At 30.9% G+C, this 57,671-nt stretch carries 49 protein-coding genes and 2 tRNA genes (2 of these 51 only partly in view); 18 read left to right on the top strand and 33 right to left on the bottom strand.

Annotated elements, in window-relative coordinates:
* The 5 genes in view from ACFQ0S_RS02515 to ACFQ0S_RS02495 are tightly spaced (at most 57 nt apart) and all read right to left on the bottom strand, a layout consistent with a single transcriptional unit that may run on beyond the window.
* On the bottom strand, nucleotides 1-339 hold the 5' portion of the coding sequence (locus tag ACFQ0S_RS02515; RefSeq protein ID WP_151106752.1) for a thioredoxin family protein. It extends 126 nt beyond the left edge of the window; the window shows 339 of its 465 coding nt (coding positions 1-339); it begins with the start codon at nucleotides 337-339; its stop codon lies beyond the left edge, outside the window.
* A gap of 48 nt (nucleotides 340-387) precedes the next feature.
* Nucleotides 388-2,193, bottom strand: a complete 1,806-nt coding sequence (locus ACFQ0S_RS02510) for a peptide MFS transporter (protein ID WP_379752919.1) — start codon at nucleotides 2,191-2,193, stop codon at nucleotides 388-390.
* A 7-nt stretch (nucleotides 2,194-2,200) separates the two neighbouring features.
* A complete protein-coding gene (locus ACFQ0S_RS02505; protein ID WP_379752916.1) occupies nucleotides 2,201-3,706 on the bottom strand; it encodes a peptide MFS transporter in 1,506 nt (501 codons plus the stop codon).
* Between the two features lie 57 nt (nucleotides 3,707-3,763).
* The gene (locus ACFQ0S_RS02500; RefSeq protein WP_379752913.1) at nucleotides 3,764-4,303 is read right to left on the bottom strand and encodes an ORF6N domain-containing protein; all 540 of its coding nucleotides are present in this window, start codon (nucleotides 4,301-4,303) and stop codon (nucleotides 3,764-3,766) included.
* Between the two features lie 3 nt (nucleotides 4,304-4,306).
* The gene (locus ACFQ0S_RS02495; RefSeq protein WP_379752910.1) at nucleotides 4,307-6,484 is read right to left on the bottom strand and encodes a S9 family peptidase; all 2,178 of its coding nucleotides are present in this window, start codon (nucleotides 6,482-6,484) and stop codon (nucleotides 4,307-4,309) included.
* A gap of 156 nt (nucleotides 6,485-6,640) precedes the next feature.
* Here ACFQ0S_RS02495 and ACFQ0S_RS02490 point away from each other — a divergent pair, with 156 nt between their 5' ends.
* From ACFQ0S_RS02490 to ACFQ0S_RS02475, 4 genes are read left to right on the top strand one after another with little or no spacing between them, the layout of a single operon-like run.
* A complete protein-coding gene (locus tag ACFQ0S_RS02490; protein ID WP_379752907.1) occupies nucleotides 6,641-6,892 on the top strand; it encodes a hypothetical protein in 252 nt (83 codons plus the stop codon).
* Nucleotides 6,882-7,163, top strand: a complete 282-nt coding sequence (locus ACFQ0S_RS02485; protein ID WP_379752904.1) for a type II toxin-antitoxin system RelE/ParE family toxin — start codon at nucleotides 6,882-6,884, stop codon at nucleotides 7,161-7,163. The genes ACFQ0S_RS02490 and ACFQ0S_RS02485 overlap by 11 nt, the downstream gene beginning before the upstream one ends.
* Nucleotides 7,164-7,175: 12 nt before the next feature.
* Nucleotides 7,176-8,492 (top strand): hydroxymethylglutaryl-CoA reductase, degradative, encoded by a 1,317-nt coding sequence (locus ACFQ0S_RS02480; RefSeq protein WP_379752901.1) that lies wholly within the window; start codon nucleotides 7,176-7,178, stop codon nucleotides 8,490-8,492.
* Between the two features lie 4 nt (nucleotides 8,493-8,496).
* Nucleotides 8,497-9,408 carry a GYDIA family GHMP kinase gene (locus ACFQ0S_RS02475; RefSeq protein ID WP_379752898.1) on the top strand — a complete coding sequence of 304 codons (912 nt, stop codon included), beginning with the start codon at nucleotides 8,497-8,499 and terminating at the stop codon, nucleotides 9,406-9,408.
* A gap of 54 nt (nucleotides 9,409-9,462) precedes the next feature.
* Here the strand turns inward: ACFQ0S_RS02475 and ACFQ0S_RS02470 are convergent, their stop codons facing one another.
* The 6 genes from ACFQ0S_RS02470 to ACFQ0S_RS02445 form a co-directional block, all read right to left on the bottom strand.
* Nucleotides 9,463-11,559, bottom strand: coding sequence for a peptidylprolyl isomerase (locus tag ACFQ0S_RS02470; protein WP_379752895.1), 2,097 nt, complete (start codon nucleotides 11,557-11,559; stop codon nucleotides 9,463-9,465).
* 108 nt (nucleotides 11,560-11,667) lie between these two features.
* On the bottom strand, nucleotides 11,668-12,927 hold the full coding sequence (locus ACFQ0S_RS02465) for a hemolysin family protein (protein ID WP_379752892.1): 1,260 nt from the start codon (nucleotides 12,925-12,927) through the stop codon (nucleotides 11,668-11,670).
* 9 nt (nucleotides 12,928-12,936) lie between these two features.
* Entirely contained in the window at nucleotides 12,937-13,125 is a 189-nt protein-coding gene (locus ACFQ0S_RS02460) for a hypothetical protein (protein ID WP_379752889.1), read from the bottom strand.
* Nucleotides 13,126-13,144: 19 nt separating this feature from the next.
* Nucleotides 13,145-13,699, bottom strand: a complete 555-nt coding sequence (gene lptC, locus ACFQ0S_RS02455; protein WP_379752886.1) for an LPS export ABC transporter periplasmic protein LptC — start codon at nucleotides 13,697-13,699, stop codon at nucleotides 13,145-13,147.
* A gap of 43 nt (nucleotides 13,700-13,742) precedes the next feature.
* Nucleotides 13,743-14,993 (bottom strand): hypothetical protein, encoded by a 1,251-nt coding sequence (locus ACFQ0S_RS02450; protein ID WP_379752883.1) that lies wholly within the window; start codon nucleotides 14,991-14,993, stop codon nucleotides 13,743-13,745.
* Nucleotides 14,986-15,735 carry a type III pantothenate kinase gene (locus tag ACFQ0S_RS02445; RefSeq protein ID WP_379752880.1) on the bottom strand — a complete coding sequence of 250 codons (750 nt, stop codon included), beginning with the start codon at nucleotides 15,733-15,735 and terminating at the stop codon, nucleotides 14,986-14,988. Before ACFQ0S_RS02445 ends, ACFQ0S_RS02450 begins: the two co-directional genes overlap by 8 nt.
* 100 nt (nucleotides 15,736-15,835) lie before the next feature.
* Here ACFQ0S_RS02445 and ACFQ0S_RS02440 point away from each other — a divergent pair.
* The 3 genes from ACFQ0S_RS02440 to ACFQ0S_RS02430 all read left to right on the top strand — a co-directional run bounded on the left by ACFQ0S_RS02440 (nucleotide 15,836) and on the right by ACFQ0S_RS02430 (nucleotide 17,888).
* Nucleotides 15,836-15,911, top strand: a tRNA-Phe gene (locus ACFQ0S_RS02440).
* Between the two features lie 243 nt (nucleotides 15,912-16,154).
* A complete protein-coding gene (locus ACFQ0S_RS02435; protein ID WP_379752877.1) occupies nucleotides 16,155-16,439 on the top strand; it encodes a hypothetical protein in 285 nt (94 codons plus the stop codon).
* A 468-nt stretch (nucleotides 16,440-16,907) separates the two neighbouring features.
* Nucleotides 16,908-17,888, top strand: a complete 981-nt coding sequence (locus ACFQ0S_RS02430) for a hypothetical protein (protein WP_379752874.1) — start codon at nucleotides 16,908-16,910, stop codon at nucleotides 17,886-17,888.
* A gap of 191 nt (nucleotides 17,889-18,079) precedes the next feature.
* On the opposite strand, the gene ACFQ0S_RS02425 is transcribed toward ACFQ0S_RS02430, so the two are convergent.
* A complete protein-coding gene (locus tag ACFQ0S_RS02425; RefSeq protein ID WP_379752871.1) occupies nucleotides 18,080-18,274 on the bottom strand; it encodes a hypothetical protein in 195 nt (64 codons plus the stop codon).
* Between the two features lie 765 nt (nucleotides 18,275-19,039).
* Between ACFQ0S_RS02425 and ACFQ0S_RS02420 the strand changes: the two genes are divergently transcribed.
* From ACFQ0S_RS02420 to ACFQ0S_RS02410, 3 genes are all read left to right on the top strand, one after another.
* Nucleotides 19,040-22,834, top strand: coding sequence for a type IIG restriction enzyme/methyltransferase (locus ACFQ0S_RS02420; RefSeq protein ID WP_379752868.1), 3,795 nt, complete (start codon nucleotides 19,040-19,042; stop codon nucleotides 22,832-22,834).
* A gap of 169 nt (nucleotides 22,835-23,003) precedes the next feature.
* Entirely contained in the window at nucleotides 23,004-23,594 is a 591-nt protein-coding gene (locus ACFQ0S_RS02415) for a tyrosine-type recombinase/integrase (RefSeq protein WP_379752866.1), read from the top strand.
* A gap of 9 nt (nucleotides 23,595-23,603) precedes the next feature.
* Complete coding sequence (locus tag ACFQ0S_RS02410) at nucleotides 23,604-23,786, top strand: hypothetical protein (RefSeq protein WP_379752863.1); 183 nt, start codon at nucleotides 23,604-23,606, stop codon at nucleotides 23,784-23,786.
* Between the two features lie 4 nt (nucleotides 23,787-23,790).
* Here ACFQ0S_RS02410 and ACFQ0S_RS02405 read toward each other — a convergent pair whose 3' ends face one another.
* From ACFQ0S_RS02405 to ACFQ0S_RS02395, 3 genes are all read right to left on the bottom strand, one after another.
* A complete protein-coding gene (locus ACFQ0S_RS02405; RefSeq protein ID WP_379752860.1) occupies nucleotides 23,791-24,558 on the bottom strand; it encodes a hypothetical protein in 768 nt (255 codons plus the stop codon).
* A complete protein-coding gene (locus ACFQ0S_RS02400; protein ID WP_379752858.1) occupies nucleotides 24,558-26,072 on the bottom strand; it encodes a tyrosine-type recombinase/integrase in 1,515 nt (504 codons plus the stop codon). Before ACFQ0S_RS02400 ends, ACFQ0S_RS02405 begins: the two co-directional genes overlap by 1 nt.
* Nucleotides 26,073-26,188: 116 nt before the next feature.
* Nucleotides 26,189-26,356: a hypothetical protein gene (locus tag ACFQ0S_RS02395; protein ID WP_379752855.1), complete on the bottom strand. Its 168-nt coding sequence runs from the start codon at nucleotides 26,354-26,356 to the stop codon at nucleotides 26,189-26,191.
* Nucleotides 26,357-26,444: 88 nt separating this feature from the next.
* Between ACFQ0S_RS02395 and ACFQ0S_RS02390 the strand changes: the two genes are divergently transcribed.
* Nucleotides 26,445-29,012 carry an Ig-like domain-containing protein gene (locus ACFQ0S_RS02390; RefSeq protein WP_379752852.1) on the top strand — a complete coding sequence of 856 codons (2,568 nt, stop codon included), beginning with the start codon at nucleotides 26,445-26,447 and terminating at the stop codon, nucleotides 29,010-29,012.
* A gap of 9 nt (nucleotides 29,013-29,021) precedes the next feature.
* Complete coding sequence (locus tag ACFQ0S_RS02385; protein WP_379752849.1) at nucleotides 29,022-29,942, top strand: PorP/SprF family type IX secretion system membrane protein; 921 nt, start codon at nucleotides 29,022-29,024, stop codon at nucleotides 29,940-29,942.
* Nucleotides 29,943-29,963: 21 nt separating this feature from the next.
* Here the strand turns inward: ACFQ0S_RS02385 and ACFQ0S_RS02380 are convergent, their stop codons facing one another.
* The 3 genes from ACFQ0S_RS02380 to ACFQ0S_RS02370 all read right to left on the bottom strand — a co-directional run bounded on the left by ACFQ0S_RS02380 (nucleotide 29,964) and on the right by ACFQ0S_RS02370 (nucleotide 31,888).
* Nucleotides 29,964-30,269 carry a hypothetical protein gene (locus ACFQ0S_RS02380; RefSeq protein WP_379752846.1) on the bottom strand — a complete coding sequence of 102 codons (306 nt, stop codon included), beginning with the start codon at nucleotides 30,267-30,269 and terminating at the stop codon, nucleotides 29,964-29,966.
* Nucleotides 30,266-30,901, bottom strand: coding sequence for a recombinase family protein (locus tag ACFQ0S_RS02375; protein WP_379752843.1), 636 nt, complete (start codon nucleotides 30,899-30,901; stop codon nucleotides 30,266-30,268). The genes ACFQ0S_RS02380 and ACFQ0S_RS02375 overlap by 4 nt, the downstream gene beginning before the upstream one ends.
* 438 nt (nucleotides 30,902-31,339) lie before the next feature.
* Nucleotides 31,340-31,888, bottom strand: coding sequence for an REP-associated tyrosine transposase (locus tag ACFQ0S_RS02370; RefSeq protein WP_379752840.1), 549 nt, complete (start codon nucleotides 31,886-31,888; stop codon nucleotides 31,340-31,342).
* A gap of 73 nt (nucleotides 31,889-31,961) precedes the next feature.
* Here ACFQ0S_RS02370 and ACFQ0S_RS02365 point away from each other — a divergent pair, with 73 nt between their 5' ends.
* Complete coding sequence (locus tag ACFQ0S_RS02365; RefSeq protein WP_379752837.1) at nucleotides 31,962-32,234, top strand: substrate-binding domain-containing protein; 273 nt, start codon at nucleotides 31,962-31,964, stop codon at nucleotides 32,232-32,234.
* Here the strand turns inward: ACFQ0S_RS02365 and queG are convergent.
* The 10 genes from queG to ACFQ0S_RS02315 all read right to left on the bottom strand — a co-directional run bounded on the left by queG (nucleotide 32,218) and on the right by ACFQ0S_RS02315 (nucleotide 45,821).
* Nucleotides 32,218-33,141, bottom strand: coding sequence for a tRNA epoxyqueuosine(34) reductase QueG (gene queG, locus ACFQ0S_RS02360; RefSeq protein WP_379752834.1), 924 nt, complete (start codon nucleotides 33,139-33,141; stop codon nucleotides 32,218-32,220). The two genes, ACFQ0S_RS02365 and queG, sit on opposite strands and share 17 nt — an antisense overlap.
* A 90-nt stretch (nucleotides 33,142-33,231) precedes the next feature.
* A complete protein-coding gene (ruvB, locus tag ACFQ0S_RS02355; RefSeq protein WP_379752831.1) occupies nucleotides 33,232-34,254 on the bottom strand; it encodes a Holliday junction branch migration DNA helicase RuvB in 1,023 nt (340 codons plus the stop codon).
* Between the two features lie 77 nt (nucleotides 34,255-34,331).
* Nucleotides 34,332-36,140 carry a cytochrome c oxidase subunit I gene (locus tag ACFQ0S_RS02350; RefSeq protein ID WP_379752828.1) on the bottom strand — a complete coding sequence of 603 codons (1,809 nt, stop codon included), beginning with the start codon at nucleotides 36,138-36,140 and terminating at the stop codon, nucleotides 34,332-34,334.
* Between the two features lie 29 nt (nucleotides 36,141-36,169).
* On the bottom strand, nucleotides 36,170-37,327 hold the full coding sequence (locus ACFQ0S_RS02345; protein WP_379752825.1) for a cytochrome c oxidase subunit II: 1,158 nt from the start codon (nucleotides 37,325-37,327) through the stop codon (nucleotides 36,170-36,172).
* A 19-nt stretch (nucleotides 37,328-37,346) separates the two neighbouring features.
* Nucleotides 37,347-38,828, bottom strand: coding sequence for a quinol:cytochrome C oxidoreductase (locus ACFQ0S_RS02340; RefSeq protein ID WP_379752822.1), 1,482 nt, complete (start codon nucleotides 38,826-38,828; stop codon nucleotides 37,347-37,349).
* 28 nt (nucleotides 38,829-38,856) lie between these two features.
* Nucleotides 38,857-39,402 carry a c-type cytochrome gene (locus ACFQ0S_RS02335; RefSeq protein ID WP_379752819.1) on the bottom strand — a complete coding sequence of 182 codons (546 nt, stop codon included), beginning with the start codon at nucleotides 39,400-39,402 and terminating at the stop codon, nucleotides 38,857-38,859.
* A 7-nt stretch (nucleotides 39,403-39,409) separates the two neighbouring features.
* Nucleotides 39,410-39,934, bottom strand: coding sequence for a DUF3341 domain-containing protein (locus ACFQ0S_RS02330; protein ID WP_379752816.1), 525 nt, complete (start codon nucleotides 39,932-39,934; stop codon nucleotides 39,410-39,412).
* Nucleotides 39,927-41,330, bottom strand: a complete 1,404-nt coding sequence (gene nrfD, locus ACFQ0S_RS02325; RefSeq protein WP_379752813.1) for an NrfD/PsrC family molybdoenzyme membrane anchor subunit — start codon at nucleotides 41,328-41,330, stop codon at nucleotides 39,927-39,929. The genes ACFQ0S_RS02330 and nrfD overlap by 8 nt, the downstream gene beginning before the upstream one ends.
* Before the next feature lie 28 nt (nucleotides 41,331-41,358).
* Entirely contained in the window at nucleotides 41,359-44,418 is a 3,060-nt protein-coding gene (locus ACFQ0S_RS02320) for a TAT-variant-translocated molybdopterin oxidoreductase (protein ID WP_379752810.1), read from the bottom strand.
* Between the two features lie 83 nt (nucleotides 44,419-44,501).
* Complete coding sequence (locus ACFQ0S_RS02315) at nucleotides 44,502-45,821, bottom strand: c-type cytochrome (RefSeq protein ID WP_379752807.1); 1,320 nt, start codon at nucleotides 45,819-45,821, stop codon at nucleotides 44,502-44,504.
* A 217-nt stretch (nucleotides 45,822-46,038) separates the two neighbouring features.
* On the opposite strand from ACFQ0S_RS02315, the gene ACFQ0S_RS02310 reads away from it, so the two are divergent.
* Nucleotides 46,039-46,428 carry an SPOR domain-containing protein gene (locus ACFQ0S_RS02310; RefSeq protein WP_379752804.1) on the top strand — a complete coding sequence of 130 codons (390 nt, stop codon included), beginning with the start codon at nucleotides 46,039-46,041 and terminating at the stop codon, nucleotides 46,426-46,428.
* 52 nt (nucleotides 46,429-46,480) lie between these two features.
* Here ACFQ0S_RS02310 and infB read toward each other — a convergent pair whose 3' ends face one another.
* The 3 genes from infB to rimP are packed head-to-tail and all read right to left on the bottom strand — an operon-like array spanning nucleotide 46,481 to nucleotide 51,057.
* Complete coding sequence (gene infB / locus ACFQ0S_RS02305) at nucleotides 46,481-49,285, bottom strand: translation initiation factor IF-2 (protein ID WP_379752801.1); 2,805 nt, start codon at nucleotides 49,283-49,285, stop codon at nucleotides 46,481-46,483.
* Between the two features lie 49 nt (nucleotides 49,286-49,334).
* Entirely contained in the window at nucleotides 49,335-50,579 is a 1,245-nt protein-coding gene (nusA, locus tag ACFQ0S_RS02300) for a transcription termination factor NusA (protein ID WP_379752798.1), read from the bottom strand.
* 13 nt (nucleotides 50,580-50,592) lie between these two features.
* The gene (rimP, locus tag ACFQ0S_RS02295) at nucleotides 50,593-51,057 is read right to left on the bottom strand and encodes a ribosome assembly cofactor RimP (RefSeq protein WP_379752795.1); all 465 of its coding nucleotides are present in this window, start codon (nucleotides 51,055-51,057) and stop codon (nucleotides 50,593-50,595) included.
* A 183-nt stretch (nucleotides 51,058-51,240) separates the two neighbouring features.
* Here rimP and ACFQ0S_RS02290 point away from each other — a divergent pair, with 183 nt between their 5' ends.
* Nucleotides 51,241-52,068 (top strand): universal stress protein, encoded by an 828-nt coding sequence (locus ACFQ0S_RS02290; protein ID WP_379752792.1) that lies wholly within the window; start codon nucleotides 51,241-51,243, stop codon nucleotides 52,066-52,068.
* A 73-nt stretch (nucleotides 52,069-52,141) separates the two neighbouring features.
* On the opposite strand, the gene ACFQ0S_RS02285 is transcribed toward ACFQ0S_RS02290, so the two are convergent.
* The gene (locus ACFQ0S_RS02285) at nucleotides 52,142-53,152 is read right to left on the bottom strand and encodes a LamG-like jellyroll fold domain-containing protein (RefSeq protein ID WP_379752789.1); all 1,011 of its coding nucleotides are present in this window, start codon (nucleotides 53,150-53,152) and stop codon (nucleotides 52,142-52,144) included.
* A 140-nt stretch (nucleotides 53,153-53,292) separates the two neighbouring features.
* On the opposite strand from ACFQ0S_RS02285, the gene ACFQ0S_RS02280 reads away from it, so the two are divergent.
* A complete protein-coding gene (locus ACFQ0S_RS02280) occupies nucleotides 53,293-53,520 on the top strand; it encodes a helix-turn-helix domain-containing protein (protein ID WP_379752787.1) in 228 nt (75 codons plus the stop codon).
* Nucleotides 53,521-53,633: 113 nt separating this feature from the next.
* On the opposite strand, the gene ACFQ0S_RS02275 is transcribed toward ACFQ0S_RS02280, so the two are convergent.
* Nucleotides 53,634-53,704: transfer RNA gene (locus ACFQ0S_RS02275), tRNA-Gln, on the bottom strand.
* Nucleotides 53,705-53,941: 237 nt separating this feature from the next.
* On the opposite strand from ACFQ0S_RS02275, the gene ACFQ0S_RS02270 reads away from it, so the two are divergent.
* Nucleotides 53,942-57,259, top strand: a complete 3,318-nt coding sequence (locus tag ACFQ0S_RS02270) for a glycosyltransferase family 117 protein (protein ID WP_379752784.1) — start codon at nucleotides 53,942-53,944, stop codon at nucleotides 57,257-57,259.
* 84 nt (nucleotides 57,260-57,343) lie between these two features.
* A protein-coding gene (locus tag ACFQ0S_RS02265) for a polysaccharide deacetylase family protein (RefSeq protein WP_379752781.1) crosses the window boundary here: on the top strand, nucleotides 57,344-57,671 show its 5' portion. It continues 323 nt past the right edge of the window; 328 of the gene's 651 nt are visible here — the first part of the coding sequence; it begins with the start codon at nucleotides 57,344-57,346; its stop codon lies beyond the right edge, outside the window.

Raw genomic sequence — 57,671 nt, 5'->3', positions numbered from 1 at the left:
CCAAATAGTTGGATAACCTCTCACTTCAAAAAGTTGTTGTAATTGTGCGTTTTGACTTTGAATTTCGGGCTGTTGAGGAGATCTTCTCGGGAAATCTACCTCTACCAAAACCACATTTTCTTTTGCCCATGAGCTAAATTCTGGAGTTTTAAGCACTTCATTTTGTAAACGGATGCACCACCCGCACCAATCGCTTCCTGTAAAAAACAACAATAGTGGCTTTTTAGTTTTTAAAGCAACTTGAGTTGCCTTTTCTAAATTAGTTTCCCATTTTAATTCTTGAGCCTGAACTGCCATAGAACCAATCACTAACAAAAGTATTAAACCTATTTTCTTCATTTTTATCTTATTATTTAAAATTTAGTTTTCAAAAACCGTGCCTTAAATTTATCGGACACCATGCATTAATTTTTTTATAATTGGACCCATTATTATTGAAAAAGCAGCAACAACAAGAGAAATAATTGTTAACATCCAGAAAAAATAGCTCAATCCATGCTCATTGGCAATGGTATCAATATTTTCTCCAAACATCCCTGCTCCTTTCATTCCAATAGCTACTGCAAGATACCAAACTCCAAACATAAATGCAATCATTCTTGCTGGAACTAGCTTACTTACATAAGACAAACCTACTGGCGATATACACAATTCGGCCATTGTATGGAACAAATATACTAAAATCAACCATATCATACTCACTGATGCTGTTTTTGCTCCTGGTAAAATACCGTTTGCTCCAAAAGCTACACAAGCCATACCTAAAGCCAATAATCCCATACCAATTCCATACTTTAAATTGGCATTTGGATTGTATTTACTCTCCCACCATTTAGAAAACAAAGGTGCTAAAGTGATAATAAACAATGAGTTTAGTGTAGAAAACCAAGTTGCAGGAACTTCTGTTAAAGGCATTGTAACTTTATCAATTTTTAATAAAGATAATGTATCATCTGATAAAGATAAATATCCTGCTGTATAATAATCTTTTGCTAACATCCAGATGGCGATTGCCCATATAATTACAAAACTTATACTTAAAATGATATTGGCAATTGCATAATTTTTGAATGTTTGTTTAAATAATAAGTACAAAACCCATGTAATTATGGCCAATGGCAATATGGTTATTAATGAATTGATGATTAAAAAAGTCACACTCCAATTCCCTTCTAAAACTCTATTAGTGTAATCGTTTGCAAAAATGGTTAAGCTGTTTGGCGACTGCTCAAAAATTGCCCAAAAGAAAATAGTAAGAAAAGCGAAAAATGTAACTGCAATAAGTTTTTCTTTAGTGATTTGAGAATATTGTGTAAATCGATACATTAATAACCCTATAAACAATGCTAAAGCGGTAACAATAGCAATTGAATTTCCGTTTTCGCCCAGAAAACCAAATACATTTACTTTTCCTCCAGAAATTTTTGAGGCAGGATCGTTTAAAATCCATAACAATCCTAAAAGACAAGTTATAGTTATTACTACTAATTGTATTGATGTAAAAGGATTTCTTTTATCAGTATCAAGTGCTTCCGCTTTTGCTTTACTAGCAGCATTTGGTTTTAAACCAATATCTCCAAATATATTTTGAGACAACCAAAATTGTAAAGTACCGAAAAACATAAAAATTCCGGCTAAACCAAAACCATAACTCCAACCTACTTTTTCGCCAAGATAACCACAGAGTAAAATTCCGAAAAAGGCACCTGCATTTACACCCATATAAAATAAAGTATAAGCGCCATCTTTTTTCTCAGGTCTGTCTTTATACATTTCTGAAACTATAGAAGTCATATTAGGCTTAAAAAATCCGTTTCCAAAAACCAATAATACCAATCCTAAATAAATTGAAAAATGGGTTTCTAATGCCATTGAAGCATGACCAAGAGTCATTAGAGTTGCTCCCAAAACAATTGCCCAACGAAAACCAATAACTTTATCAGCGAAATATCCGCCTAACATGGTAGACAAATAAACCAATCCTACATAGGAACCAAATAAAGCTGACGCATTTTCGCGAGTCCATTCCCAACCTCCGTCAACTGCCGATGTTGTCAAGAATAATATTAATAAAGAACGCATTCCATAGAATGAAAATCGCTCCCACATTTCTGTAAAAAACAATACAAATAATCCTGCAGGATGACCAAGTACGGGATTTTTAAAAAACTGATCGGTTGAGTTTTGAGTCATATTATTTTTATTTTACTTCTTGCATTAGTTTTTTTATTAATGGCGATACTACAATTAATAATACTCCTGCAATTAATGCATAAATTGCTAGTTGATAATAGCCTTCGGTGTAGCCGTGAAGTTTAGTAATTAATGTTGCATTTTCATCAGGCGAAGACATTCCTGCACCTAATAAACCCGCAACATATTGCCCATAAGCACTTGCTAAAAACCACATCCCCATCATCATTCCTGACAACCTTTTAGGAGATAGTTTTGTCATAATTGACAATCCAATTGGGGATAAGCACAGTTCACCAAATGTTATTATTAAATAAGCAAAAGTAAAAACATTTAGAGAAGTAATTCCTTCTAAATTGGCAAAAAATCGCGTATAATAAAACACATAAAATGACAATGCTAAAAACAAAAATCCAATTCCAAATTTCAATACAGTGTTAGGCTCAATTTTCTTTTTTGCCATAGCTAGCCAAATTAATCCCAAAATTGGACTAAAAACAATTACAAATAAAGAATTAGAAGTATTGTTGATAATATTTGGATTTATTTCAAAAAATAAAAGTGAGCTATTCAAATTATTTTTGGCGAAAAGGGCTAATGACCCACCGCTTTGCTCAAAGAAAGCCCAAAAGATAACCGAAAAAAGAATGAATATAAATGCTGCAATTAATTTCTTTTGTGCTTTAATTTCTTTCTCTTTTATTGTTTCGTATATAAAATATAAAATCGCCAATGGACCAATGGTGTACATAAAATAATCAGTATAATCCGTATTTTTTATCATTATAAAAATTAATGGAATACTAATTAATGATCCAACATAAACCGCAATCTCATTTAAAGTTCTTTTAGAATTACTTAAATTCAGCAAAGGAGAATCGCCTATTGGTCCCAATGATTTTTTTATAATGATAAAAGTTACTAACCCAATAATCATTACAATTGCAGCTGATAAAAAAGCATAACTCCAACCATATTCTGGGCTTGTACCTAGATATACACAAACAGCTCCTCCAAGTAAAGCACCCAAATTTATTCCTGAATAAAACAACCCGAAACCGGCATCACGTCTGCTGTCGCCTTCTTTATAAAGTTCTCCTACCATTGAAGAAATATTGGGTTTAAAGAAACCAGTTCCAATAATAGACAACGTGATTCCTAAATAGAAAAAATCTTGAGGAGAAAAAGCAATAATTAAATTCCCAAGAATCATAACAATCGCTCCAAAAAGAAGTGATTTTTTAAATCCTAAAATTTTATCTGCAAAAATACCTCCAATAAAAGTAAATGCATATACAAAGGCCTGAATAGCTCCATATTTTAAATTTGCTTCTTTGTCAGATAAGGATAATCCTAATATTTGATCTGCCATAAAAATGGTTAAAACCCCACGCATTCCATAAAAACAGAATCTCTCCCACATTTCTACTAAAAACAAATACCACAACTGTTTTGGATATTTGCCTTCAAAATTTTGAATTTCTTCTAATGTTAATACATTTGTTTTAGTCATCTCTATAAATTTTCTTTGATAAAATTAGTCATTTTGTTATACAATTGAATTCTGGGATTATTTCTTATATCCTATTTTTACTCTTTCTGGTTTAGCATCAGAGCTATTAGTATCTGTAATTAAAAACTGAATTGCTTCAAAAATATCTTCAAATTGTTTATCATATTTAGTTTCCAATTCTTGAATATGGCTTGTAAGGTTTTCTATATTTAAAAGCGTTTTTCTTAAAGCTACAAACGCTCTCACTATAGCAATATTCATTTTTCTTGCTTTTGGACTTCGCAAAATACTTGCTAACATTGTAACCCCGTGTTCTGTAAAAGCATATGGCAAATATTTTCCTGTTCTATTTTTCGGTAAATCCATCATCACAATTTGTGATGATGAGGATGTAATCACAGATTGTGATGACAGACGTTCCCATTCTTCTTTAGTTAATCTAAACATGAAATCTTCAGGAAAACTATCGATATTTCTTTTTATTGCTTGGTTTAATACTCTAGTTTCCACTTCATAAAGTTCTGCTAAATCAAAATCAAGCATAACCTTAATGCCATTAATCTCATATATTTTATTTTGAATGGTAACTAAATGCATGAATTATAAATTTTCTTTGATAAAATTAGTCATTTTATTATACAATTGAATTCTGGTTTTTCCGCCGTAAATACCATGATTATTGTCTGGATATATTTGCGAATCAAATTGTTTATTGGCTTGAATTAAGGCTTCCATCATTTGCATAGCATTTTGAACATGCACATTATCATCGCCTGAGCCATGAATTAAAAGTAATTTTCCTTTGAGTTTATCTACATGATTTATTGGAGAGTTTTCGTCATAACCACTTGGGTTTTCTTGTGGAGTTTGCATGTATCTCTCGGTGTAAATAGTATCGTAAAATCTCCAATTGGTTACCGGAGCAACGGCAATAGCCATTTTAAACACATCTGAGCCTTTCAAAATACAATTTAAAGACATGAAGCCTCCAAAACTCCATCCAAAAATTCCGATTCTAGATTGATCTATATATGGATACTTTCCTAACACTTTTGCAGCGTCAATTTGATCTTCTACTTCGTATTTTCCTAATTCTTTTTGAGTACATTTTTTAAATTCAGCTCCTTTAAATCCGGTTCCTCTTCCGTCAACACAAGCAACAATATATCCTTGTTCAGCCAACATCATAAACCAATAATCATCAGTGCTGTTCCATTCGTTATTGACTTGTTGTGAACCAGGTCCGGAATATTGATACATAAAAACCGGATATTTTTTTGAAGCATCAAAATTCTTAGGCTTTATCATCCAAGCATTGAGTTCGTTTCCTTTTGGAGTTTTTAAAACAAAAAATTCTTTCGACGGTAAATTATAGTTTTTGAGTTTTGTAGCTAATGCTTCATTGTTTTCGATAACTTGAACTAATTTTCCTGATTTAGATTCATTTAATGTATAAGTTGTGGGCTGAGTTGCACTAGAAAAAGTGGTGATAAAATATTGAAAATTCGGGCTAAAAGTTGCCGAGTTTGTTCCAGTATTTTGAGACAATCGCACCTTATTTTTTCCATCAAGGCCTATTTTATAAATATCTCTATTAATAGAACCATTCTCCACCGATTGGTAAAAAATAGTTTTAGTTTTCTCATCAAAACCATAGTAAGAGGTTACTTCCCAGTTTCCTTTTGTAACTTGATTTTTTAATTTCCCCGTTTTATCGTATACATAAATGTGGTTGTGACCGTCTTTCTCAGATGTCCAAATAAAGCTATTATCTTTTAAAAAGGTTAAGTTATCGGTATCAATAAAATCAATATAGGCTTTGTCTTTTTCGTTAAGCACTACTTTGGTTGTTCCTGTAGTGCTATCAACAAACAATAAATCTAAATTGTCTTGGTGACGATTTAATACTTTTGCTGATAAAATATTGGAGTCATTAGTCCACTCTATTCTTGGAATGTAAAAATCATTGTATTTTGAAAGATCAATTTCTTTAGTTGAAAAACCAGCAACATCATAAATATGCAAAGAAACCAATGAATTTTTTTCACCTGCTTTCGGATATTTAAAGGTTTCAATAGTTGGATACAAGTCTTTTCTAAACATCGACATCGAAAATTCTGGCACTTGACTTTCATCGAAACGGATATACGCAATTTTTTTACTGTCAGCACTCCAATCAAAAGCTTTTACAAAAGCAAATTCTTCTTCATAAACCCAATCTGTAATTGCGTTTATAATTTCGTTTTTCTTGCCGTCAGTTGTTATTTGAACTGATTTTTTTGACTCAATATCGTAAACAAAAAGATTGTTTTCTTTGGCATAGGCTATTTTTTTTCCATCGGGAGAGAAAGTCGGTTCTTGTATTTGATAATCAAATAATTTTGTTAACTCTTTAGTTGTAGTATTGTATAAATAATAATCGGCAGTAAACGAATAACGGTAAATTTGATTGGTATTGTTTGCAATTAAAATCAATTTTTCATCAGAATTGAAAGAATAACTATCAATGCCATCAGCTAATTCTTTTTGGTCTTTAGTATCTATAAGTGTGGCTACTTTTTTTAAGTTGGCAAAATCATATAAGTCTATTTGCATACTTCTAGAAGCTCTGTCAAAATTTAATACGGTATATTGATTGGTATTTTTCATAGACTGCAATTCGTCCATTCCTTTGGCTCGAAAAACACCTGAATAAATTCCTTCAACAGTTATTTTTTGTTGGGCAACAACCGAAAAACTCAATAAAAAAAGAATGCAAATAATTTTGATTGATCTCATAGATTATAGTTAAATATAAAAGTCATCAATTTTAGTGAAAAATTTACACATAATGGCAAATATGAATATTAATTTCTATCATAGAAAAAAAGAATCAAGTGCCAAAACCAAGTTTTATATCAATTTTTTATTAATTTTGAATTAAATAAAAAGAATATGGAAACTATCAAAATTGAATTTCAATCTAATATAAAAGAAAAACTAATTGAATTTTTAAATTCTTTTTCTAAAAGCGAGTTGCAAATTATTGAAGAAGACATGGGTTTTTCGGATAATAAAGCTTTTAATGAACATAGAGAACTTCTGCATTTAGAAGTCAAAAAAATAGAATCAGGAGAAAGCAAATTATACTATATTGACGAATTAAATGACATGTTAGAAAAAACAATTTCTAAATATGAAAATTAATTTTTCTGAAAATTTTTATTTTTTACTAAACGAAATAATTGATTTCATATCGAAAGACAAACCAGAAGCCGCCAGAAAATTTAAGAAAGATTTAATCGTTGCAATCAAAAAAGATTTAAAATTCCCTTACAATTACAAAAAATCTTTTTATTTTGACGACGATACTTTTCGAGGCTATACTCACAAAGGTTATACTATAACATACAAAATTAATGATGAGAAACAATTAGTTCTTGTTATTGGTCTTATTAAGAATAAAAATCCCTACTAGAAAAAAATTACAATGCCAAACCAAATCGCTGGATTTTCTAAATTATCCAAACAAGAAAAAATAAACTGGATTGCCAAAGAATATTTCTCTAATCCTTCAGAAGCTATTTCATTACTTAAAAGATATTGGAATGCTGACGAAAAACTGCAACAATTGCATGATGAATTTATAGAAAACACCATAACTAATTTTTATTTACCTCTGGGGATCGCTCCAAATTTCCTAATCAACGGGAAACAGTATACCATTCCAATGGCTATTGAAGAAAGTTCTGTTGTGGCTGCCGCATCAAAATCAGCTAAATTTTGGGCTAGTCGTGGCGGATTTAAAACTACTGTTTTAAGTACCGAAAAAATTGGGCAGGTTCATTTTATATTTTCAGGAGATAGTTCAAAACTTGATAAATTCTTTTTAGAAATAAAAGATAAATGCATTTCTGCTACTGAGAGCATAACTAAAAATATGCAAAAGCGTGGCGGAGGCATTCTAGATATTGAGTTAAGAAACAAGACTCATTTAATAGAAAATTACTACCAATTGCATGCAACTTTTGAAACAGTTGATTCAATGGGAGCCAATTTTATCAATTCATGCTTAGAGCAATTTGCCAAAACTTTAAAAGAGGAAGCGTTGTTGAATGACGCTTTTTCAGAAGCAGAAAAAAACATTCAAATAGTGATGAGTATTTTGTCTAATTATGTTCCTAATTGTATTGTTCGAGCCGAAGTTTCTTGTAGGGTGGAAGAATTAATTGAAAAAAACATTCCAAATGCTCAAGATTTTGCTAAAAAATTCGTGAGAGCTGTTCAAATAGCCGAAGTAGAACCATTTCGTGCGGTAACGCACAACAAAGGAATTATGAACGGAATTGACGCTGTAGTACTTGCAACGGGTAATGATTTTCGTGCTGTAGAAGCTGGAATTCATGCTTATGCAGCCAGAAATGGTCAGTATTCAAGTTTATCACATGCTAAAATTGAAAATGATGTTTTTTACTTTTGGATGGAAATTCCATTGGCATTAGGAACCGTTGGCGGATTAACTTCGTTGCATCCGTTAGTTAAATTTTGTTTAGAAATGCTCGAAAAACCTAATGCTAAGGAATTAATGCAAATAGTCGCCGTTGCTGGTTTAGCTCAGAATTTTGCAGCTTTACGGTCATTAACTACAACGGGAATTCAAGAAGGACATATGAAAATGCACCTCAATAATATTATTAATCAATTTGAAGCAACTGCTGAAGAACGAATCTTGATTACCAATCATTTTAAAGAAAATGTAGTTTCACATGCCGCTGTTGTTGAATTTATTGAAAACTTAAGAAAATAAAACGTTGGAACAAACATTCTACAGCAACGGAAAACTATTAATTTCTAGTGAATATCTAGTTTTAGATGGCGCTAAAGCACTTGCATTACCTACAAAATTCGGTCAGAATTTAATAGTAGAAGAAGGAAAAAACAAAGAAATTGTTTGGAAAAGTTTTGATAAAGACAACAGTATTTGGTTTAATGAAACCCTTTTATTTTCTGAGATTATTGAAAAAAAAACCTTCGAAAGTCAAACTGAAAAAAATACGTTAATCGCTATTTTGCATGAAGCATTTCTATTGAATCCTAATTACATCAATTTGTCAGAAGGATACAATGTAACAACACAATTGACATTTCCTAAATTTTGGGGTTTAGGCACCTCATCAACACTAATAAACAATATAGCGCAATGGATAAAAATTGATGCGTTTACTTTGCTTAAAAACAGTTTTGGTGGCAGCGGTTATGACATAGCTTGCGCACAAAACAACACGCCAATTCTTTATCAATTAGTAAACGGAAAACCAATTGTAGCATCAGTAGTTTTTAATCCTAGTTTTACCAACCAATTGTATTTTGTTTATCTCAACAAAAAACAAAGCAGCAAAAATGCGATTGCCTCTTATTATAAGAAACAAAATGATATTTTTCCATTCATTACTAAAATAAACACCATTACCAATACAATTCTACATTCAAAAGAAATTGAATCGTTTATTTCTGAGATTGAAAATCACGAAATAATTCTAAGTGAAATTCTAGAAACAAAAACGGTAAAAGAAACATTATTTTCAGATTTTTCAGGAACTATTAAAAGTCTTGGTGCTTGGGGAGGTGATTTTGTTTTAGCGGTTTCAAAAGAGAATCCTTCTGCTTATTTTAAAGAAAAAGGGTTTGAAACTATTCTAACCTATGAAGAAATGATATTATAAAAAAATCCCAACAAGTTAAAAACGAGTTGGGATTTTTTATTGATTGAATTGAATTTAATAATTAAACTGAGCTCTATTGTCTTCTATTTCAGCTTCAGCTTTTAAAGCTGGAATTACTCTACCTGAATAAGAAGAAGTTTGTGATTTTACTTTTGCAATATAATCGGTATGGTTTTTTAAAGCTGGTGCTTTAGTAACCAATTTTGTTTGAATTACGAATACTCCAGAATTTCCTTCAATTGGAGCAGAAAGTTTATTTACTGCCGAAGCAAAAGCAATTCCGACTACTTTTTTCTCTTGACCTACATTTGGTATACTTGCATTTTCTAAATTTACATCTAAGGCTTGTTGAACTGTTGACGCATTTGATTTTGCAATAGCAGCTAATGAAGCTCCTTTCATTTTTGCAGTAATTAAAGCCGCTTTTTTCTTGTTTCTAAGAATTGGTTCAATTCCTGGTCGAGCATCATCGATAGGTGTTAATCCTTTTTCGTAAATTTTCTTTAGTTTAGCAATAATATTACCAACATTTGCAATCTCAAATCGTTTTACATCACCAACTTTTGTACTGCTTTCAAAAGCCCATCTAACGATTTGTCTTTGGTTCCCTGCGCTACCAAAATTTTCATCCATTGCTTTTACTTTTACAGCTGGGTTTACTGTTAACTTAGCTTCTTTAGCTACTTTTTCGAAATCTTTTTCGTTAGCATCCATTTCAAACTTAACTGCCGATTGGTAAATTTTATCTGTTGTAGCATCAGATGGTTCTATTTTTTGGGCAATGGTAGCTAAACGAACACCGTCTTGATTGTCAGTAATATTAATGATATGGAAACCAAAATCAGTTTCAACCAAACCTATTTTACCAACTGGATTATTAAATACAAAATCATTGAATGGTTTTACCATCTGACCTGGAGAAAAATAGCCTAAATCGCCACCTTGTTGTGAAGAAGAATCATCAGAATTAGAGAAAGCCATCATTAAAAAACTAGAAGGATTAGCTTGAATTTGTGCGAATAACATATCTGCTTTTGCTTTTGCTTCTGCTTTAGTTCTTTTCTCTTTTTTGTTAGGCACTTGCGTTCCTTCATAACTAATCAAGATATGACTTGCTTTTGCATTAATCCCTGCTTTTCTTCCTAATGATTTAGTGATGCAGTAGTATTCGCCTTTCATGTAAGGCCCATAAATTTCTCCTTGAGGCAAATTATACAATTGTTCAGCACTTTCTGCAGGTAAATCTTTTTTAGCAACATAAGTTGAATCGTATGGAAGATCCGAATTTTCGTTTACAAATTCAACTGCATTTACTGCTTCTCTAAATCCTGGTAAAGTATCGTTTTTAGCAGTTGCTTGATTGTAAATTACTCTAGTATTTAATAATGAATTTACTGTAGTTTTTACTTCGTTTTCGTCTTGTGCTGAAGCTTTATCAGCAATTAAAACGTATTCCAGCTCACGAGATTCTTCGGCTTTGTATTTTTTCTCGTTTTTCTTCATGTATTCTGTGATTTCAGCATCTGAAATTTTCACATCGGTATCTTTTAAAGAAGAAAATAAAACAGAAACAAAATCAAAGTTTACTTTATTGGCTTCCATTTCATATTTAAGCTTTCCTTCGCTTTCAGTTGTATAAAGTCCCGCTTTAACTAACGTATTGTATAATTGATACTTCGAATTAAGATCGGCATCTTTTTCTCTATCCTTAACATATTGTGCTTGCTCAGGATTTGATTTAAAATATTCTTTAAACTTTGCTAAATCAAAAACGCCTTTGGTTTGAAACATTGGGTTTTGTCCTATATTTTGATCGGCTTTAAACGCTTCAAGAATGTGTTTTTCTCCAACTCTAATCCCTAATTTATCAAATTCGGCAGATAATAAAGCAATCGAAACTTCTTGATCCCAAACTCTATTCGCAGCTTGAGTAGCCGTCATACCTTGCTGACCACTTTTCTCAACATTACTAACTTTAATTCTAAAATCTTCAAAAGAAATATCTTTTCCGTTAATGCTTCCAACATCTTTTGAAGTACTGCTAAAACCACCACTGTTGAACAAATCTCCAATAATGAATGCTAATAAACAAAAGCCAATAACGAGTATCAGTAGGAGTGAACGTTGTCTAATTTTTTGTAAAACTGCCATTTTTATAGTTGTTAATTTTAAATTCAGTTTGCGAAAATACAATTATCTATTTAATAACCATAACTGTATAGTTATAATTTTCAAGAATTTTAATTCTTTTTTTTAAAATTATTCTTTAATCGTTAGTTTAACCAATTCTATTTTCTTATTTGTGGCTTCTTCTATGGTAAAATGAAATTTATCAATTACTATTTGTTCTCCTTTTAAAGGAATCTCTTTTGTAAAATCGACAATAAAACCACCCAGAGTTCCGTAAGAGTCACTTTCAGGAATATTCAATTTGAAAGTTTGATTTAAATATTCAACATCAAATCGAGTTGAAAACAAATAAACTCCATCTTCTAGTTCTTTTTCTATTAATTCTTCAACATCATCATGTTCGTCTTCTATTTCTCCAAATAGTTCTTCAACAATATCTTCAACAGTAATTATTCCTGAAGTGCCGCCATATTCATCGAGAACAACAGCAATACTTTTTCTTTTTTTTGTGAGTATATTCAAAACATCTTTTATAAAAATGGTTTCTGGAACAAATTCTACAGGAATCAAGATCGATTTGATACTTCTTGGCTTTTTGAATAATTCGAATGAATGCACATAACCTATAATGTCATCATGTGAACTTTGATGCACCAAAATTTTGGAATAACCGGTTTTTATAAACATTTCTTTTAAATCAGAAATAGAATCATAAATATCTACCGCTACAAGTTCTGTTCTAGGAGTCATGATATCTCTAGCCTTAACTCCCGAAAATCCTAAAGCATTTTGAAAAATTTGAATTTCGGAATCAACATTTTCGTGATCTTCAACAGTACTCATTTGTTCGGTAATGTAGTTTCCTAATTCTACTTTCGTAAAAAAGAGTTGCACCTGGTCGCCTTGAGTTTTAAAGAATCGTCGCAGAATAAAATCGGATATCCAAAGTATAAAAGTAGAGACAACATAAAAGAGTTTGTAGAACAAATACGCAGGAAGTGCGAAAAATTTAATCAAACTATTAGAATAGATTTGAAAAAAAACTTTTGGTAAAAACTCAGCGGTTACAAGAACTATAAACGTTGAAACTGCTGTTTGTATCAACAAATTCGACAACTCTGAGAAATGATACGGTACTGTTTTTATCCAAACCATTAACAAATCACCCATAAAAAAACCATAAACTACAAGTGCAATATTGTTTCCAATAAGCATTGCCGCTATAAACTTAGATGGTTTTTCTGTAAGTTTTGTGAGTATTTGAGAAATAAAATTGTCTTGTTTTTTTTCTATTTCAAGATAAATTTTATTAGAAGAAATGAAAGCAATTTCCATTCCTGAGAAAAAAGCGCAAAAGAACAAACATAGTATTATAATACTAATTTCCATTTCTTATGGTTACTTGTTAGCGTTATTGTCAAATTTTTTAGCAAATTTTCTTCTGAAAAAAAACATAAAAATAGCTACTGCAGCAATTATAAAATTAAGCCATGGCGATTCTGAAGTTCCTATTTTAGTAAAGCCTACATATATAAATAAGATGCCAAAAACCAAATAAATGTATTGTGTGTATTTTAGATAATTCATTGTAATTTTTATTTAATAATTATTCCGATTGGTCGACTTCTCCTTTTATCTTTTGGGAATTTACAATTTTAAAGTCCTTACTAAAATCGATTCCCTCACCAAAGGAAACTCCTTTCGGGTCTGTAAATTTAAACTTTTTTTGCGTAAAAAACCATTCGTTTTTTTGGTCAAAATACAATTGCTCGGTTTCTAAAAATTGTCCTGTTTCAGTTGTAATTTTGACGTTTCCTCTTAAATCAATGACATCGGTTCCTTTAAAAGAGAGTGCATAATCGGCAACGACAAAAGTTCGCTTGCTTTTAGCGTCATATAAGGTTACATCTATTCCCTTTGGAAATTCGGTAAACGGAAACTCAACATTAGAATAGTCGAGCATTTTTGGACTTATAAGTATTGATTTAATTCTGCCTGAATCGGTATATTTCAAATTAAAATTATCTGCTTCGCCACTTGGTGTAAACTCCGAATAATTAATTTTTTGAATCTCTTTAAAATTGCTCTCGCAACCTAAGAGCACCAAAAAAGTACCGATAAGAAAAAGAAAAAAAACTAATTTATGATTGTTATATTTCATCCTAAAATATAGTTTACACTAAAAACAGAAAAGTTACTACGAATTAATCGTATTTTCTTCTTACAAACCATTTATCATTCAAAGATAAACTAATCAAGATATTGGTATAGTTTTCTTCAATTAAATTGGATTTCGTTGTACCCCGTTTTCCTAATTCAACTCCAAAATTAAGATTAGAGAAAGTGCCCCCTAAAGGCAATCCTAAACCAGCCGTAAAAGCATAATCATTGATTGACTGATTGTTAATTACCAAACCTGTATTTTCATATCGAAAACCACCTCGGTAAGTAACTTTTTTGAAATAGCTTGTAAAAGAATTGTAGTTTGGAATATAAAAACCGCCCAGACTGTATTTTACCGCATTCTCATATGTAACATTATTGGCAACACTCAATCTATTGCTAAATGTATTACTTTCTTGAAAAGTAACTTCGCTACCAACAAGCCATTTCCTGCTTTGTCCCAACCCTGCCCCGAAGGAATATTTACTAGGCAATTTGATAGTAGTTTTAGAAGTTTGCGCGTCTAGAAAATCTATAGGTATTGGAGTAAAATCTCCTAAATAACGAATCGAAAAAAGATTACTTGTATTGTTAGAACTTAAATTACTTTGTGGGGTAAAAGTAAGTGCGCTATAAAATTGGGTGTTCTTATTTATTTTGGTAGTATACATTGCTCCAAAATTAATTGTAAGCCCTGACATTTCTGATACATTCGTTTCTTGAGAACCATCATTTTGTGTAGCCCGTAAGTATTTAATACTATTGGTTTCTATTCGCCCAAAATTATAAGAAAGTTCGGTTCCTATACTTAATCTTGGCGTTATTTGATAGCCCAAGCCTAAAAAGGCTTTATTCAATCCTCCGTCACCAGTATAACGCCTTGTAATATTGTTTACATCATCTTCTTTTTTTATCTTGTATCCAACAGTTGAATAGGGAAGCAATCCAAATGCTAAACCAAATTTTTTCATTGGTATAGCAACCGCTAAATAATCTAGTGAAGATCTTTGTGCTTTTTCGTTAGCCGAATTAGAATTAAATTGTGTCGCATTAAAAGTTCCTCCAATAGTAAAAGTTGATAATTTTATACTAGCATAAGAGGCCGGATTTTGCAGATTGACATGAATACTATCCGGAAGAATAGCAAGGCCTCCCATAGCACTATTTTCATGTGTCCCTTTAAATTTAACATCACCAACTCCAAAAAAGGAATAAGGAGAAGCAGAACCATTTTGTGAAAAAGACACTATAGAAAAAAGTAAAAATAGAGGCAATATAAATTTTCTAATCATTTTTAGTTATGTATAGATAGATTTGATTTAAACTTTCGAGAAGAAAATTTGAATTGGCAAATATGGTATTTTTAAATCGTTTAGCCAAAAAATCTGAGTCTCCTCCCGTTAAAATTATTATAAATTGTGGATATTTCTTTCTATACTCATTGACAAATCCTTCAATTTCAAAAACAACCCCATTTATCACACCAGAATGAATAGATTTTTGTGTACTACTGCCAATTAAATTTTGCTGTTCATTAGACAGAACATTTTCTAATGTTAAAAGAGGTAAATTAGCGGTATAGTGATGCAACGATTCGTACCGTAAACGAATTCCTGGTGCAATAGCGCCACCAAGATAACAATCAGCATCATCAATAAAATCATAAGTAATACAAGTTCCGGCATCAATAACCAATCGGTTTTGTTTCGGGAATTGCAGCACAGCACCCGCAGCAAGAACCATTCTGTCAATTCCTAAAGTATGTGGCGTTTCATATAAATTTTGGAAAGGGAACAGCGTTTCGTGAGTAACAAAATGTACATTTATTTTAGTATTTAAAGCCAAAAAATCATCTTTATCTCTATTTCCTACAGAGGCAACAATCATATCGGTCACTTTAGGATAAGAATCTAAAATAGTTTTACTGTTTTTTAGAAAGGCTACATTAGAAAAAAATACAGTCTCTAAAAGGGTATTACCCTCAAAAACAGCGGCTTTAATTCTAGTATTTCCAACATCAATTACTAAAAGCATCATTTGAATTTTAGAATGCGAAGATACGATTTGATTTTTTTTAATAATTGTTTTGTATAAATTAAAAATCGTTCTATATTTGCAACCGCTTAAAGCAAGAGGTACCTTAGCTCAGATGGTAGAGCAATGGACTGAAAATCCATGTGTCCCTGGTTCGATCCCTGGAGGTACCACCACAAGAAACACTTTAACAAGTTGTAAAACAACAAGTTAAGGTGTTTTTTTATTTTGTGAGTGAAACATTAGAGTGAAACATTTTTATATTTTTTTTATTCTCTTTGTATGAAAATGTACATACAAGTTTATACAAAAGTGTTTTTTTTCTGTAAAAAATCCATTGTTTCTAAAACAACTAAATCCCTTTTTCATATATAATTTAAAGTTGATCCAAATCAATTTAAAAAATTAATATTTAGAATATGAAAAAGAAAAAATTCCATTTACACACAACCTTTCTGAAATATCTTTTAGAAAAGTATGAAAGTCAGGAACTTCCTGATGAGGAAACTAATGTTTCAAACAAAAATCTTGAAGATGAATTTGATGAAATAATTAATGGTAAAGAGATTAAAAAAGATGAGGTTCAAGATGAAATTGAAGATGATGAAGATGATGAAAACATTGAAAACCTTGTTAGAGAATACCAATTATTGGAGAAAATACATAAGTTAAAATCAAATGGTAGAGTTTATAAAAGGAAGTAAGAAACTATATGATATTCAATCTATGATAAAAATATTGAATATTAATAAGTCAAAAATACAAAGAGAATTAAAGTCAATTGATGGTGAAATTGTCAAGTATAAAAACTTACATCTACACCCAGAGAAAACTTTATTTAGTCTTATGGAAAGAATACTTATAGAAAAATTAGAAAAGTCTAATGATAAATTTTGAAAGAATAAAGAACTTAAATGAATTAATTAAAAAGAATAAAGAGAAATTAAAAACTGAAACTGAATTTCAACAAAAGGAGGTTTTGAAACTCAAAATTTCTATTGATGAACTGAAAATAAAAATTGAGAAATTGAAATATTAAATTAACCTACCTCTAACAAGGTAGGTAGTTTAAATAAAATTAAAACAATATAAACCTTACTATCTTTGACTTTACAATAAAAACAAAACAAAAATTATGTATTACATAAAACAAAACAATATTAACCTCAACAATGACAAATTATGTAATTAACATAGACAAACTAAAACTCATATTCAATAATGAAAATATAGAATTAAAAGACAAAGGAGGTTTTGAATTTATCACTCAAACTGATAATAAATATTCAATTACTCATCAAAAAAACATATTGGTAAGATACAGAGGAAATGATTTTTGTTTCTTATTACACAAAGACAAATTAAGACCTGATTCATCAAAAATAAGTTTGTTAAACCAATCACTTTACATTGATGATTTCAATTTGATTCTAACAAAGTTTATTTCACTTTTCAACATTACAGATTATAAAACCTCAACACTTGAAATTTCAATAAACACTAATAAAAAAATAACAAGAAATTATTACCAACACTATTTCAATAAGAAAATCATTTGTGAAAAAGGGTTTGAAAGTTATAGTTATGTTCCAACTGAAAACAGATTCACAAACATTGTATTGAATGATACTATTTATATCAAAAAAAATAAATCACCAATTGAAATAAGAATTGAAAATAAAACTAATGAGATTAAACATCACTCTATGAAACATTATATTTTAAACTATTATAATCAAAGAGGATTAACATTAGAAAAAGATATTTACAGATTAGAAATGAAAATTGATTTAGTTAGTTTAAGAAGAAGTTCAAGATATTCTCAATATCAAAACAATTTAGAATTTTGGGATATAATAAGTAGTAATAAACATTCTAAACTGACTTATTTAGAACAAGGAAAATATAGTAAAGTATCTATTTCAAATCCTTATGAAATTGACATTCATAGAATGAATGATGAGTTATATTTAGGATCTTTGTTTGATTATTTTTCACCTTTCAATTATGAGAAATTAATAAAATTTAATACCCAAATTGAAAATATAAAATTTGAGAATAGAATTACCAAGACTAAAACAAGAAATTTAAAATCTAATTCAAAATATGATTTCAATAAAGAGTTTGATGATATAGATGATATTTTTGAATAATTAAATAAACACTCCCAAATCAAACCAAATTATATCAAATGATAGTTTGTATGGAATTTATATTAAAACCTCCCAGAACCTCATATTTCAAACCAAAACATACAAAAACATACAAAAAGAGGTTTGACATAAGTTAAACTTGGTTATTTTTAATAAAACAAAAAAGAGGTCTCACTTGAAGGAGACCTCTTTTATCTATTCCATTTAGAGTATATCTTACCTAATTTTTTTATTATTTTAAGACATTCTTTATCTGTTAGTTCTTCTAGTTGTACATTGACCCAGTATTCAGGGTCATCTAATAAACTAATCATCTCAATAAATGTTTCATCAGGATAGATGTTCCACATTCTACTAACTTCTTTTTGGAGTTTTGTTGTTTTCATTTTTTTTATTTGTTTTAATTTGTTAAATTTTAATTTGTGTGTTTTTACTTAATAACATTTTTTTCATCTCTAATGTTGAGAGTTGTTTTTCTTTACTTTCTGTTTTCATAATTTTATTCATTATTAATTTTTTTTAATTCTATAAAAGAACAAGTATATCTATTGTCTTTATAACTACATAGTGTGAATACATATCCATTTGATGATATAGATTTCCCCCTACTATAATTAAAACTATACATCTTATTCAAATTAGTTTTTATCATATCATTACAAGTATTAAAGTAAGATTCAAAACTCATATTCAAATCACAAGAATTGACTAAACTTGAACTATTTTTATCATAATACATTACACCATTTATCTGTGTGTTTTTATTTAAATTCATTTTATTATTTTTTATTTTATTGTTAGTAATTATTAAACAAATCAATCCCACCTCAACAAGTTGAGTTTTTTAAATTTTTAATGTTGTCTAGACAAGTGAAAATCTTTTAATGTATTAATATAGAGATTAATACAAGATGTGTTTCTGATTTCTTTTACAAAGATAATATCAAAAAAAAAGAAAAAAAAGTCAAAAAAATTTGGAAATTTGGAACCCCTGATGAACACTAAAAAACTTTTTTTTATTTTTTTTTTAGAATAAATAAGAGAGTATATTTTGTTGGATTTTTGACTAAATCTTAATTTTTCCATTGTTTTTTTGTTAATTTGTATTTATCCTATTCAATAGGAATAATTTTACACTTAAATCTTTTACAATGTTAGAATTTCAGTTAGTCAAACCTCAAAAAACTATTAATCCATCATTCTATAATGAGAGTATAATTGAGGATGAAATTATTAGAAGTATTGAACTAATTTCAAAATTCAATGAAATAACAAATAAGACTATTGAATTAAAACAAGATGAGGAACATCATAAAGGAAATTTAAAAGAATTTCTTTTAGATTTATATTATCCAAGTAGTTCTTATAAAGTAAATAATAAGTCCTATAAAGGTAATATGGGTTCTGATTTAGTAATCTATGAAAAGAAGGATTCAGATAAATCAAAAGTTATTATTGAAGTCAAAATACCAAACTCAAAAGATATGATTTCAATGTCAATGAATGGTTTTATTAAGAAATCATTTGTTGAAACTATCCTATATTATATGTGGGAAAGGGAAATAGAAAAAAATAATGAATTAACACATATTATAATCACTGATTTAAAAAACATCTTTGTTTTTTCATCACAGGACTTTTATACTTTTTTCAAAGATAAAAACATCAAAAATATTTTCAAGAAAACAATAATTGAAAAAGGATTTGATAAGAATGGAACAGATGAGTTTTATAAATTAATGATGGAGTATATACCTAACATTGATACAATTATAAAATATAATGTTTTTAATTTTGATAAATTAATTGACAATAGAGATGAATTAATTGATTTTTTAAAAACATTAAATCCTATTCATTTATTAAAAGAATCATTTAAGAATGATAGTAATTCACTAAACACAAACTTTTATAGAGAATTACTTTATATCATTGGATTAGAGGAAAATACCATTAAGGGAAAAACTCTAATTACAAGAATGAAAAAACCAATAAAGGGAACAATTATTGAATCTGTAATTTCAAAAATTGAATCTGAAAATCTTTATGAAAATATTGATAATCCTGATAATGTTGATGGTGAAACTTATGATGAAAAATTATTTAACCTTTCATTAGAACTATCAATTACTTGGATAAATAGAATTTTATTTTTAAAACTTTTAGAATCAAAGTTAATCAGTTATAATAACAATGTTGATGAGAATAAATATAAGTTCTTAAACATTGAAACTCTAAAAGATTATGATGACTTGAATACATTGTTTTTTAATGTTCTAAATGAACCTATAAAAACAAGAAATCCTCAAATTCAATCTAAATTTAACTTAATCCCATATCTTAATAGTTCTCTTTTTGAAACTACTGAATTAGAAAGAAAGTTAATAAGAATTTCAGGACTTCCTGATGATGATACTATTCCAGTATTCAACAAAACAAAAGTTGTTAATGATGTTGATGGTAAAGTAATAAAAGATAAAAGTCTAAATACTTTTGAGTATTTAATAAAGTTTCTTAATACATATAATTTTGGTGTATCAGGAAATAAAAAAATTGTAAAGTATAAAAAGGATTTAATTAATTCATCTGTACTGGGGTTAATCTTTGAAAAGATTAATGGATACAAAGAAGGTAGTTTTTATACTCCTGGTTTCTGTACTAACAATATGTCTAAATCATTGATTGAAAATGTTGTTTTAGATAAATTCAACAAACAATACAACTGGGATTGTACCTCAATAGAACAACTACAAACTTATTTGAATTATTCAAAAAGTAGTGAGTATAATGAAATATTAGATAGTATTAAAATTTGTGATCCAAGTGTTGGTTCTGGACACTTTTTGGTTTCTTGTTTGAATCAATTTTTAAGAATAAAATCTGAAATGGGTTTATTACTTAATAGTTATTCTATTTATATTGAAAAAGATGAGTTGTATATCAAAGACAGAGATAATAATCTAATTGAATATAAAATTGGAGTTGATGGATTACCATCAAAAGAACTACAAAAAATTCAAGAAACTCTTTTTAATGAAAAGAAAAAAATTATTGAAAAATCTTTGTTTGGAGTTGATATAAATCCAAACTCTGTAAAGATTTGTAGATTAAGATTGTGGATTGAATTATTGAAAAATTCATATTACACAGAAAAGTCTAACTATAAAGAATTAAAGACATTACCAAACATTGATATAAACATCAAACAAGGAAATTCACTAATTCATAGATTTCCATTAAATGAGAACTTAAAAGACATTCTAAAAACAACTAAAATATCTGTAAAAGATTATTTAGAAAAAGTTAATCAGTACAAAGAAACTGATGATAAACAAATTAAAAAAGAGATTCAAAAACAAGTTGATGACATCAAGAAAAATATTGTTTTAGAATTGGATATTGAATTAAATAAAAACCTACAAAAGTTTAAAGGTGAACTATTTATTTTAGAACAAAAAATTACTCAATTAGATTTGTTAGGTTTTGAAATAAGAGATAAAGAACTTAAAGATTTAAACAATAAAAAGAAAAAAATAAACATTACATCAGGTGAGTTAAATCATATTTTAGATACTCAAAATTTCAAAAACTCTTTTGAATGGAGAATTGAATTTCCAGAGGTTTTAGATAGTGAAGGAAACTTTATTGGTTTTGATATTATTATTGGAAATCCTCCTTACATAAAAGAAAAAGATGGTAAGAAAATATTTGAACCAATAAGAAAAAGTGGTGTTTGGAATCACATCATTGAAGGTAAAATGGATTATTGGTTTTTCTTTTTACATCTTGGTTTTGATTTATTAAAAACTGATGGTAGAATGTCTTACATAACAAATTCATATTGGACAAAGAGTACTGGGTCAAGTAAATTGATTTCAAGAATAAAAGAGGAACTCACAATTTCTGAAATTATTAATTTTAAAGATTATAAAATCTTTGATGAGGTTGTGGGTAATCATATGATTCACTATTACATAAATAATCAATATGATGAATATCCAACTATGATAAAAGAAATTACAGATGATTTTGATGAGGAAAAATTCATCTTTAATGAAAGTGAAAGAGAGTATAAAACAATATTCACAGAGGATAATAAATTGAATTTTGAAGAGGAACATTCTATACAATATGATAATTGTGATGTTTTAAAAAATTTATTTGATGTTAGTCAAGGACTAATTGAATCACCTGACAAACTTTCTAAATCAATGTTAGATGGTAAAAATAATGGACTAAATGTTGGTGATGGTGTTTTTGTATTGTCTGAATCTGAACAAGTACAAATAGGATTTAATGAACAAGAACAAAAAGATTTATTGAAAAAATATATGTACCCATTGAATGTTGGGAAATACAAGATAAATTATACTGGTGAGAAACTAATTTTTTCTGATAAGTTTTTGAATGAAAAAGATATAAAAGATGGTGTTAAATATCCAAATGTAAAAAATCATTTAGACAGATTAACAGATTTCATAACCTCATCAAATAAACCATATTCATTACATAGACCAAGGATTAAAAAAATCAAAAATGATGATGAGGTAATAAGAGTAAATATTTTTGAACAAGAAAAATTAATTTGTAAGGGAATGTTTGATACTCCTGAATTTACTTATGATGATAAAAACTTTTATGTTGGTTTTTCTTTTTCAATCATCTACAAAAAAGAGGAAAATTATTCTTTAAAATATCTTTTAAGTATTCTTAATTCAGATTTTGGTAAGAGATGGTTTCACAAAGAAGGTAAAAAAAGAGGAATTGGTGTTGATATTGGTGTAGGTGTGTTTCAAAAGTTCCCAGTCAAGAAAATTTCTTATGATGAACAAATGAAGTTTGAAAAAATAGTTGATGAGATTATTTCAAACAAAGAAAATGATATTGAAACATTAGAACTTGAACAAACTTTGGATAATATGGTTAATGAATTATATGGTTCATAAAATTATTTATACTTCTCCTTATACTTTTGACAAAAGTATAAGGTGATTAGTATTGATAATCAAGTAGTTATATATTTTTTACTACTTTAACTTATACTTTTGTCATTTTTATTAGGTAAGTATAAGTTATGTCCTTAAATTTGTATCATAATAATAACAAATAGAAATTATGAGTATCAAAGGACAAAATACAACTACAACATATATTGAATGGAATGATTTCATTTCATTAATCACAAGATTAGAAAAAGATGAGAATTACAAATTCTGTCTTTTAGTTTCAATTGGTGTTTTTACTGGTTTAAGGATTTCAGATTTATTAACTCTTACTTATTCAGATTTATTGAATAATGAAACTTTCACATTGAGAGAGATGAAAACAAAAAAACAAAGAAGTATTAAAGTGAATAAAGACTTAAAAGATATTGTTAGTAGGATTGTTTCAAAATCTAATATAACTAACTTAAATCAACTTATATTCATTAACAAGTATGGAACTAAATCAATTGATAAATCTTATGTGAATGTAAAACTTAAAGAGTTAGTGAAAAAGTATAGAATAAAATTAGATGGTAATGTTTCAACACATACTTTTAGAAAAACACTTGGTAGAAGGGTAATGGAAGTAAATAATTACTCAAATGAAAGTTTAGTTCTATTGATGGAATTGTTTGGTCATTCAAGTATGAGTATTACAAAAAGATACTTGGGGATTAGAGAACAAGAAATTCACAATGTTTATGATAGTTTAACTTTTTAATTTCAAAAAATGAATACAACATTACAATACAAAGACTTAAAAGATATGATTGATGAGAAATTAAATCTATTAAATGAGAAATTAAAAAATCATCAAGATAGTTTCAATCAAAACCCCACAAATTGGGGTTTTGTTGGAGACCTTCAAAACATTAGTAATACACTTGATGAGGTTCTTAAATCATTGAAATAGTTTATTATTTATTATATTTTATTCTTAATGATGAATCATTGAATAAATAAGATTCAAAAAGTCCTTTCATATAATTTTTCTGATGTTTCATAATTTTCAAATTACCACTATGATTAGGTAGAAAATCATAATATTTTATGGAATTCATTTTTTCTTCACTTCCAACCATAAAATAGAATCCAAATTTATTTATATAAAAAGTGTACTGAATAATACCATTTGTTTTACTTTTTTCTATTGGTAAAATAGTATTAATCAAATCATTTTCTTTATCCATAATTGAAGTTAAAATTGGATAATCATTTACTTCTTTACAATCATCATTAAGTATCATTAATCTTATTCTCTCATTATGTTTATCTCCCAAATCAACATTTTTATAATCTAAATGATTTGTTATTGAGGACCTCCAAAGAATTGATAAAAGACCTAATTTATATTGTTTATAATCAATATTTTTTAAATGAATTATTGAAAAAGAGTTTGTTTCTTCAATAAAATAATTGTCTGATTCAATTTCCTTGAATAAAAAATTTTCAAGATACTTTTCATAAACTGAAATCTTTATTTCACAAGTTTTACATAAAAGACCTTCCTCATAAAAATAATCAGACATTCTTTTTTGTTTAATTTTATCATTAGGTCTTAATTGAACCATTTTATCATTTCCTTTTAACCCTTTTAAATCTTTAAAAAGAAATTTAGGATAAATATGTGATTTAACTAAACCTATATTTTCACTCAAACACAATTTACAATTTCCTATTATCATCAAAATATTTTATTAAATTTCTTGGTCATTTCATCATTCTCACTTATAACTCTATTGTCAAGGAAATCACTTACATAGTGTTCTGTTGAACTTAATCCAGTATGACCTAGATTTCTGGAAATTGTATATATGTCTTTTCCTGTGTGTTCAATCATCAATCCAGTATAAGTATGTCTTGATAGATGTGTAGTTAATACTTTATTCAAACCACATCTTTCTTGTAATTTTTTTAATTGTTTATTGTAGATAGTTGTCTTGGATGACATCTGATTATACTGATATTTAGAAAGAATATGTTTTTCACTACCAAATTGAACATTCTCAAATATTTTATCATCAAGAATAGGAAACACAAACTTACTTGGATTTTTTAATGAATATTCTCTGATTTCCATCTCTAATTTCATTTTTATCAGATTCTTTTTCTCATTCTTTAAATCTAACCAAGTTTGTAATAACCTTTCAATGTTTTCATCAACTTTATTAATACCTTTCATTACATCACTTATATTAATATATTTAGAAATGTTTTCTTTTGTGATTAATTCATAATGTTTTTCAATTTCTTGGTAAGTCATATTATAATCAACTCCTTCAATTGAAAAATTTAATTTAGTATTAAGTATTTTATTTCCATTTGGGAAATAATCTACCAATCTAAAAAGTATGACATCATTTAATGAAACAAGATGAGGTACTTTTGTTTTGAATTGATAAAAAACAATATTCCCTGATACTAAATTCCCCCATCTCAAAGTAATCAAATCACTTACCCTCATACCTTGACTAAAAATTTGAAACAAAAAGTAGTTTTTAGTATTATAAAGGGGGTCATTTTTATCTATGTTAGTGTTAAAAATTGTTTCAATCTCAACCTTTGTCAATGGGTCTTTATTTACAGGTGTTTTCTTTTTATTTATTCTTAAAAATGGATCTATGTCAGTATCATAAACATAAAGTTCAATTCCTTTCTTAAATACATTCTTTGTTGTTTTTAAATATTTAATACAAGTATTTGTTGATAAATCTTTAGTACATTTTAAATAAGTTTCAAAATCTCTGATAAAAAAAGTTGTGAGTTCTGAAAACAATAAATCTTTTTTATCCAATGTTTTTAAAAAACTCATTAGATGAAAATAACTTGTCTTGTGAGATTTATAAGAACCTATTTCTCTCCTTGATTGAAGGTATAATAATTGGTTTTCAAAAAAATTAATAAAAGAAACTTTTTCATTTGATTCCTTTTCAATTTTCTCTACATAATTTTCAGGTACTTTACTATCTGTGAATTTTAATTCATCTATTTTATCTTTAATGAGATTAGTCAATCTTTCATACTCTTTATAATTACTTCTTACCTCTCCCTTCTTTTTATTCCAATAAATTTCTTTTAGTGATTCACTCAAAGTAAAATAAGTAGATTTTCTGTTTTCTGTTCTCCTAACTTGAATTACTCCAAAGTTGTCAGTTGAAAATTTCTTTTTCAAATAAGGTGTGTAAGTTATTTTAGTCATAATTTCTTTTTTAAAAATTAACTAAAACAAAGATAGTGTAAAACAAGTGTAAAACATATTTGTGTTACACTTGTTTTTTGTTTTTTCTATGTGTTTGTTTTACAATGTTTTACATATTAAAAAAACAAGAATAGTATAACTGGAGGGAATGCACATAATGCTGGTGGTGGTGGTGGTGGAAATGGAGGTTCGGGAGGTGTAGGTGGAAATGGAATTGAACGCGTTTGGGGAGTAGATTTTCCTAATGGAGGTCGTCCAGGCATCCAAGTTCCTAATATTCCCAATAAAATATTCTTAGGTGGCGGTGGCGGTGGTGGTGATGCAAACGATGCTACAACAGGAGTTAAAGGAGGACCTGGTGGTGGAATTATTATGATTAATGCACAAGAAATAATTGGAAACGGACAGATTTTATCAAATGGTTTTAATGGCGAACCAGGAGTTTTTGCTGTTAATCCTGATGGCGCAGGGGGTGGTGGTTCAGGTGGCTCAATACTAATTTTAACTTCTCAATCTTCAAATAATACTTCAATAAATATACAATCTAAAGGAGGTAAGGGAGGAAATACATTGTATGATTTAAGTGACCCACATGGTCCTGGTGGTGGCGGTGGTGGTGGCATTGTTATGCATAATTTACAAAATTCTATACTAAATATTGATGTATCAGGAGGACTAAATGGTTTAACTGGAAATGGTTCAGGTATTTCCCATGGTTCAAATGCAGGGGAAAATGGTATTATAATAGATTACAATACTACAGGAGTACAACCAATATTATTAAATTCATTATATCCAAATCCTATAGCTCAATTCAGTGTAAATGATATTTGTTTAGGTGAAAATATAACACCTAACAATACTTCAAATGTTTTAAATATTTACAATTCTAGTATTGTAAGTTATAGTTGGGATTTTGGAGATGGGACAACAAGTAATTTAATAAATCCAAGTCATCTGTACAATCAATTTGGTACATTCACTATAACTTTAACTGTATTGACTAATTGGGGTTGTTCAGACAAATACACCCAAATTATAAATGTATCTAATTCTACTACGCCTAATTTCACCCAAATAAGCCCAATAACTTGTGGTAATAATTTCATTCTTCCAACAATTTCTAACAATGGTATAACAGGTGCCTGGACACCTGTAATAAATAATTCTTTAACAACAGTATACACTTTTACACCATTAGCTGGTCAATGTGCCAATTCAACGTCAATGACTATTATTGTAAATTCACCATCTTCCCCAACTGGCTCATCCACTCAAACCTTTTGTAATTCATCAACTATAGCAAATTTATCCGCTACTGGTTCCAATATCCAATGGTATAGTTCACCTACTGGAGGTACATCTTTAGCAAACACTATATCATTAATTAATGGAACTGTATATTATGCAACTCAAACAATAAACGGTTGTGAAAGCTCTGTAAGATTCCCCGTTACAGTAGTAACAAACTCACCTTCAGCACCAACAGGAGCTTCAACACAAACTTTTTGTAATTCAGCAACGATAGCTAGTTTATTAGCTACTGGTTCAAATATTCAATGGTATACTTCAGCTTCTGCAGGAACATCTTTATCAAATACTACTCCCTTGGTGAATGGCAATACATATTATTCAAATCAAACAGTAAATGGCTGTTTAAGTCCAAATAGATTTCCTGTATTAGTTACTATTAATGTTACATCAACTCCAACTGGAACTTCAACACAAACTTTTTGTAATTCTGGAACTATTAGCAATTTATTAGTTACAGGTTCTAATATTCGCTGGTATGCTACAGCTACTGGAGGAACTCCTTTCGCAAACACAACTGCGTTGGCAAATGGAACAACCTATTATGCAAGTCAAACAATCAATGGATGTGAAAGTTTAACTAGACTTCCAGTAAATGTTATAATTAATACCCCCGCTTCTCCAAATGGAAACTCCAATCAATTGTTTTGTAATTCAGCTACGGTTACAAATTTGACAATAAGTGGACAAAATATTCAATGGCACACTACAGCAACTGGTGGTGCACCATTAATCAGCGCAACTTCATTAATAAATGGCTCTACATATTATGCTTCGCAAACCATTAATGGATGTGAATCACTTATTAGAACACCTGTTCTGGTTACAATAACTGTAGTACCTACACCAACGGGAAGTGGTTTCCAAGAGTTTTGTAAAATTGATAACCCAAGAGTTTCAAACTTAATACTAAGCCAACCAAATGTAAAATGGTATACAAGTATAACTGGAGGTAATCCATTGATTTCAAATACTCCATTGATAGACAATGTTTCATACTTCGCTGAAGCCATTGATGTAACAACTGGATGTAAAAGTCTAAACAGACTAGAAGTTATTATCAAAATAAATGATTCAAATCCTCCAACAGGTGACGGTAATCAAATATTTTGCAAGGAAGATTATCCAACAATAAGTAGCGTTATAGTTAATAACTTAAATACATTAACATGGTATGATTCAAACCTTGGGGGTAATATTCTGCCTAATACGAATCTATTGGAAGATGGAGAAAATCTGTACGCTAGTGATTACAGTGCTTTAACAGGTTGTTACAGCTCTACTAGAACAAAAGTTGATGTTACATTATTAAATTGTACTCTCGAAATAAACAATATTTTAACTTTAAACGACAATAACTTAAATGATTTTATTGTCATAAAAAATATTGAAACTTTCCCGAAAAACGATTTTCAAATTTTTAATCGATATGGTAAATTAGTCTGGAGAGGAGATAGTTATGATAATATTCAAAATACTTTTATAGGAAAATCAAATGTTGAAGGTGTATATAAATTGAATGAATTTTTACCTACTGGAACCTACTTCTATGTTCTAACTTATTATGACTTGTATCGCAATAAAAATAGAGATTTAAAAGGGTTTTTATATATAAACAATAATCAATAACATTGGTATATGAAGTCATATAAAACCTTAATATTGTTGTTTTTATTTAACCCAGTTATTGTACTCTCCCAAAGTGACCCAAAATTATCCGTTTTCACATTTAATCCGATAATGTACAATCCAGCTTATGCGGGTTCCTATGATGGATTAACAATTAATTCTATATACAGCACACAATGGGTGGGTTTTGATGGTGCTCCAAAAACACTGCTCTTATCGGGTCACAGTATATTGTCAAATTCTAATACGGGAGCAGGTTTTGACATAATGTCTGACAAGATTGGAGCCGTTAGCGAAAATAATATTAACGGCAATTTTGCTTATCATTTAAACCTTAGTGAAACCATAAGATTGTCTTTAGGGTTAAAGGCTGGTGTAAATTTATTCAACATTGATTATAACCAATTTGTTATTCAGAATCCAAACGAAAATGATTTAGCTGATAGAAATGTGTCTCAAAGTAATCTAATGATTGGTTCTGGAGCATATGTATATAATGAAAAATGGGCAATTGGTCTGTCTATTCCAAACATGCTGAAAACAGTATATATTAATAATAGAAACAATCAAATAGCAAATAAAAATCCATACTACTTTATTACTGGTGCATATAAAATAATTGTAGATGATGAAATATTTCTTAAACCAAATTTTGTAACAAGGATTACCGATGGCGCTCCAATATCTACGTTGATAGCTTTGAACCTAGATTGGAAAGATAAACTTGTCACAAGTCTTAACTTTGAAATGAATGCTTCAATTGGTGGATTTGTTGGGTTTAGATTTTTTGAAAATTTTTTAGCAGGGTACTCTTACGATTTATCGGTAAATGATTTTAGTAAATATAATGGTGGTGTTCATACTTTTATAGTCACCTATAGGTTAGGTGATTATTGGAGCAAGAAAAAATGTAGTTGTTTTACTTTTTAATATTTCAGTTTTTTTCATATCTTAGTTTTCGCTAAATTCAAAATCGTAATCTTTCAACTTTCTTCCATAATACATCACAACCAAAATCTCAATTTTGTTGTTGTTGACGCTCACATAAAAATTCTTAACCCCTTCAATATGTCTGCTAAGTCTTTTGTTTAGGCGTTGCAAATCCAAATGACATTGTGGGTCAAAATCAAATGTTATCTTAAGTTCCTTGGGTCTTATGAAGTTTTTGCTTTCAACCAGCGTATCAACTATCATGTTTCTGCTACCGTAGTTTCTAATCATCAAACGGTGAATTGCTGTTAGGTCCACTTGTATCATGCCACTAGCATTTTTCGATTAATCATTACTTTTTTTACTTTGCAAATGGTTGCACTAGATGCGCCTGTAATCTCTGAAATATCTCTAATGCTAATTCCTTTCTGTAACTTCTTTACAATGGTTTGGTGGCGTTGCAATAGCTTTTCATCCGTTTGAGTCGCACCGATTTTCCTGCCTTGATACTTGCCTAAAGCCTGCGCAACCCTAATGCCTTCCAGAGATTTTTGTTTGATTTGATTACGATTTAATTCGGATATTGAACCCATACAGGAAATAACAAGTTGTCCCATAGGATTAACATCTCCGTTATCTAGTAGAGTGGTAAAGCCTTCTTTGATTGACTTCAAATTGATTTTGTTTTTGGTGAATAGGTCAATAGTATGTAGTATATCAATGAGGTTTCTCCCAAGGCGGTCAATACTATCTACCACCACAGTACATCTTTCTGATTGGTTAGTTATGGTGTCAAACATTTTTACTGCTTCTGGGCGTTCCATAAATGGAACATTACCTTGAATACGTTCAATAAATAATTTTGAAGAATCAAACCCTTCTTGATTTTTGAATGTTTCGATTTGTCTTGCTGAATTTTGTAAAAACGTTGACGTTCTGGAATAAAAGTAATAAATCATAGTATTGGTGTTTTGGTTGTATCTCGTTTTAGTTTTAGGGTGTCAATTTTTTTAAAACACTTTGACTGATTTTGTTGGTTTGGTCATTTTGGATAGTGTTTTAATAATGAACTATAGTCTAAATCTAAAACCTTTGACAAAGGTCAATAAAAGAAAAAACCAGGACAAGCTTTTGGGCTATTATCCTGGTAATTAATACATTGCTTATTTTTTGCACTTATGTTTTATAAATAGTTTGAGCTCAGTTAAAGTTGAACTGTAATATTAAAACATACAAGCACTTAGGGATTTTGTATTCTTAATTTTTTTGAAATGTCAAATATTTTGTTACTCCAGTAGCACTACTTACATCAACTAATTGAATTAAATTATTCGTATAACTAACAATTTGCCAATCCCCCGCTAGCGCGAGCTTCTAGCTCGTGACCACAAACAAAATCAATTTAAATCTATTTCCAAAACAGTTTGATCATTATTACCATAATTTCTTGCGCTACTATATTTCCAATCTATTGGGTCTGTAACAAAACCTGCTTCAACAGGATTGTTATGAATGTAATCTAATTTTTGCTCAAAAACATTCAATGACCAAATTTCTATTTGATGGTTGTCTTGTTGCCAAAACTGTCTAAACTTTACATTGCTGTTTTTCTTTCCTGCTCTTTCAAACATCCAAAGCAACCATTCTTTCCTGCTCTCTTGCGGATTCTCTTCTATTAATTTTAATAACTTTCTTGAAGTAAAACCTTTAAAATCTCGAACTAATCCGGATGGGTCATTTAATGCCGAACGAAATATTAAATGTACATGGCTGTGCATAATGCAATAACCATATATTTCCATTCCTTTACTTTTTCTACAATAATCTAAAGATTCCGTAAGACATGAAAAATAAACATCTCTCGTAAAAACGTCTATCCAATTAACCGTCGCAAAACTTATAAAATAAGCTCCAGATTTTTCTCCAAATTTATATTTTGTACTCATATAAGGTAAAAATAGTAAATTTATTTAATATTTGTTGTGGACACGAGCTAGAAGCTCGCGTTAGCTGAGAGATTTGGTTGCCGTAGGAGTTTTGGCCTATTTCAACGAAAAAGGCATTCCAGTTCCTAATCAAATTGCAGTGATAGGATTCAGCAATTGGTTTATGTCACAAGTGATTACCCCAAAATTAAGCACCGTTGATCAGCCGAGTTATGAAATGGGAGTTGTTGCATTTGATTTGCTCTTAGAGGAAATGATTTGCCATAAAGACAATCTTCTTTTCAAGCCTAGAACGGTTGAATTAGCAACTGGAATCATTGAAAGAGAATCTACTTTAAGAAAGTAATATTTCGTTTCAACCCTTCAAATTTTGTTCTTTTTACAGCAGAATTTCTAAATACCTTTTTGAATGTTTCTTCCGTAATTTCCTCCCAATCTTTCTTGTCCATTGATAGCAAATCAGGATTGGGATTAAAAAGAGGTTCACTGTGAGGTTTTGAGAATTTATTCCAAGGGCAAACATCTTGACAGACATCACAACCAAAAGCCCAATCGTTGAATTTCCCTTTCATTTCACTCGGAATATTTTCCTTAAGTTCAATTGTGAAATAGGAGATGCACTTACTTCCATCAACAACATAAGGCGCTACTATGGCTTCTGTTGGACAGGAATCAATACAAGCCGTACAAGTGCCACAATGGTCGGTTGTTGAGTTGTCATATTCTAATTCTAAATCAATAATAAGTTCTGCAATAAAATAAAATGAGCCAACTGATTTTGTTATTAGATTACTATTCTTCCCAATCCAACCCAATCCTGATTTAGCTGCCCAAGCTTTGTCTAAAACCGGTGCAGAATCAACAAAAGCCCTACCGGAAACTTCTCCTATAGTTGACTGAATAGAATGGAGTAATTGATTCAATTTCTCTTTTATAACAAAATGATAATCTTGTCCGTAAGCATATTTGGATATTTTATAGCTTTCTTCATTTTGAAATTCAGAAGGGTAATAATTCAGGAGTAGAGAAATTACGCTTTTGGCATCATCAACAAGCAAGTTAGGATTCAATCGTTTGTCAAAATGATTTTCCATATAGGACATTTGACCGTGCTGATTTTGGTTCAGCCATCTTTCTAAACGAGGTGCTTCTTCTTCTAAAAAACCAGATTTGGATATCCCACAAGACAAAAAACCAAGGCGTAATGCTTCGGATTTGATGAATTGAGAATATTTTTCTTTATTATTAAACAATTCTTCTATAGATAGATTTAAACCATTAAGGGAATAAGGAAATTAAGCTTGAAATATCTTGATGAAACTTAATTTTAATAGTTTAAAAAATTAAAAAAGTCCGCCCTGAACGTTCGTTTTAACTTTTCCTAAATGTTTGTAGGCTTTCTCAGTAACCTCACGACCTCTAGGAGTTCGCATGATGAATCCCTCCTGAATGAGAAAAGGCTCATATACTTCTTCAATAGTTTCACTGCTTTCTGATACTGCTGTTGCCAATGTAGACAATCCTACTGGTCCTCCTTTAAATTTATCGATTATGGTGTTCAAAATTTTATTATCCATTTCATCCAAACCGTGTGCATCAACATGTAATGCTTTAAGAGAATAGCGTGCAATTTCAATATCTATTTTACCATTTCCTTTAATCTGTGCAAAATCACGAACGCGACGCAACAAAGCATTTGCAATTCGAGGCGTTCCTCTGCTCCTACCTGCAATTTCTATAGCTGCCTCCATAGTTATAGGCATTTTTATAATAGATGAACTACGTTGTACAATAGTTGTTAAAAGTTCTGTAGTATAATATTGCAATCGGCTTTGTATTCCAAACCTCGCGCGCATAGGTGCGGTTAATAGCCCTGAACGAGTTGTAGCTCCAATTAGAGTAAATGGATTGAGATTGATTTGAACCGTTCTAGCATTTGGACCAGATTCAATCATAATATCTATTTTGAAGTCTTCCATGGCGGAATACAAATACTCTTCAACAATTGGACTTAGTCGATGAATCTCGTCTATAAAAAGAACATCACGTTCTTCAAGATTAGTGAGCAATCCAGCTAAATCGCCAGGCTTATCTAGTACAGGCCCCGATGTAATTTTGATCCCAACTCCTAATTCGTTAGCTAAAATATTTGCTAAAGTGGTTTTACCCAATCCTGGTGGACCATGAAATAATGTATGATCTAAAGCTTCATTTCTTTGATTAGCTGCTTCAACAAAAACTTTTAGATTTTCTAATATTTGATCTTGTCCTGAAAAATCATCGAATGATAGAGGCCTTAATCTTTTTTCGAGATCAAGTTCTTCATGATTATAGTTGTTATTTGTTGGGTCTAGATTTTCATTCATCCTACAAATGTAACAAAGTTTTGCGCAAATAAAAATGCCTTTCATTTCGGAAAGGCATTTTATATATTTTACAAATTCTAGTGATGCAATTGCTCTTCACCTTCTTTCATTGGTATATTTTGAGGAACAAAATCTTCATCATGCCCTGGTTTACTATAATCGTAAGGCCATCTGTGAACATGAGGTATTTCTCCAGGCCAATTCCCGTGCATATGTTCGATTGGTGCAGTCCATTCTAAAGTATTCGATTTCCACGGATTTTGAACTGTTTTCTTTCCGTAGAAAATACTACTAAAGAAATTATAAATAAATACCAACTGAAAAGCTCCTCCAACTAAAGCGAAAATAGTTATTAGCACATTTACGTTTTGTAAATCATCAAATAATGGAAAGTTAGTATTGGTATAATATCTTCTAGGTAAACCAGCTAAACCTATAAAGTGCATCGGAAAAAATACTCCATAAGCACAAACAGCTGTTACCCAAAAGTGAATATAACCTAGATTTTTGTTTAACATTCTTCCGAACATTTTTGGAAACCAATGATAAATACCAGCAAACATTCCGTAAAGAGCAGATATACCCATTACTAAGTGAAAGTGAGCTACAACAAAATAAGTATCATGAACATTTATATCTAATGTACTATCACCAAGAATAATTCCTGTTAAACCTCCGGTGATGAAAGTTGAAACTAATCCAATTGAAAACAACATAGCAGGGTTTAATTGTAAGTTTCCTTTCCAAAGTGTAGTAATATAATTGAACGCTTTTACGGCAGATGGAATAGCAATTAACAATGTTGTAAATGTAAATACAGAACCTAAAAAAGGATTCATCCCAGATAAAAACATGTGGTGACCCCAAACAATAGTTGATAAAAAAGCAATAGCTAAAATAGACATAATCATTGCTCTATAACCAAAAATTGGTTTACGAGAATTGGTTGCTATAACTTCTGAAGTAATCCCTAACGCAGGAAGTAAAATAATATACACTTCAGGATGTCCTAGAAACCAAAACAAGTGCTCAAACAAAACTGGAGACCCTCCTTGATAGTGTAAAACTTCACCAGCTATATAAATATCTGAAAGAAAGAATGAAGTACCGAAACTTCTATCCATAATTAATAACAAAGCTGCAGAAAGAAGAACTGGAAATGAAATAACTCCAATTATTGCAGTAACAAAGAAAGCCCAAATCGTAAGTGGCAATCTTGTCATGGACATACCTTTTGTTCTTAAATTGATAACAGTAACAATATAATTTAATGATCCCATTAAGGAAGATGCAATAAATACTGCCATTGAAACCAACCACAAAGTCATACCCATTCCAGAACCAGGAATAGCTTGTTCTAGAGCACTTAATGGTGGGTAAATAGTCCAACCAGCAGATGCAGGCCCTGACTCAACAAACAAAGAGGAAACCATAATTATACTGGATGTAAAAAACAACCAATAAGAAACCATATTTAAGAATCCTGATGCCATGTCGCGGGCTCCAATCTGTAATGGTATTAATAAATTACTGAAAGTTCCGCTTAAGGCTGCCGTTAGTACAAAGAAAACCATTATGGTTCCATGTATGGTTACTAATGCTAAATAGCGGTCATTTGCCATAACTCCATTTGGAGCATATGAATCGCCAAGAACAATACTAAAAATCTTAAAAGATTGTTCAGGCCAAGCTAATTGCAATCTGAAAAGTAAAGAAATTGCAACACCAATAATACCCATTAAAATACCAGTAATAAGGTATTGTTTGGCTATCATTTTATGGTCTATACTAAAAATATACTTAGTAATAAAAGTGTCTTTGTGATGGTGTTCGTGATCGTGATCATGCGCATGCTCGTTTGAGTGGTCTATTGCTGATGCTGACATAAAATATTTATTTATATAATTTAAAAATATTATTTAGTAGTCACTTGCGCAACTATTTTTGAATCTTTAACCATTGTTGAATCATTACCCATTGGTTTAGAATCATCGGCTGGTTTGGTAGTTGCCACTTTCACTTCTTGAGAAACAGTTGGCTTGTCTGAAAGCCATTTTTTGTAATCTTCAGGAGTATCAACAACAATTTTCATTTGCATATTATAGTGAGAGGCACCACAAATTTTATTACACAAAAGCAAATAGTCAAAAGTGTAAGGGTCTAAAGCAGTCTGACCGTTAGCAACTAGCTCAATACTTTTCTCTGCTCTGATTTTGTTGATATTAGCAACCTTTTCAACCATAAAGGTCAGATTTCTATATTCGTCAGAAGTATAAGTAGGTGTATAGGCAAATTCAGTTACCATGCCAGGAACAACATTCATTTGAGCTCTAAAATGAGGCATATAAGCTGAATGTAATACATCCTGAGATCGCATTTTAAAATGGATTTTCTTTCCTTTAGGAATATGCAACTCTGTTACAACTATATCATCTTGAGCGTTTGGATCTGATAAATCAACCCCAACAGCATTTACTCCTTCAATGTAACGAACATTAGCTTTACCTAATACATTATCCGTTCCTGAATATCTTGCTTTCCAATTGAATTGTTGTGCATACAATTCAATTTCAATCGTTTCTTCATCTTTATCAATAAACATAATGTCGTTCCATGCATACAATCCGTAAAGAATTAGTACTGCTAATACAACTGCTGGAATAGCACTCCATATAATTTCTAATTTATTACTATCAGAAAAATATAAAGCTTTATTTTCTTTTTTTCCTCTGTATTGAAAAGCAAAATAATGAAGTAAAACTTGGGTAAAACCTTGAACAAAAAATATAACTAACCATGTAATATTCATTAAGCTATCTACTTCAGGTCCGTGCTCAGATGCTGGAGTATGAAGTACCAAGGGGCCCCATTTAAACAAACCATATATAGTAAAAATATAAATGAAAGCTAAAAAGCCAAACATTAAGTATCCTTGGACATTGTTATCTTTATCGTTTGCAACTTGAGAATCATCATTTGCAACACCAACTTGAGTTAAATCGAATATTTTAGTTAATTGCCATAATGCAATAGCTAATAAACCTAAAACTATAATTACCAACAAACTTGTCATCTGTTTATTTCTTTAAATATTAATAATGAAAATGTTTACTTTCTTCTATGTAAGGATTTCTTTTAGGTAATAAAGGAACTTTTGTTAAAGCTGAGAATACCACAAATATAAACAACCCTAAGAAGAAAAGTACTGATCCTATTTCTGAAACCCCAATAAACCATTGGTCACCAACGGATGAAGGCATTATCATGTTAAAGAAATCAATATAATGTCCTAATAAAATTACAGTACCTGCCATAACTAAAACCCAAGTAATTCTCTTAAAATCTGTATTAATTAAAATTAAAATTGGGAATAAAAAATTCATAACTACTGCACCAAAAAAAGGAAGATTATACATTTCAATTCTCGTTACAAAATACGTTACCTCTTCAGGAATATTAGCGTACCAAATTAGCATAAATTGTGAAAACCATAAATAAGTCCAAAATACACTTATACCAAACATGAATTTTGCTAAATCATGAATATGACTTGTATTTACATTTTCTAAATATCCTTTTGATTTCAAGTATAAAGTAACCATGCAAATTGTAGTAATACCGCTTACAAAGAAGCTAGCAAATACATACCATCCAAAAAGTGTACTGAACCAATGCGGATCAATTGACATAATCCAATCCCAAGACATAATAGATTCTGTAACAATAAAGAAAACAAGAAACATGGCTGAGATATTGAAATTCTTTTTATAAAAACTATTATCATTAGATTCATCTTGTGCAAGACAATTTTTTCTTGAAAAATAACGATAAAGATTCCAACCCAACAAGAAAATTGCAGCTCTTATTATCCAAAACGGAAAATTTAAGTAGCCTGCTTTATTTTGTATAATCTTATCATGTGCCACCACTTCAGGATCTAACCAAATAAAAAGGTGGTTCAGATGCAACCCACATAGAATCAAGAAAACAAAGAATATAATAGAACCTACAGGCAAGTAGGCTGTAATTCCTTGCATTACTCTAAACAATACAGGAGACCATCCTGCTTGAGCTACTTGCTGTATAGCATAAAAAGCCAATACCCCTAATGAAACTAACATAAAAAAGATACAAGCAACATAAAAAGCAGCCCAAGGTTTATTTTGCAATTGATGTAAAACGTGCTCTAAATGCTCTTCGTGTGCTTTGTGCGCTTCCTCAGCAGAAATACTTTTAATTTCTTTGTGAGCGGTATGTGAAACTGTTTCAACAACTACTTCTTCATGAACTTTAGCTGTATCAGCATTTGTAGAATCTAAAGAAACTTCATGTATATCTTTTTTCTCATCTAAATGAGCTGTTGCAGCATGTGAAGATTCATGACTGCTTTCTTCATGAACGGTAGTTTCAGCATTTGGTGCTTTGTGATGCCCGCCATGAGAATCAGCAGCAAGAATTTTTTCAACTTCTTCAATATTTTTTGGTGCAGTGTAAAAACCATATCCTATACCAAGAACACCTAAGATCATTAGAATGATGGAGAATGTTTTTAATTTACTTGAAAATGTGTACATATCTATTAAGATCAGTTTGTTCTACAATTTATAATTCGCTTTTAAGTTTCATTACATAAGATGAAACTAACCAACGTTCGTGAGCACTCATTTGATTGTCATAAGAGCCCATAGAATTTAATCCAAATTTTTGGACATGGAAAACGCTACCCGTGGTAATAACACGGTCTTTGTAATTAGGAACTCCTAAATATTTTCCCTGAGTAACTAATTTACCTTTTCCGTCTCCCGCATTTCCGTGACATATGGCGCAATAAATTTCATAAAGACCTTTTGCTTTTTCTAAATCGACTGAAGTAGAATCTAAAGGAGATTTTAAATTTGCTTTAGCCAACTCGTATCCCTCAGTAGTATTTGGATAATCGTAGACTTCAAAACCTCTGTTAATAGTTCCAGCAGGTGGAAGTTGACCTTCTTTACCGTTTTTGAAAGCATTCGATTCAGAATAGGTTTCATAACTTACGGCTTCATACATATTAGGCATGTATTGATAGTTAGGTTTCAAATTGTCTTTACAAGATGAAACGAAAAGAGCGATACATACTAAAAGTGCTATTTTATATAAACTTTTCATATAACTATTAATGCTTATCAATTACTTTAACTTCAACTGCTCCTGTCTTTTCAAAAAAAGAAACCAACTCCTTTTCGTTGTTGTTTACCGCTACTTCCATCAAAAAATGGTCATCAGTAGTTCTAACATCTGGGTTCTCTGCAACTTTAAAAGGCCATAATTTACTTCTCATATAAAAAGTAATAACCATTAAGTGTGCAGCAAAAAAAACAGTTTCTTCAAACATAATTGGCACAAAAGCAGGCATGTTTTCGATATAGCTAAAACTTGGTTTACCTCCTATATCCTGTGGCCAATCTTGAATCATAATATAATTCATCATCCAAGTTCCAAAAGAGATACCACACAAACCGTAGATAAAAGCACAAATTGCTAATCGCGTTGGTGCAATTCCCATAGCTTTATCCAAACCGTGTACAGGGAATGGAGTAAAAACTTCTTCAATATGATAGTGAGCTGCGCGTGTTTTCTTAACAGCATCCATCAATATATCATCGTCATTATAAATGGCGTAAATAACTTTATTACTCATGATGTGAATGTTTATTTGCTTCTCTTGCTTTAATATAATTATCTCCAGTTGCTTTTAGTATTGTTTTAACTTCAGCTTGAGCTATCACTGGGAAAGTTCTAGCGTATAATAAGAATAATACAAAAAAGAATCCAATAGTTCCGATAAAAATTCCGATATCTACAAATGTTGGAGAGAACATTGTCCAAGAAGATGGTAAATAATCTCTGTGCAAAGAGGTAACAATAATTACAAAACGTTCAAACCACATTCCAATATTTACAACAATAGAAATAATGAACGAAAACATAATACTAGTTCTAAGCTTTTTAAACCACATAAATTGAGGTGAGAAAACGTTACAAGACATCATCGCCCAATATGCCCACCAGTAAGGCCCAGTAGCTCTGTTTAAGAAAGCATATTGTTCATATTCTACTCCAGAATACCAAGCAATAAATAGCTCAGTAATATAAGCAACCCCAACTATAGAACCGGTAATCATTATGATGATATTCATCAATTCGATATGTTGAATTGTAATATAAGCTTCTAAGTTAGATACTTTTCTCATTACAATAAGAAGTGTATTTACCATTGCAAAACCTGAGAATACAGCACCAGCAACAAAGTACGGAGGAAATATCGTTGTATGCCATCCAGGAATTACTGAAGTAGCAAAATCCATTGATACAATAGTATGCACAGAAAGTACTAATGGTGTAGCTAAACCTGCAAGAACTAATGAAACTTCTTCAAAACGTTGCCAATCTTTAGCTCTTCCACTCCAACCAAAACTCAAAATACTATATATTCTTTTTTGGAAAGGGTTGACAGCTCTATCACGAATCATTGCAAAATCAGGCAATAAACCAGTCCACCAGAAAACTAATGATACCGAAAGATAAGTAGATATTGCAAATACATCCCAAAGTAATGGTGAGTTAAAGTTTACCCATAAAGATCCAAACTGATTTGGTATTGGCAATACCCAATACGCTAACCAAGGACGCCCCATGTGAATGATTGGAAATAAACCTGCCTGAATAACAGAGAAAATAGTCATCGCTTCCGCTGAACGGTTAATTGCCATTCTCCATCTTTGACGAAATAATAATAGTACTGCTGAGATAAGAGTTCCTGCGTGACCAATACCAACCCACCAAACGAAGTTAGTAATATCCCAAGCCCAACCAACAGTTTTGTTTAATCCCCAAGTTCCTATACCAGTAGATATAGTATAAATAATACAACCTAATCCCCAAAGGAAAGCGGCCAATGCAATAGAAAACACTATCCACCAATGCTTGTTCGCTTTACCCTCAACTGGAGCAGCAACGTCTACTGTTACATCGTGATATGTTTTATCACCTATAACTAAAGGTTTTCTAATACTTGAATCGTATATATGAGACATAATCCTTTAAATTGATTTTTAATTTTTATTACGTGTTTCTAACTTTAACATGGTAAAACACATTTGGTTTTGTACCAACATGTTCTAGTAAATGATACATTCTATCTTCTTGAGCCAAATCAGCTACTTTACTTGCTGCATCATTAACATCTCCAAAAATCATAGCTCCAGAAGAACAAGCATTTGAGCAGGCAGTTTGGAATTCGCCATCTTTTACAGTTCTTCCTTCATTTTTTGCAGACAATATGGTAGCTTGTGTCATTTGAATACACATAGAACATTTTTCCATAACTCCACGTGAACGAACATTTACATCAGGATTTAATACCATACGACCTAAATCATCATTCATGTGATAATCGAACTCACTATTTTTGTTGTATAGGAACCAGTTAAAACGACGCACTTTATACGGACAGTTGTTAGCACAATATCTAGTTCCAACACATCTGTTATAAGCCATATGGTTTTGACCTTGACGGCTATGAGATGTAGCGGCTACTGGACAAACTGTTTCACAAGGTGCGTGATTACAATGTTGACACATTACAGGCTGAAAAGCTACTTGAGGATTGTCGGCTGCTTGTTCCATTTGACCAAAGCCACCTAAAGATCCTTTATCTCCGAATAAACCATTAAACCCTTCTTTCTTCTCATCATCTTTAGCAAAAGTTTCTTCAGAAGAGTAATATCTATCTATACGCAACCAATGCATATCACGACTCTTTCTTACTTCTTCTTTACCTACAACAGGAACATTGTTTTCTGCATGACAAGCTATTACACAAGCCCCACATCCAGTACACGCATTTAAATCTATCGAAAGATTAAAATGATGTCCAACAGAACGGTCAAAAGAAGTCCATAAATCTACTGATGTTGCATCAACTTCTTTATGATCTAGAGATACTTTTGGAACTTCATTCCACTCTTTTGCATCTTTCGAATTAAAAATTTCTAAAGTAGTCTCTTTAATAATATCTCCTCTACCCATTAAGGTTTTCTGAGATTGAACACATGCAAACTCATGCTCACCATCAGCTTTCTTTATAGAAACCGATTGAACATCATTAAAGTTATTGTATAATGTGTAAGCATTAACACCTACTTGCATTTCTTCTTTTAGCGCCGCTTTTTTTCCGTATCCGAAAGCTAATCCTAAAGTACCAACAGCTTGACCTGGCTGAATAATTACTGGTACATTTTCTAAATTAATTCCATTAACAGTTAAATTTGCATAACTTCCGTTTAAACCTCCGTCAGCAACATTATGATTTTCTAGTCCTGCTTTTTCAGCATCAACTCTAGAAATTGTTACATAATTATCCCAAGAAACTCTAGTAATAGGATCTGGAAACTCTTGAAGCCAAGGGTTATTTGCTTGTTGGCCATCACCCAAACCTGTTTTAGTATATAATAATAGCTCCAGACCTGAAGCTTTTTTAGTATTTGCTAATGCACTTGCAGCTACACCATAATTAACAGAAGTTGGAGTTGCTGCAGATGATACTCCTACATAAATACCATCGTGTAATACTTTATTCCAAGATGCTCCAGCAATTAATGCAGAAGAATTCGCTTTTAAATAATCATAATAAGTTCCAACAGTTCCATTTAATGAAAGCAAAACATCTTGAAACTGCTTCGTATCAAATAATGGTCGGATAGTTGGTTGCGTTATTCCGTATGTACCTCTAGTAATTGTTACATCGTTCCAAGATTCTAAGTAATGAGGAACTGCAGCAGCAATTGTGGAAATTGATGCCGTCTCATCTTCTTTTAGTGAAAAAGAAACCGATAGCGAAACTTTTTTCAAAGCAGCTGTAAATGCTGCACTATTTGGTAAAGTATATGCAGGATTAACACCACTCATAATTAAAGTATGAACATTTCCCGCTTTTATATCAGCTAATAACTGTGTTACTTTTTCGTTAGAACCTTTTCTTATTTGTCTTGTTCCTGCAGTAGAGAATGCTTCACTAGATAAAGCTTGATTAATTGCTAAAACTAATAATTGGGCATTTTTATCTTGAATACCAGAAACTAAAACTCCTTTACTTCCAGCTGCTTTTAGTTGTTTTGCAGCTTTAATAACCTCATCTTCATTTTCAATTTTTGATGTAGCTATCGTTCCGTTAGTAATAACATTATAAATTTTAACTAAAGCTTGTTTTTGATTAGCAACACTCATCGGCACTCGCTTATCTGCAGCAGCACCAGTTAATGTCATATTCGATTCTAACTGAAAATGACGTGACATTTTCCCGTTTTGAGGAATTCTTCCTTTTGCATAACCTGAGTCATAACTTCCTCCTTGCCAATCTCCAAGAAAATCAGCTCCAACTGAAACTATTAAAGATGCTTTAGAAAAATCATAATCAACTAAAGCTCTTTCTCCATAAGCAGTTTCAAATGCATCTAAAGCTTCAGATGAAGAAACTGCATCATATATAACATGTTTTGCCGTTGGATTCTTTGCAATAAATTCTGAAATTAACTTTTCCGTAGAAGGACTTGCTAAAGTATTGGTTAGTAAAACAACCTGTTTCCCTTTAGCCTTAGCATCTGTAACACTAGCTTTTATTTTAGCATCAACCTCTGCCCATGAAGCTGATTTTCCAGCAATTTTAGGTTGCTTTAAACGCATGCTATCATATAAAGACAAAATAGAGGCATGAATTCTAGCATTAGCAGCAAATTTTGCACCTTCTATTTTATTGTTATCGATTTTAATAGGACGACCTTCACGTGTTTTTACTAAAATATTTGCAAAATCAAATCCATCAAAAACAGATGTTGCATAATAATCAGCAATACCAGGAATTATTTGCTCTGGTTGAACTACATAAGGTATCGATTTGTGAACTGGACCTTCGCAAGCCGCTAAAGAAGCTGCTGCTGTACTGAATCCGACGTACTTTAAGAAATCACGACGAGTAGTTGAGGAAGATGACAAAGAAGATTTATCTCCTAAAAATTCATCTGTTGGAATTTCTTCAACAAATTCGTTATTTCTAAGTGCCTCAACAATAGAACTATTTTCGTTTAGTTCTTCAACACTTTTCCAGTATTTTTTGTTTGATGACATATTTTTTTTAATATTTATTCGTTTATTCTTTTTTCTGGTTAATCGCGGTTTATTGATTTAGGTTAAAAACCTTATCAAACAGTTTAGTAATGGCATTTACCACATTCTAAACCTCCCATTTGCGCTGCAGTCAATTTGTCAACTCCATATTTTTTAGAAAGCTCTTCATGAATTTTTGTATAGTATTCGTTACCTTCCATTTTAACTTCTGTTTTTCTATGACAATCAATACACCAACCCATGGTTAAAGGCGCAAATTGTTTTTGGATTTCATACGTTTGAACTGGACCATGACACGTTTGACATTCTATCCCAGCTACATTTACGTGTTGTGAATGGTTAAAATATACAAAGTCTGGCAAATTATGAATACGAACCCATTTTACAGGCTCTGTTTTTCCTGTATATTTTTGGGTAGATGGATCCCAACCTACAGCTTTATACAATTTTTGTATTTCACCATCATAAAAAGCTTTTGAATGTTCTGGAGTAGCAGTAGTATCTGAAACTTCAGCAATATTTTTATGACAATTCATACAAACATTTAACGAGGGAATTCCAGAATGCTTGCTAACACGAGCTGAAGAGTGACAGTATTTACAATCTATACCATTACTTCCAGCATGAATTCTGTGAGAATAATGTATCGGTTGGATTGGAGCATAATCTTGATCTACTCCAAGCTGCATTAAAAATCCGTAAACAAAATAAGCACTTGCAAGTATTAAGAAAATAGAAGTAACTAAAACCAAAAATTGATTTTTCGCAAAGGCTTTCCAGATAGGAGTTGTAGGCTCTTTTTTTATAACTTCAATACCATTTGCTTTCGCAATTTTAGTTAATACGTTGTTTACTAAAAACAACATTACAATTAACATAACCATAACTAAAGCTAGTGCTCCTAGAATGATATTGTTTGAAACCCCACCGGCAGCTTCTGTTCCTGGTGGACCTGCAGTAGTTGTAGCAGCTACAGGTTCAGCTTTAGGTTCAGAAGTGTAAGCAATAATATTATCGATATCAGCAGTAGACAATTGCGGAAACGATGTCATAACAGAAGGCTTGTACTCTTCCCAAATTTTAACCGCTGCAGGGTCTCCTGATTTAATAAGCTCTTGGCTATTGTGTATCCATTTGTAAAGCCACTCCTTATCGTGTTTACCGATAATGTTTCTTAATGCAGGACCTGTCATTTTAGCGTCTAACTTGTGACATGCAGCACATTGTGAATTGAACAGTTCTTTACCTTTTACTGCATCTGCACCAGAACTTGCTGGAGCGGCAGCATCTGCTACTACTGGAGCAGCTGTTTGAGCAATTGAAGTTAAGGAGAATGCTAGCGTTAAGGCTAGGCTAAAAATAAAAATCCTTGAAATCGAATTATGGTTACCCACTTTTTTCATATTCTGTAATGATTATCGACTAAAATTGGCATGTAAGAGACATAAAAAATGTTACATTATAACATGCTTTGTTTAAAAACTTGCACAAAAATACGACTTAAGAACTATTCTCAAAACCCTAAAACTACCTAGTATATCAATTTATATTAATTCTAAATAATATTTGTTGTTTTGTTTATTTCAATAAATAGTACATTTGCATAAAAATCACAGTATTATGAGAATTTCAACATTAAATAGAAGATATTTCCTACCCGTTTTTTTTATTGTAGGATGCTTAAATTTTTATGCACAGAACAATACTATAGAAGTTATTCAAGATTCAAAATTTGAACAATTACTCAATGAAAAAAGAAAAATAAACTCCTCAATAACGGTAAATGATCGCTATAAAATTCAGATTTTTAGTGGGGATAGTGAAACCGCTAAGAAAATATTAATGGATTTTAGAAAAGAAAATAAAGACTATGATGCAACTATTGTATTTAGCACACCAACCTACAAGGTTTGGATTGGAAATTTTAAATCAAGAATAGAATCAGAACGCAATTTAGCAGAGTTAAAGAAGAAATATCCGAATGCGTTTTTAATAAAGCCAAATAAATAGCACAAAAAAACCCAACAATATTTGTTGGGGTTTTTTTTAAAACTTCAAATTTTTATTTTAATTTCTTTTTAACGGCCACTTCTTGAAACGCTTCAATTACATCACGCTCTTCAATGTCGTTATAATTCTTTATTTGTATACCACAATCGTATCCTTTAGCAACTTCTTTTACGTCGTCTTTAAAACGTTTTAAAGCTAATAAATCTCCAGTAAACACAACTACTCCATCTCTAATAATTCTAATTTTAGAATTTCTAGTGATTTTACCATCCATAACCATACAACCAGCAATAGAACCTACTTTAGATATTTTGAAAATCTCTCTAATCTCAGCAGTACCCGTAATTTCTTCTTTCATTTCTGGAGAAAGCATTCCTTCCATTGCGTCTCTCAAGTCGTCTATAGCTGCGTAAATGATAGAATAATAACGGATGTCTATTTCCTCCTTATCGGCCAATTGTCTTGCGTTTCCTGCAGGACGAACATTAAATCCTATAATAATTGCATCAGAAGCAGATGCTAACATAACATCAGTTTCGGTAATAGCTCCTACACCTTTATGAATAATATTGACTTGAATTTCTTCGGTAGATAGTTTAGAGAATGAATCTGATAAAGCTTCTACTGAGCCGTCAACGTCTCCTTTAAGTATAATGTTCAATTCTTTAAATTGTCCTAAAGCTATACGACGCCCAATTTCATCCAATGTAATGTGACGTTGTGTACGAACAGATTGCTCTCTCATTAATTGAGAACGTTTTGATGCGATTTGTTTGGCTTCTTTTTCATCTTCAAACACATTGAATTTATCTCCAGCAGTTGCTGCTCCGTCAAGACCTAAAACAGATACAGGAGTTGATGGTCCTGCTTCTGTTACAACATGACCTCTTTCGTCATGCATGGCTTTTATCTTACCATGATGCTTACCTGCGAGCATATAATCTCCAACTCTTAAAGTTCCGTTTTGGACCAAAATTGTTGAAACATATCCTTTTCCTTTATCTAAAAATGCTTCTACTACTGTTCCTGATGCCGTTCTGTCTGGATTTGCTTTTAAATCTAATATTTCAGCCTCAAGCAATACTTTTTCTAACAACTCTTTTACACCTGTTCCTCCTTTAGCAGAAATATCATGGGATTGGATTTTACCTCCCCAATCTTCAACTAGCAAATTCATTCCTGCTAATTTTTCCTTTATTTTTTCAGGATTAGCATTAGGTTTATCTATTTTATTGATAGCAAAAATTATTGGAACATTAGCAGCTTGTGCATGCGAAATAGCTTCTTTTGTTTGTGGCATTATATCGTCATCGGCCGCTATCACAATAATTGCAATATCGGTAACTTGAGCTCCACGAGCACGCATAGCGGTAAAGGCCTCGTGTCCTGGTGTATCCAAGAAAGCTATTTTTTGACCATTATCTAAAGTAACACCATAAGCACCAATGTGTTGGGTAATTCCTCCTGATTCTCCAGCAATTACATTTTCTTTTCTAATATAATCTAATAGTGACGTTTTACCATGATCTACGTGACCCATTACGGTAACTATAGGCGCTCTGAAAACTAAATCTTCTTCTTTGTCTTGAACAACTTGAATAGCTTCTTCAATATCAACAGTGATAAACTCTACTTCATAGCCAAATTCATCGGCAACAATAGTTAATGTTTCGGCATCTAAACGTTGGTTTTGAGTTACCATTATACCAAGCGACATACAAGTTCCTATTACTTTGGTAACTTGAACATCCATCATGATTGCTATTTCACCAACAGTTACAAACTCTGTAACTTTTATGGTTTTGCTTCCTTCATCTATTGCTCTTTGCTCATCATCTGATTTTTGACGATGCGTATCTCTTTTATCTCTTCTGTACTTTGCTGCTTTAGATTTACCTCCTTTTCCTTGAAGCTTTTCTAAAGTTTCACGTATTTGATTTTTTACATCTTCTTCTGTTGGCTCTACTTTTGCAACAATTGCAGGTCGGTTTCCCTTTACAAAACCAGGCCTTGCATTTCTGTTTGCAGCATTAGCAGCACCAGAATTTGGGGTAATTTTATTTGGATTGTTCCCTCCGGCAGCACCAACTGCTCCAGTGTTAGGTCTTACTTCGCCCGGTTTAGGCGGAATACGTTTCCTTTTGTTTTTATTGGCATTAGAATTTGGATTAGCCGTAGCATTTGCACCGGGTTTATTTGGCGTTATTTTTGGCTCCTCCTTTTTCTTTTTAGGTTTATTAAATTGAGATAAATCAATTGTTTGCCCTGTTAGAGTAGCACCAGACAATTTTTGATATTGAGTGGTTATTGATTCTTCAACAGGAGCTTCTTCATTAACAACTTCAGGAGCTTTTTCAGTTTTAATACCAGTCTTTACAGCTTTTTTTTCTGGAGCAACTTCTTCGGCAGATGATTCTTTTTTTATTGGCTTTTCAGTTTCGACTTTTGGAGCAACTCCTTTTTGTCCTTTTGACTCAGAAACTATTGGTTTTTTAGGATTAAGATCAATTGTTCCGACTTGCTTAGGAGCATTTATAACCGCTTTTGCTTTAATTACTTCTAGCCTATGACGTTCTTCGTCATATTTTCGCTTGTCTTCAATTTCTTTTTCTCTTTCAATTCGTAAAGCTTCCTTTTCCTTTCTTTTTTCTTCTCCAACTTCTTTTGAAGCTTCTTTGTTTCCTTTGTCGCCAGCAAATTGATTTTGAAGAATACTAAACTCTGCATCAGAAATTTTTGCGTTTGGATTGGATTCAATGGAAATTCCTTTATCTTTAAGATAATCCACAGCTCTTTCTAATGAAATATTTAATTCCCTTAAAACCTTGTTAATTCTAATTACTCTCTCGTCTGACATAAAACCTTTTTAATATTACCTTTTTTTATTGTGTTGAAAATAGAAATAACTATGCGTTAAACTCTTCTTTCAATATGCGCATTACCTCTAAAATTGTTTCCTCTTCTAGGTCTGTCCTTCTTACTAAATCATTTACATCTTGTTTTAGAATACTTCTTGCCGTATCTAAACCAATTTTTGCAAATTCTTCGATTACCCATTCATCTATCTCATCAGAAAACTCAGTTAATTCAACATCGTCTTCTTCTTCAGCTACATTTCCTTCTCTAATAACGTCTAACTCATAACCTGTCAATTGACCTGCCAATTTAATGTTATGACCCCCACGACCAATAGCTTTAGAAACTTCTTCTAATTTCAAGAAAACTTCGGCTCTTTTTGTTTCTTCGTTAATTTTTATTGAAGAAACTTTTGCAGGACTCAAAGCTCTTGTAATATATAATTGTATATTACTTGTGTAATTAATTACATCAATATTTTCATTTCCTAATTCTCGAACTATACCGTGTATACGTGACCCTTTCATTCCTACACAAGCTCCTACTGGGTCTATTCTATCATCATAAGAATCTACAGCGACTTTTGCTTTTTCGCCTGGAATTCTCACTACATTTTTAACCATTATTAAACCATCAAAAACCTCAGGAATTTCTTGTTCAAACAATTTTTCTAAAAACTTTTCTGAAGTTCTAGACATTATAATTTGAGGCTTATTTCCTTTTAATTCTACATTTTCAATTATTCCGCGAACATTATCACCTTTACGGAAAAAGTCAGATGGAATTTGTTTTTCTTTTGGCAAGATGATTTCATTTCCTTCGTCATCTACTAATATGACTACTCTAGGACGAACGTGATGCACTTCGGCAGTATATATTTCTCCTATTAAATCTTTAAATTGTTTGTAAAGATTTGTATTGTCGTGCTCATGAATTTTAGAAATTAAATTCTGACGCAAAGCAAGAATAGCTCTTCGTCCTAAATCAATTAATTTTACTTCTTCTGATACTTCTTCGCCAATCTCAAAATCAGGTTCTATTTTCCTAGCCTCAGTTAATGTAATTTCTAAATGATCTAAATCTAAATCATCATCAGCTACAATAACTCTTCTTTGCCAAATTTCCATATCTCCTTTATCAGGATTGATAATAATATCGAAATTATCATCCGAACCAAATTTTTTCTTCAATGCATTTCTAAATACATCTTCTAAAATCGCCATAAGCGTTACACGATCAATAAGTTTATCGTCTTTAAACTCTGAAAATGAATCGATTAATGCTAAATTTTCCATGCCAATTCTTTAATTAAAATGTTACTGTAACAATTGCTTCTTTTATTTCTGAATAAAGTATTTCCTGCCTTTTTTGAACAGTTTCCTTTCCTTTTCCAATTTTTTTAGGCACTCTAGCTTCCCAAGCTAAAGTAATAAATTCTTCATTAGCATCAACTAACTGGGCTTCTATTGTTTCGTTTGCAAGTTTTACAATTAATGTTCTGCCAACGTTTTTTTTATATTGTCTAACCATTTTTAATGGCGATCCTACTCCTACCGACGCCACTTCTAAAGAAAAATCTTGCTCTTCTCGATCTAAATTATTTTCAATGGCACGACTAATATCAATACAATCCTGCAAAATTACTCCATTATCTGCATCTAAAGTTACAATAACTTTAAAACTATCAGTAATTGTTAGATCAATTAGAAAAACAGCTGGTTTTTCTGTCAATCCTTCGTTTATCAAATGATATACCTTTTCTTTAAATGTCATATTTTATAAAAAGAGGCACGCTTTGCGTGCCTCATTATCTAACTTTTAATAAATAACGGTGCAAATATAGTGTTTTTTTTATAAATCAAAAATGATTGAAAATTTAAAATTATTATTATCTTTATAGCATTAATACATTGAAACCTATTTTATTTGAATACTTACACCTATAATATTTAACATATGAAAAGAATTTTAGTCCCTACAGACTTTTCCAAACATGCAGAATACGCCTTAAAAGTTGCTGCTCAGATAGCTAGAGTTAATGACAGCGAAATTATTTTACTTCACATGTTAGAACTTCCTCATGAAGGAAGTGATGCTGTGGGAAGCGGGCATGCCATTCCTGAAATCATGTTTTTTAAAAATAAGGTTATAAGTAACCTAGAAGATTTGATGGACTCTGATTATCTTGAAGGGATTACTGTTTCTGAAATTATTCAGTTTGACAAAGCTTTTGAAGGAATTATGACTGTAAGTAAATTAAACAAAATCGATTTTATTGTAATGGGATCTCACGGTACTAGTGGGTTTCAGGAAATGATAATTGGGTCAAACACAGAAAAGGTAGTTCGTTTTTCAGATGTGCCTGTGTTGGTTATAAAAAATGAAATAGATGATTTTAAACCTCAAAAATTTGTTTTCGCATCTGATTTTTCGCAAGAAATAAAAAAACCATTCCAACAACTTATTGACTTTGCTAAAACTTACAATTCGCATCTAGACTTGGTTATGATTAATACTCCTAGCAGTTTTAAACCTACTCATATTGCTGAAAAAATAATGAATGATTTTGTAGAAGAATTTGATTACCCTAATTATTCTTTACACATTTATAATGATGTAAATGTAGAAAAAGGTGTTTTGAATTTTTCTAATAGTGTTAAAGCAGATTTAATTGGTATGTGCACTCATGCAAGAAGAACCGGATTTGCCCATTTCTTTAATGGCAGTGTCAGTGAGGACTTGGTAAATCATGCTGTTAGACCTGTGATTACGTTTAAAATATAAACAACTAAAAAAATAACAAACGATAAAACGCCTCAGTTGAGGCGTTTTATCGTTTAAAAAATATTTATCTAAATTATTGCAAAATAATTTTCTTCGTATTCATTAAGTTGTTTGAAGCATCATAAATTTTTACAAAGTAAACGCCTTGACCACCCCAAGTATTAAGAGGTATGGTATATTGTTGCTGGTTCATAGCGCCACTAAACACTTCTTGACTTAATGTATTGAAAATTTTAATATTCCAACCCGATACGTTTGCTAAATTACCGCAATCTATTGTTATTTGATCATTGGCGGGATTGGGATAAATGGTAACGGTGTTGTTATAAGTTGGTGGATTAAAACTTAAAACCCCAGTGTTGATTACTAACGATTGACATGAGTTTTCAGAATAATATAAACTTGTAATTTCGTCTTGGGTTAAAGGACGGTTGTAGATTATAAAATCATCTAAATCGCCATTGAATCTATATGAACCTCCGTTGCCACCGGGTGAAGCATATCCAATTTTCAATGGATCATTAATTACATTTATTAAAGTAATGTTATTGATTGTTGAATTATCAAGTGCTCCATTAATATAAACCTTGTATTCATTTCCTGACTTTGTGTAAATGACAGAAGTCCAGGTGTTTTGAAGAATTACATTGGAAGTCAAAATATTGGTAATCCCTTGTTTCTGTGATGTAATTTTATTGTTACCATTTATTGCAAAATCAAAACAACCATCTTGCCTATGCCAAATGTGTGCGCCTAAATGATTTAAAGGTAAATTATTTTTAATCCAAAAGGAAACAGAAAAATTATCAACTAAGGAACTCATAATTGTTGAATAGGGTATTAATATGCCAGATGTTAAACCATTGAAACTATATGCACTATTTGCATTGCCAAATCTATCCGATGTTAAGGTAGCACCATTGACGGTTCCATTATTCACATTGCCAGTGTTATCATTAGCATTTCCATTAAACGGCCAATATCCCACCAAACCATTATTAGGAACATAAGATGGCACTTGTGCATTAATCATTTGGGCAGTTAAAGTGAACCCAATTGCGAATAATAGTAATTTATTTTTCATATAGTTTGTTTTAAAATTTAACAAATATATAAAAAAAACAGTTGTATAATATTTAAAAAAACAGTTATATATGACTTGAAATATACATTCCTGTTTTTTTAGCTACTTACTTATAATTTTCAACTCTTAATTATTAAGTAATGAGAAAAACGGAAATACCTGAATCTGTAAAAATTGTTGGAAGTAATTTAATAAGGATTATTAAAGAAAAAAATCTCAAGGTAAGACACGTTGCTCACGATTCAGATTTAGATATTGAAGCACTAAGGCGTTATATATTAGGCAAACAAATTATGGGAATCGATAAACTTGTAAGAATCAGTAAGGCTTTAAATGTTGAAATATCCGAGTTATTCCGTAACACATAGTTCTTAAAGCAATGAATGTTTCTTTAGAAAAAATTTTAAAACGACTTGGCGAATTTTAATCTAGGAGCTATACAAAATAAAAAAAACTCCTCAATTTCTCGAGGAGTTTTTTGTTGGTCTACTAGGACTCGAACCTAGAAAGACTGCACCAAAAACAGTTGTGTTACCATTACACCATAGACCAATTCCGTTGCTGTTAAGCGAGTGCAAATTTAAAACAAATTTTATTTTAAGCAAGCAATAATTGCTTTTTTATTAAAAATAAATAAAATACTGCACTTATGAATTCGTAAAACCTTTACCAAGTGAAACAAAGATTATAGAAACCATCTTTACAATTTTAGAATTTTTTGTTAATGCTCCTCACTTTCAACAAAAAAATAGTTTCTTTGTATCTCAAAAAAACATTATAATTTTCAGTATGACTTCATTCAATTTCAATAAATGGAATACAATTTTAGGTTGGTTTGCCTTTGCAATTGCATTAATTACATATACACTCACCGTAGAACCAACTATGAGTTTTTGGGATTGTGGAGAATATATTGCAACTGCCGCCAAACTTGAAGTGGGTCATCCACCTGGAGCGCCATTATTTCAAATGATGGGTGCCTTTTTTGCCATGTTTGCTACTGACATTAAGAATATTGCTTTAATGGTAAATATGATGTCGGTGTTTTCAAGTGCATTTACTATTTTATTTTTGTTTTGGTCTTCAACTATAATTTTAAAGAAAATGATTGCTTCATTTTCAGACCTAAATACAAATAATTCAATTGTTATTTTAGGAAGTTCATTTGTTGGCGCACTAGCTTTTACTTTTTCGGATAGTTTTTGGTTTAATGCGGTTGAAGCAGAAGTTTATGCCATGGCAACATTATTTATTGCACTGCTTTTTTGGTTAGGATTGCGATGGGAACAAGATATGTACACTCCGCGTGGGAACAAGTGGTTATTAATTATAAGTTTGGTCATTGGACTATCGTTTGGAGTTCACTTTATGGCCTTGTTGACGATACCTTCTATTGGGCTTTTGTATTATTTTAAACACTACAAAACGATTACTGTAAAGAGTTTCATAATCGCAAATATTGTAGTTGTATCTGTTTTACTCTTTATTTTCAAATTACTATTGCCATTAACAATGGCATTGTTTGGAAAAACAGAAATTTACATGGTAAATAATTTCGGATTACCGTTTGATTCGGGAACTGTCTTTGTAGCGCTTTTATTTATTGCTTTCTTCTATTTTGGTTTAAAATACACCAAACAAAAAGGGCTCGTTTTTTACAACACTATAATTCTTTGTATTTTATTTATACTTATCGGATTTTCGACTTGGATGATGTTGCCCATTCGTGCTAATGCCAATACAGTAATTAACGAAAACAAACCATCAGACGCTGCCGAAGTATTGGCATACTATAATAGGGAACAATATGGTGTGAATCCTCTTTTTTATGGTCCTCAATACACCGACGCTTTTACAGGATTAGACGAAGAAAATCCTTACTTAGACAAAGCGCCCAATTATGAGAGAGATTATAAAACAGGCAAATACATTATTACCAATAATTTTAAAAACGCCGAACAAAATAGTGATGACAAACAAAAAGCTATTTTGCCTAGATTATGGAGTACCGATCATATAGAAAACTACATGAATTTTACAAATGTTCCTGAATTTAAAATTAATCCAGACTATTCTGAAGAAAAGGAACTAGTAGATATAATTGCAGAGTTTAGAAAAGCATATGCTGCAAAAGAAATTGATAATGAAGGGTATATTTCTTTCTTAAAAAGTTATGGAGAATACCTAATTATAGAAAAACCAAGTACTTGGGACAATTTAAGCTTCATGTTCGAATACCAATTTGGCTATATGTACTGGAGATATTTAATGTGGAATTTTACAGGAAAACAAAACGATATTCAAGGCAAGTATGATAATCTTGACGGAAATTGGTTGAGCGGAATATCATTTATTGATGAAATTCATTTAGGCTCACAAGAAAATCTTCCAACAGATGTTTTAAACAACAAGGGAAGAAATGTATATTACTTTTTACCATTTCTTCTAGGGATAATTGGGTTGGTGTATCATGCCAATAAAGATTTAAAAAGTTTTTACGTTGTATTAGCTTTGTTTTTATTTACAGGTTTGGCTTTGAAAATTTACCTAAACGAACGTCCTTTTGAACCTCGAGAACGAGATTATGCCTTAGTAGGTTCGTTTTATGTATTTGCTATTTGGATAGGATTTGGAGTTTTTGCCATATACGACACCATCAAAAACTATCTTAAACCTAAAATAGCTGCCCCCGTAATTATAGGCTTATGCTTGCTTGCAGCTCCAGTTTTAATGGCCTTTCAAAACTGGGATGATCACGACAGATCTCATAAATATACTGCTATTGCAATGGCAAAAAATTATTTGAATTCCTGTGAACCCAATGCGATATTATTTACAATTGGCGATAATGATACTTTTCCGCTCTGGTACGCACAAGAAATTGAAAAAGTAAGAACTGATATAAAAATTGTAAATACAAGCCTATTTATGACCGATTGGTATATCGATCAAATGAAAATGAAATCCTATGAAGCCGATGGAGTACCAATTAATTTTACACACGATCAATATGTTGGAGATAAGCTAGACTATGCGATTCATAATCCTAAAACAGAAAACCGTTGGGATATAAAGTCCTTACTTGAATTTATTGCAAGCGATGATCCGAAGACTATTGTTGAAATGCAAAACGGGCAGAAAATTCATTTTTACCCAACAGATAAAATACGAATTCCTGTAGATAAGAATATCATCATTAAAAATAAAGTCGTTAACCCTAAATATTACGATTCTATTGTTCCGTATATAGACATTACTTTAAAAGGGTCGGCTTTATACAAAAACAGATTAATGATGCTTGACATTATTGCAAATAACAATTGGAAACGTCCTATATATTTTACGGGTGGAAGTTTTGGCGATGATGACTACTTATGGATGAAAGATCATTTGCAATTAGACGGATTGGTTTATAAATTAATTCCTGTAAAAAATCCTATATCAAAAGACGGAAGCCCATTAGATATGGGACAAATTGATAGCGATAAAATGTATAGTATTGTAATGAAATGGGATTGGGGCAACGGAGAGTCGAAAACGATTTACCACGATCCAGAAACTAGAAAAAATAGTATTTCTTATCGGTCAAACTTAGCCAGACTCATGAATCAATTAATTGAGGAAGGAAAAATTGAAAAAGCTAAAAAAGTGATTGAATTAACCATGACTAAAATGCCATTAAATTATTACGGCTATTACTCTTTATTAGATCCTTTTGCAGCGGGTTATTATAAAGTAGGAGAAAAAGAAAAGGCAAGAAACTTACTAGAACAATTAATGACTAAATACAAAGAAAATTTAAAGTACTATAGCAATTTAAAACCTACTGAACAAAGCTATATTATGATAGATATTATTACCGATATTGAAAGATATAGAGGTTTACTAGAAGTTATGAAAGAACAAGGCGACATGCAGTTTTATAAAAAAAACGCCGTAATTTTTAACTCTTACAATCAAATGTTTGAACGATTTGGAAGAGAAAACGAAGGGCTAAAAAAACAGGAAAGCAATTCTTTTACCGAAAAAGATTCTTTAGAAGAAATTGACACTTTGATTTCACCTGATTCAATTCTTGATTCAATTCCTGATTCAATTAAAAATTAAAATAATTTTATAGATAATAAAAACAGTAACGACTTAGTAAAATTATCGTTGCTGTTTTTATTTTAAAATGAAATTCTATATCAAATGAAGTTCTATTGGATCAAAACTAGTGCCTTACTAAAAAAAATGTTTTCGAACTATGTTTGGGATATTCCGAATAATGAAAATAGTGTTTATCTTACTTTTGATGATGGACCAACTCCTGAAATCACCCAGTGGACATTATTACAATTAAAAAAATATAATGCAAAAGCTACTTTTTTTTGTATCGGAAACAATGTTGAAAAACATCCTGAATTATTTAATACCATTATTCAGGAAGACCACGCAATAGGCAACCACACGTATAATCATTTAAACGGTTGGAAAACAGAAACCGAAACATATATTAAAAATGCAAAGCAATGTGAAA

This window comes from Flavobacterium myungsuense, from assembly GCF_042677265.1.
Classification (GTDB): Bacteria; Bacteroidota; Bacteroidia; order Flavobacteriales; family Flavobacteriaceae; genus Flavobacterium; species Flavobacterium myungsuense.
This window is presented reverse-complemented; position numbering and strand designations above follow the sequence as displayed.

Excerpts from the sequence above, each read along its gene's own strand:
- ACFQ0S_RS02510 (WP_379752919.1), bottom strand. The coding sequence starts at position 2,193 with ATGACTCAAAACTCAACCGATCAGTTTTTTAAAAATCCCGTACTTGGT.
- ACFQ0S_RS02505 (WP_379752916.1), bottom strand. The coding sequence starts at position 3,706 with ATGACTAAAACAAATGTATTAACATTAGAAGAAATTCAAAATTTTGAA.
- ACFQ0S_RS02500 (WP_379752913.1), bottom strand. The coding sequence starts at position 4,303 with ATGCATTTAGTTACCATTCAAAATAAAATATATGAGATTAATGGCATT.
- ACFQ0S_RS02495 (WP_379752910.1), bottom strand. The coding sequence starts at position 6,484 with ATGAGATCAATCAAAATTATTTGCATTCTTTTTTTATTGAGTTTTTCG.
- ACFQ0S_RS02490 (WP_379752907.1), top strand. The coding sequence starts at position 6,641 with ATGGAAACTATCAAAATTGAATTTCAATCTAATATAAAAGAAAAACTA.
- ACFQ0S_RS02485 (WP_379752904.1), top strand. The coding sequence starts at position 6,882 with ATGAAAATTAATTTTTCTGAAAATTTTTATTTTTTACTAAACGAAATA.
- ACFQ0S_RS02480 (WP_379752901.1), top strand. The coding sequence starts at position 7,176 with ATGCCAAACCAAATCGCTGGATTTTCTAAATTATCCAAACAAGAAAAA.
- ACFQ0S_RS02470 (WP_379752895.1), bottom strand. The coding sequence starts at position 11,559 with ATGGCAGTTTTACAAAAAATTAGACAACGTTCACTCCTACTGATACTC.
- ACFQ0S_RS02465 (WP_379752892.1), bottom strand. The coding sequence starts at position 12,927 with ATGGAAATTAGTATTATAATACTATGTTTGTTCTTTTGCGCTTTTTTC.
- ACFQ0S_RS02460 (WP_379752889.1), bottom strand. The coding sequence starts at position 13,125 with ATGAATTATCTAAAATACACACAATACATTTATTTGGTTTTTGGCATC.
- lptC (WP_379752886.1), bottom strand. The coding sequence starts at position 13,699 with ATGAAATATAACAATCATAAATTAGTTTTTTTTCTTTTTCTTATCGGT.
- ACFQ0S_RS02450 (WP_379752883.1), bottom strand. The coding sequence starts at position 14,993 with ATGATTAGAAAATTTATATTGCCTCTATTTTTACTTTTTTCTATAGTG.
- ACFQ0S_RS02445 (WP_379752880.1), bottom strand. The coding sequence starts at position 15,735 with ATGCTTTTAGTAATTGATGTTGGAAATACTAGAATTAAAGCCGCTGTT.
- ACFQ0S_RS02435 (WP_379752877.1), top strand. The coding sequence starts at position 16,155 with ATGAAAAAGAAAAAATTCCATTTACACACAACCTTTCTGAAATATCTT.
- ACFQ0S_RS02430 (WP_379752874.1), top strand. The coding sequence starts at position 16,908 with ATGACAAATTATGTAATTAACATAGACAAACTAAAACTCATATTCAAT.
- ACFQ0S_RS02425 (WP_379752871.1), bottom strand. The coding sequence starts at position 18,274 with ATGAAAACAACAAAACTCCAAAAAGAAGTTAGTAGAATGTGGAACATC.
- ACFQ0S_RS02420 (WP_379752868.1), top strand. The coding sequence starts at position 19,040 with ATGTTAGAATTTCAGTTAGTCAAACCTCAAAAAACTATTAATCCATCA.
- ACFQ0S_RS02415 (WP_379752866.1), top strand. The coding sequence starts at position 23,004 with ATGAGTATCAAAGGACAAAATACAACTACAACATATATTGAATGGAAT.
- ACFQ0S_RS02410 (WP_379752863.1), top strand. The coding sequence starts at position 23,604 with ATGAATACAACATTACAATACAAAGACTTAAAAGATATGATTGATGAG.
- ACFQ0S_RS02405 (WP_379752860.1), bottom strand. The coding sequence starts at position 24,558 with ATGATAATAGGAAATTGTAAATTGTGTTTGAGTGAAAATATAGGTTTA.
- ACFQ0S_RS02400 (WP_379752858.1), bottom strand. The coding sequence starts at position 26,072 with ATGACTAAAATAACTTACACACCTTATTTGAAAAAGAAATTTTCAACT.
- ACFQ0S_RS02390 (WP_379752852.1), top strand. The coding sequence starts at position 26,445 with ATGATTAATGCACAAGAAATAATTGGAAACGGACAGATTTTATCAAAT.
- ACFQ0S_RS02385 (WP_379752849.1), top strand. The coding sequence starts at position 29,022 with ATGAAGTCATATAAAACCTTAATATTGTTGTTTTTATTTAACCCAGTT.
- ACFQ0S_RS02380 (WP_379752846.1), bottom strand. The coding sequence starts at position 30,269 with ATGATACAAGTGGACCTAACAGCAATTCACCGTTTGATGATTAGAAAC.
- ACFQ0S_RS02375 (WP_379752843.1), bottom strand. The coding sequence starts at position 30,901 with ATGATTTATTACTTTTATTCCAGAACGTCAACGTTTTTACAAAATTCA.
- ACFQ0S_RS02370 (WP_379752840.1), bottom strand. The coding sequence starts at position 31,888 with ATGAGTACAAAATATAAATTTGGAGAAAAATCTGGAGCTTATTTTATA.
- ruvB (WP_379752831.1), bottom strand. The coding sequence starts at position 34,254 with ATGAATGAAAATCTAGACCCAACAAATAACAACTATAATCATGAAGAA.
- ACFQ0S_RS02350 (WP_379752828.1), bottom strand. The coding sequence starts at position 36,140 with ATGTCAGCATCAGCAATAGACCACTCAAACGAGCATGCGCATGATCAC.
- ACFQ0S_RS02345 (WP_379752825.1), bottom strand. The coding sequence starts at position 37,327 with ATGACAAGTTTGTTGGTAATTATAGTTTTAGGTTTATTAGCTATTGCA.
- ACFQ0S_RS02340 (WP_379752822.1), bottom strand. The coding sequence starts at position 38,828 with ATGTACACATTTTCAAGTAAATTAAAAACATTCTCCATCATTCTAATG.
- ACFQ0S_RS02335 (WP_379752819.1), bottom strand. The coding sequence starts at position 39,402 with ATGAAAAGTTTATATAAAATAGCACTTTTAGTATGTATCGCTCTTTTC.
- ACFQ0S_RS02330 (WP_379752816.1), bottom strand. The coding sequence starts at position 39,934 with ATGAGTAATAAAGTTATTTACGCCATTTATAATGACGATGATATATTG.
- nrfD (WP_379752813.1), bottom strand. The coding sequence starts at position 41,330 with ATGTCTCATATATACGATTCAAGTATTAGAAAACCTTTAGTTATAGGT.
- ACFQ0S_RS02320 (WP_379752810.1), bottom strand. The coding sequence starts at position 44,418 with ATGTCATCAAACAAAAAATACTGGAAAAGTGTTGAAGAACTAAACGAA.
- ACFQ0S_RS02315 (WP_379752807.1), bottom strand. The coding sequence starts at position 45,821 with ATGAAAAAAGTGGGTAACCATAATTCGATTTCAAGGATTTTTATTTTT.
- ACFQ0S_RS02310 (WP_379752804.1), top strand. The coding sequence starts at position 46,039 with ATGAGAATTTCAACATTAAATAGAAGATATTTCCTACCCGTTTTTTTT.
- infB (WP_379752801.1), bottom strand. The coding sequence starts at position 49,285 with ATGTCAGACGAGAGAGTAATTAGAATTAACAAGGTTTTAAGGGAATTA.
- nusA (WP_379752798.1), bottom strand. The coding sequence starts at position 50,579 with ATGGAAAATTTAGCATTAATCGATTCATTTTCAGAGTTTAAAGACGAT.
- rimP (WP_379752795.1), bottom strand. The coding sequence starts at position 51,057 with ATGACATTTAAAGAAAAGGTATATCATTTGATAAACGAAGGATTGACA.
- ACFQ0S_RS02290 (WP_379752792.1), top strand. The coding sequence starts at position 51,241 with ATGAAAAGAATTTTAGTCCCTACAGACTTTTCCAAACATGCAGAATAC.
- ACFQ0S_RS02285 (WP_379752789.1), bottom strand. The coding sequence starts at position 53,152 with ATGAAAAATAAATTACTATTATTCGCAATTGGGTTCACTTTAACTGCC.
- ACFQ0S_RS02280 (WP_379752787.1), top strand. The coding sequence starts at position 53,293 with ATGAGAAAAACGGAAATACCTGAATCTGTAAAAATTGTTGGAAGTAAT.
- ACFQ0S_RS02270 (WP_379752784.1), top strand. The coding sequence starts at position 53,942 with ATGACTTCATTCAATTTCAATAAATGGAATACAATTTTAGGTTGGTTT.